39 protein-coding genes and 2 pseudogenes are annotated in these 41,112 nt (G+C 58.7%); 17 read left to right on the top strand and 24 right to left on the bottom strand.

What is annotated here, in order from left to right:
• Both NKI35_RS28030 and NKI35_RS28025 read left to right on the top strand, forming a co-directional pair.
• Positions 1 to 334: pseudogene (locus NKI35_RS28030) on the top strand (type I secretion system permease/ATPase); the annotation flags it as partial.
• Positions 321 to 1,634 carry an HlyD family type I secretion periplasmic adaptor subunit gene (locus NKI35_RS28025; protein ID WP_352741991.1) on the top strand — a complete coding sequence of 438 codons (1,314 nt, stop codon included), beginning with the start codon at positions 321 to 323 and terminating at the stop codon, positions 1,632 to 1,634. The pseudogene NKI35_RS28030 and the gene NKI35_RS28025, both read left to right, overlap by 14 nt.
• A 475-nt stretch (positions 1,635 to 2,109) precedes the next feature.
• On the opposite strand, the gene NKI35_RS28020 is transcribed toward NKI35_RS28025, so the two are convergent.
• The 4 genes from NKI35_RS28020 to NKI35_RS28005 are packed head-to-tail and all read right to left on the bottom strand — an operon-like array spanning position 2,110 to position 5,377.
• On the bottom strand, positions 2,110 to 3,612 hold the full coding sequence (locus NKI35_RS28020) for a ThiF family adenylyltransferase (protein ID WP_023731939.1): 1,503 nt from the start codon (positions 3,610 to 3,612) through the stop codon (positions 2,110 to 2,112).
• Complete coding sequence (locus NKI35_RS28015) at positions 3,609 to 4,181, bottom strand: Mov34/MPN/PAD-1 family protein (RefSeq protein WP_155927479.1); 573 nt, start codon at positions 4,179 to 4,181, stop codon at positions 3,609 to 3,611. The genes NKI35_RS28020 and NKI35_RS28015 overlap by 4 nt, the downstream gene beginning before the upstream one ends.
• The gene (locus NKI35_RS28010; protein ID WP_023731941.1) at positions 4,132 to 4,653 is read right to left on the bottom strand and encodes a hypothetical protein; all 522 of its coding nucleotides are present in this window, start codon (positions 4,651 to 4,653) and stop codon (positions 4,132 to 4,134) included. The genes NKI35_RS28015 and NKI35_RS28010 overlap by 50 nt, the downstream gene beginning before the upstream one ends.
• Before the next feature lies 1 nt (position 4,654).
• Positions 4,655 to 5,377 carry a multiubiquitin domain-containing protein gene (locus tag NKI35_RS28005; RefSeq protein WP_023686066.1) on the bottom strand — a complete coding sequence of 241 codons (723 nt, stop codon included), beginning with the start codon at positions 5,375 to 5,377 and terminating at the stop codon, positions 4,655 to 4,657.
• A gap of 135 nt (positions 5,378 to 5,512) precedes the next feature.
• On the opposite strand from NKI35_RS28005, the gene NKI35_RS28000 reads away from it, so the two are divergent.
• The 7 genes from NKI35_RS28000 (at position 5,513) to NKI35_RS27970 (ending at position 11,779) form a co-directional block, all read left to right on the top strand.
• A complete protein-coding gene (locus NKI35_RS28000) occupies positions 5,513 to 5,728 on the top strand; it encodes a ribbon-helix-helix protein, CopG family (protein WP_031209255.1) in 216 nt (71 codons plus the stop codon).
• A gap of 4 nt (positions 5,729 to 5,732) precedes the next feature.
• Entirely contained in the window at positions 5,733 to 6,362 is a 630-nt protein-coding gene (locus NKI35_RS27995) for a hypothetical protein (protein ID WP_023808456.1), read from the top strand.
• 13 nt (positions 6,363 to 6,375) lie between these two features.
• Positions 6,376 to 6,879, top strand: a complete 504-nt coding sequence (locus tag NKI35_RS27990) for a helix-turn-helix domain-containing protein (protein ID WP_023686069.1) — start codon at positions 6,376 to 6,378, stop codon at positions 6,877 to 6,879.
• Between the two features lie 4 nt (positions 6,880 to 6,883).
• A complete protein-coding gene (locus tag NKI35_RS27985) occupies positions 6,884 to 7,810 on the top strand; it encodes an ImmA/IrrE family metallo-endopeptidase (protein WP_023731944.1) in 927 nt (308 codons plus the stop codon).
• A gap of 594 nt (positions 7,811 to 8,404) precedes the next feature.
• Positions 8,405 to 9,715 carry a tyrosine-type recombinase/integrase gene (locus tag NKI35_RS27980; RefSeq protein WP_352638818.1) on the top strand — a complete coding sequence of 437 codons (1,311 nt, stop codon included), beginning with the start codon at positions 8,405 to 8,407 and terminating at the stop codon, positions 9,713 to 9,715.
• A 389-nt stretch (positions 9,716 to 10,104) separates the two neighbouring features.
• Entirely contained in the window at positions 10,105 to 11,244 is a 1,140-nt protein-coding gene (locus NKI35_RS27975; RefSeq protein WP_023807836.1) for a hypothetical protein, read from the top strand.
• A gap of 34 nt (positions 11,245 to 11,278) precedes the next feature.
• Positions 11,279 to 11,779 carry a GNAT family N-acetyltransferase gene (locus NKI35_RS27970; protein WP_352741986.1) on the top strand — a complete coding sequence of 167 codons (501 nt, stop codon included), beginning with the start codon at positions 11,279 to 11,281 and terminating at the stop codon, positions 11,777 to 11,779.
• On the opposite strand, the gene NKI35_RS27965 is transcribed toward NKI35_RS27970, so the two are convergent.
• The 14 genes from NKI35_RS27965 to NKI35_RS27900 all read right to left on the bottom strand — a co-directional run bounded on the left by NKI35_RS27965 (position 11,773) and on the right by NKI35_RS27900 (position 24,903).
• Complete coding sequence (locus NKI35_RS27965; protein WP_023807837.1) at positions 11,773 to 12,294, bottom strand: AAA family ATPase; 522 nt, start codon at positions 12,292 to 12,294, stop codon at positions 11,773 to 11,775. The two genes, NKI35_RS27970 and NKI35_RS27965, sit on opposite strands and share 7 nt — an antisense overlap.
• The gene (locus NKI35_RS27960; protein WP_155929864.1) at positions 12,291 to 12,707 is read right to left on the bottom strand and encodes an ASCH domain-containing protein; all 417 of its coding nucleotides are present in this window, start codon (positions 12,705 to 12,707) and stop codon (positions 12,291 to 12,293) included. Before NKI35_RS27960 ends, NKI35_RS27965 begins: the two co-directional genes overlap by 4 nt.
• Before the next feature lie 309 nt (positions 12,708 to 13,016).
• Positions 13,017 to 13,265, bottom strand: coding sequence for a DUF2274 domain-containing protein (locus NKI35_RS27955; RefSeq protein ID WP_023807838.1), 249 nt, complete (start codon positions 13,263 to 13,265; stop codon positions 13,017 to 13,019).
• Between the two features lie 13 nt (positions 13,266 to 13,278).
• Entirely contained in the window at positions 13,279 to 14,496 is a 1,218-nt protein-coding gene (locus NKI35_RS27950; protein ID WP_352741983.1) for a TraB/TrbI/VirB10 family type IV secretion system protein, read from the bottom strand.
• Positions 14,497 to 14,506: 10 nt separating this feature from the next.
• Positions 14,507 to 15,535: a P-type conjugative transfer protein TrbG gene (gene trbG / locus NKI35_RS27945; protein WP_023724107.1), complete on the bottom strand. Its 1,029-nt coding sequence runs from the start codon at positions 15,533 to 15,535 to the stop codon at positions 14,507 to 14,509.
• The gene (trbF, locus tag NKI35_RS27940) at positions 15,525 to 16,256 is read right to left on the bottom strand and encodes a conjugal transfer protein TrbF (protein WP_352638822.1); all 732 of its coding nucleotides are present in this window, start codon (positions 16,254 to 16,256) and stop codon (positions 15,525 to 15,527) included. Before trbF ends, trbG begins: the two co-directional genes overlap by 11 nt.
• Complete coding sequence (gene trbL, locus NKI35_RS27935) at positions 16,257 to 17,579, bottom strand: P-type conjugative transfer protein TrbL (RefSeq protein WP_352741982.1); 1,323 nt, start codon at positions 17,577 to 17,579, stop codon at positions 16,257 to 16,259. It lies immediately after the preceding gene.
• Positions 17,580 to 17,615: 36 nt separating this feature from the next.
• Positions 17,616 to 18,341, bottom strand: a complete 726-nt coding sequence (gene trbJ, locus NKI35_RS27930; protein WP_352514700.1) for a P-type conjugative transfer protein TrbJ — start codon at positions 18,339 to 18,341, stop codon at positions 17,616 to 17,618.
• Positions 18,338 to 20,788, bottom strand: a complete 2,451-nt coding sequence (trbE, locus tag NKI35_RS27925; protein WP_352514701.1) for a conjugal transfer protein TrbE — start codon at positions 20,786 to 20,788, stop codon at positions 18,338 to 18,340. Before trbE ends, trbJ begins: the two co-directional genes overlap by 4 nt.
• Entirely contained in the window at positions 20,782 to 21,054 is a 273-nt protein-coding gene (locus NKI35_RS27920; RefSeq protein WP_023689361.1) for a VirB3 family type IV secretion system protein, read from the bottom strand. The genes trbE and NKI35_RS27920 overlap by 7 nt, the downstream gene beginning before the upstream one ends.
• Positions 21,054 to 21,362 carry a TrbC/VirB2 family type IV secretion system protein gene (locus tag NKI35_RS27915; RefSeq protein ID WP_023689362.1) on the bottom strand — a complete coding sequence of 103 codons (309 nt, stop codon included), beginning with the start codon at positions 21,360 to 21,362 and terminating at the stop codon, positions 21,054 to 21,056. The genes NKI35_RS27920 and NKI35_RS27915 overlap by 1 nt, the downstream gene beginning before the upstream one ends.
• An 11-nt stretch (positions 21,363 to 21,373) precedes the next feature.
• Complete coding sequence (trbB, locus tag NKI35_RS27910) at positions 21,374 to 22,342, bottom strand: P-type conjugative transfer ATPase TrbB (protein ID WP_352514702.1); 969 nt, start codon at positions 22,340 to 22,342, stop codon at positions 21,374 to 21,376.
• The gene (locus NKI35_RS27905) at positions 22,339 to 22,752 is read right to left on the bottom strand and encodes a CopG family transcriptional regulator (RefSeq protein WP_023708017.1); all 414 of its coding nucleotides are present in this window, start codon (positions 22,750 to 22,752) and stop codon (positions 22,339 to 22,341) included. The genes trbB and NKI35_RS27905 overlap by 4 nt, the downstream gene beginning before the upstream one ends.
• A gap of 120 nt (positions 22,753 to 22,872) precedes the next feature.
• The gene (locus NKI35_RS27900; RefSeq protein ID WP_352514703.1) at positions 22,873 to 24,903 is read right to left on the bottom strand and encodes a conjugal transfer protein TraG; all 2,031 of its coding nucleotides are present in this window, start codon (positions 24,901 to 24,903) and stop codon (positions 22,873 to 22,875) included.
• 396 nt (positions 24,904 to 25,299) lie between these two features.
• Between NKI35_RS27900 and NKI35_RS27895 the strand changes: the two genes are divergently transcribed.
• Together NKI35_RS27895 and NKI35_RS27890 are read left to right on the top strand one after the other, a co-directional pair.
• Positions 25,300 to 26,610 carry a DEAD/DEAH box helicase family protein gene (locus tag NKI35_RS27895; protein WP_352741980.1) on the top strand — a complete coding sequence of 437 codons (1,311 nt, stop codon included), beginning with the start codon at positions 25,300 to 25,302 and terminating at the stop codon, positions 26,608 to 26,610.
• A 13-nt stretch (positions 26,611 to 26,623) separates the two neighbouring features.
• Positions 26,624 to 27,820, top strand: a complete 1,197-nt coding sequence (locus NKI35_RS27890) for a hypothetical protein (RefSeq protein ID WP_352741978.1) — start codon at positions 26,624 to 26,626, stop codon at positions 27,818 to 27,820.
• 100 nt (positions 27,821 to 27,920) lie between these two features.
• Here the strand turns inward: NKI35_RS27890 and NKI35_RS27885 are convergent, their stop codons facing one another.
• Both NKI35_RS27885 and NKI35_RS27880 read right to left on the bottom strand, forming a co-directional pair.
• On the bottom strand, positions 27,921 to 29,369 hold the full coding sequence (locus NKI35_RS27885; RefSeq protein WP_352514705.1) for an argonaute/piwi family protein: 1,449 nt from the start codon (positions 29,367 to 29,369) through the stop codon (positions 27,921 to 27,923).
• Positions 29,366 to 30,709 (bottom strand): DUF4365 domain-containing protein, encoded by a 1,344-nt coding sequence (locus NKI35_RS27880; RefSeq protein WP_352514706.1) that lies wholly within the window; start codon positions 30,707 to 30,709, stop codon positions 29,366 to 29,368. Before NKI35_RS27880 ends, NKI35_RS27885 begins: the two co-directional genes overlap by 4 nt.
• Positions 30,710 to 31,037: 328 nt before the next feature.
• Here NKI35_RS27880 and NKI35_RS27875 point away from each other — a divergent pair, with 328 nt between their 5' ends.
• The gene (locus tag NKI35_RS27875; RefSeq protein WP_352514707.1) at positions 31,038 to 31,901 is read left to right on the top strand and encodes a hypothetical protein; all 864 of its coding nucleotides are present in this window, start codon (positions 31,038 to 31,040) and stop codon (positions 31,899 to 31,901) included.
• Positions 31,898 to 32,356 carry a hypothetical protein gene (locus NKI35_RS27870; RefSeq protein WP_352514708.1) on the top strand — a complete coding sequence of 153 codons (459 nt, stop codon included), beginning with the start codon at positions 31,898 to 31,900 and terminating at the stop codon, positions 32,354 to 32,356. The genes NKI35_RS27875 and NKI35_RS27870 overlap by 4 nt, the downstream gene beginning before the upstream one ends.
• 487 nt (positions 32,357 to 32,843) lie before the next feature.
• On the opposite strand, the gene NKI35_RS27865 is transcribed toward NKI35_RS27870, so the two are convergent.
• Positions 32,844 to 34,574 carry a DNA methyltransferase gene (locus tag NKI35_RS27865; protein ID WP_352514709.1) on the bottom strand — a complete coding sequence of 577 codons (1,731 nt, stop codon included), beginning with the start codon at positions 34,572 to 34,574 and terminating at the stop codon, positions 32,844 to 32,846.
• A 231-nt stretch (positions 34,575 to 34,805) separates the two neighbouring features.
• Here NKI35_RS27865 and NKI35_RS27860 point away from each other — a divergent pair, with 231 nt between their 5' ends.
• The 3 genes from NKI35_RS27860 (at position 34,806) to NKI35_RS27850 (ending at position 36,998) form a co-directional block, all read left to right on the top strand.
• Positions 34,806 to 35,081 (top strand): sunset domain-containing protein, encoded by a 276-nt coding sequence (locus tag NKI35_RS27860; protein ID WP_502897181.1) that lies wholly within the window; start codon positions 34,806 to 34,808, stop codon positions 35,079 to 35,081.
• A gap of 356 nt (positions 35,082 to 35,437) precedes the next feature.
• Positions 35,438 to 36,430, top strand: a complete 993-nt coding sequence (locus NKI35_RS27855; protein ID WP_352514710.1) for an SMODS domain-containing nucleotidyltransferase — start codon at positions 35,438 to 35,440, stop codon at positions 36,428 to 36,430.
• A gap of 25 nt (positions 36,431 to 36,455) precedes the next feature.
• Complete coding sequence (locus NKI35_RS27850; RefSeq protein ID WP_352638826.1) at positions 36,456 to 36,998, top strand: SLATT domain-containing protein; 543 nt, start codon at positions 36,456 to 36,458, stop codon at positions 36,996 to 36,998.
• Positions 36,999 to 37,272: 274 nt separating this feature from the next.
• On the opposite strand, the gene NKI35_RS27845 is transcribed toward NKI35_RS27850, so the two are convergent.
• The 3 genes and pseudogenes from NKI35_RS27845 to NKI35_RS27835 form a co-directional block, all read right to left on the bottom strand.
• The gene (locus NKI35_RS27845; protein ID WP_352514712.1) at positions 37,273 to 38,016 is read right to left on the bottom strand and encodes a hypothetical protein; all 744 of its coding nucleotides are present in this window, start codon (positions 38,014 to 38,016) and stop codon (positions 37,273 to 37,275) included.
• A gap of 275 nt (positions 38,017 to 38,291) precedes the next feature.
• Positions 38,292 to 38,893: pseudogene (locus NKI35_RS27840) on the bottom strand (tyrosine-type recombinase/integrase).
• A 278-nt stretch (positions 38,894 to 39,171) separates the two neighbouring features.
• A complete protein-coding gene (locus NKI35_RS27835; protein ID WP_352514713.1) occupies positions 39,172 to 40,572 on the bottom strand; it encodes a transposase in 1,401 nt (466 codons plus the stop codon).
• On the opposite strand from NKI35_RS27835, the gene NKI35_RS27830 reads away from it, so the two are divergent.
• A complete protein-coding gene (locus tag NKI35_RS27830; RefSeq protein WP_352741976.1) occupies positions 40,571 to 40,903 on the top strand; it encodes a hypothetical protein in 333 nt (110 codons plus the stop codon). The genes NKI35_RS27835 and NKI35_RS27830 overlap by 2 nt on opposite strands.
• The last annotated feature ends 209 nt before the right edge of the window (positions 40,904 to 41,112 follow it).

Here is a 41,112-nt window from a genome sequence, read left to right as displayed (position 1 = left end):
ACTTTCCGCCGGGCAGCGCCAGCTTATCGGTCTTGCCCGTGCCCTTTATCGAGACCCTTTCCTTGTTGTGCTGGATGAACCCAATACCCATCTCGATGCGGAAGGCGAAGCTGCAGTCGCTAAGGCGATCGCCTCCGTGCGCGAGCGCAAGGGCATTGCGGTTGTCGTCTGCCATCAGCCGAGCGTCATCCGCGCCGTGGATTTGGTGTTGGTGATGGAAGGTGGACGGCAGCGAGCATTCGGTGCGCGTTCCAAAGTCCTGAAGGCCATCGAGTCTACACAGGATCACGTGGCAGAGCGCGCTGACATGGAGGATACCGGTGTCCGGCATTGATCAGAACAATGACGTTTCAAGCTCCATTCGCCGCCACCTGGTGGCGGGCCTTCTGGCGAGCGTGATCTTTGTGGGAGGAGCCGGAGCCTGGGCGACCTTCACGAATCTCTCCGGTGCGGTTGTAGCGTCCGGACACTTTGTCGTCGTTTCCTATGTCAAGAAGGTGCAGCACCCGACTGGCGGGGTGGTCGGAGAAATCCTGGTGCGCGAAGGGGATAAAGTAAAAGCCGGCGACATCCTCATGCGGCTCGATGCTACCCAGACGCGCGCTAATCTCGCCGTAGTCACCAAGCGGCTCGATGAGCTGGCCGCCTACCTGGCACGACTCGATGCTGAGCGTGACGATCTCGCTGAAATCGCCTTCCCGGACTGGCTACTCGCCCGAAGAGATGTTCCAGACGTAGCTTCGGCAATAGATAGCGAGACGCTGCTGTTCGAATTCCGCAGGCAATCCCGCGACGGGAAGCAGGCGCAATTGGCGGAACGCATTACTCAATATCACCACGAGATCGAAGGACTCAAGGCGCAGGAAATTGCCTGTGAAAAAATGATCGAGGTTCTCCAAAAGGAAATTGCTGTTCTAAGTGGGCTGCGCAAGAAAGGCATTGTCTCGGACCAACGGTTGAACAGCCTGAAGATCCAGGTTGCCACTTTCGGTGGCGAGCGCGGTGAGAAGATCGCAGATCAGGCACAGACGGTAGCCCGCATAGCCGAAACGCGCCTGCAGATCCCGCAGATCGATCAGGATTTCAAGTCGGAAGTCGGCCAGGAGCTCAGAGAGGTTCAGGCGCAGGTCGGGGAGTATGTTGAGCGCAAGGTGGCGGTTGAGCAGGAACTCCGGCGGATCGATATCGTCGCGCCGCAGTCAGGCGCCATTCAACAACTCGCAATTCATACGGTCGGCGGAGTGATTACGCCCGCCGATCCGATCATGCTAATCGTGCCGGAAGGCGACGATCTTGCGCTTGAAGTACGAATCACCCCGAAGGACATCGACCAAATCCAGCTTGGTCACAAGGCCGTGCTTCGGATGTCAGCCTTCAATCTGAGAACCACGCCGATATTGAACGGATATGTCAGCCGGATCGCAGCCGATCTGGCGACGGATGAAAAAAACGGCATTTCGTACTACCTGGTGCGCCTGTCGGTTCCGCAGGCGGAACTGACGAAGCTCAAGGGCCTGACGCTCGTGCCCGGTATGCCGGCCGAAGCGATGGTCGAGACGGGCGAGCGTACGGCGCTTTCCTATTTCGTGAAGCCGCTGTCGGACCAAATCAGTCGGACATTCCGGGAGGAATGAAATAACCCAGAGAAATGAGTCTTGGCCATGGTGGCGTTCCTTCGCGGGAATCAGGTGAAGTGAACAATCACCAGCCTGCCATGACCGCCCCCTCTCAGCGAATTTGCAGAACTCTCAGCACACTACCGGGACGGCCTTGTCCGGCGAGGTCATACTGCGAATGTCCCATATCGTTTCTCCTCAGGCCGCTATTGGCCAGAGCACAAACGTTCAGGAGGGGGGCCGGGAGCCGACCGTCTACTTTTGGCAACCCTTGCCTTAGAAGCCGCCGAAGAATGGATAGCGTTGAACAAGTGCAGCGCCCTCTGTGTCGCTTCACCTTGCGGTACCAAAGGTCCAGAAGGTCAGTTGTCTGTTCAGCGATGAGGGTACCGACGCGACTCTGGGGTGGCGTGCCTGCCTGGGTGGTGGCGTATCAGGGCCCAAATGTTTCGGTAGTGTCCAAGGGGACCGAGTTATCGACCGCGGCCAAGTACTAGCCGAGTTTCGCCGGAGAACCGGCCTCACGGACAACACAGCAATGCGCGCAACCGCTCCGTCGCGCAGTCACCGTTTTAGCCATCGACAAGTTCTTGAACTGGAGAATTGTCTTGGGTTGCAAGTTCACATCTGAAGACAATCCCGATGTAACTCGAAATAGGCTGGCTGCGGCCATTGTGGCGGCCGCCATGGACACGAACGAAGCCGAAAACTCCGGAGGCATCCGGTCTACGAAGCTCTTGACATCGCTTTCTCCCAACTGTCCGCATCTGGGCTCGGCAGAAGCGAGATAGGACAAGGCTGCATCAAGGTTTTCGACCTGTCCGGCCAATTCCTTCCGTCGTTCTTCCGGCGACATTGCCCGTAGGGCCGCTTCCCGGGCAGCGGCCTTGGCCCTTCCGTCGTCGGGCACGTTCCAACAGCCCAGGCATTCGGCTTGTTCGACGAGGCCGTATATCACCGCTTGAGCCCTTAAGCCGTCTGTACTTCCGCCCACGACGACGCGGGGGCACAGACCCTGGATGTCCTGACGGGACGTATTGATGTCCACGGCCGATACCACGAGTTCGTACGAGTCCCGCGCTTCCGCCAGATCGAGCTTCGGATGCAGGCCTGACCGGCTCGAGAGGATGTAATCCCGAAGCGTTCCGGAATGTTCCAAGCCCCCCAGTCCGCTGAAGGTCCTGTATCGCTCCACGGCCTCGACCTTAGGTCGGTCGAGATCGTCGAGGCCGGCCAAAAAGCACCGGTTAAGATTGGTGCCCTCGAGGTCGTGGCGGTCGTGATCGATGGTAACGAGGAATGAGCTTGCCAATTCGCTGGCGCCCAACACCTGGATGATCCCCTGACCGACGGCGCCTGCCCCGACGACATACAAAGGGGGCAAGCGCGTGTCCGATACGGCTGGACCGTCTTCCAATACTTCCCAGCGGCCGGATTCCCCCGACCACAGGGAATACGCGTCATCCCGGGCGAAGCGTCCTTTCTTCAAGCCTTTGGCGTGCTTGAAGACCTCGCCTGCTGCCAAGGCCGCTGCCAGGTATGGGCCGAGGCAATCGCGCCGGCCGAAAGAACCACCGAAGGCTCGCGGAGCGGAGCCGATCCAGGCTTTCCACCCCTCTCCCCAAACATAGATGCTCGCGCCTCCACGCATCTGACCGGTCATATCTATGGTCAAGTCCTCCACGCCATCGGGTGGAAGCACCGGTATCCGCCCGCCGTTGGCCCAGGACGCGAGGTTCTCGACGGCCTGGAAGGCATTTGCCGGACCGGCCCCGTTCGGCGTGACGACCGTCATCTCGCCTTTTACCGCGACCCGGATCGAACCGACCAAGCCATGCAGCCTAGCCAGTAGATTGACGAGACAGACCAGAAGGTGTTGGCGATTGACTGCCCCTGATACGTCGCCGGCACGAATGAGGATCGTTTTAGGCGACGCGACGTCCCCCAAACCATCCAACGGTCGGGAATGACGATCCCCCAATGCCAAGCCACTCATCGGAAATCCCTTCTGTCCACTGCCGGTGCGGCGATCACCTCAAGGCGGCCATGGACCTGCCCTGGGGATAGCATGTGCCAATAATCGTTCTGCCACTCGTGCACGCCGATGCCTTGCGGCCAGGGCGCGGCCGGGACGCCGTATATCGGGAATACGAGCGAAAGAATCCGGCGGCTCGAAATCATGCGGTCATCATATCGCGAGTGTTCCGTGCCCATGCCGGGATGGCTGTGAATCTGAGCCAAGGGCTTCCACCCTTCGGGCAGATCGCGCACCATTTCGCTGATCGCATCCGGCTCCACATGATAGTTTCCGGGCATAGATCGCTGCGTGGGCGCCCGGACCGATCGCACAAGGGCGGTATCGCCGTCCCGCTCGCCGTACCAGAAAACACACGATTCCCGGCGGCCTGCGCGCTGAAGCAGTTCGCTTGTCGCCGAAATCGCAGTCGGAGGTAAGCGAAGGACGGATCCGATCGGCACATAGGGCCCGGGTGCCGGGTCGCGCCACAATAGGTATTCATCCTGCATGACGATCGAATCTTCCCGAATAGTGGTTGCGGAAAGCACGTTCGATCGCCACCAACGTATGATTAAAGGTATCGCCCGTGCGCCAGAGGGTGGTGTCTTCGCCGCCGTGATTGACGTCGTAGTATTCGAACACAGCGGAACAGCACACGAGCTGGATCTTTTGCCCGCTGGGGTTCTGGTAAGCCGGATGGACGTGGACCTCCGGCGAGGTCAGTTGGGGCAGATGGTGCTGTTCGGCTAGGCCGGCGTAGTCAAGGGTCGCCGGATTGACGAACCTGGCGCTGGGCGGCCAGTCCGAACCGGCAAGAAAATCGAGCCGGAGAAGATACTCTTCGGTATTTCCGCCGAAAGTGCCGCGCATGGGGACAAGCAGCGTCCGGTCCGATGGCCGGCTCCAGCCGAGCTCTTCTATCGTCTGGCCCCTGAAGGACAGCACCCGCGGCAAGTGCTGGCCTAGCACTTGCGTGCCTGCCTGCAGGTCAATGGTGGGCCGGACGCCATGCGATGCCATTTCAGGCCCCCCCGGTCCTGGCCGCGATCTCGAACTTCTTGTCGCACAAACCTTCCTGCTGGGCCGTCTCGAGAGGAAGGCCGAGGTGGTCCATCAGGCTCACTGTCCCGACGTCCGTCTCGGCCTGGAACACGTCACGCTCGTTGCGCATGACGTCGAGCTCCTCGTAGGCCCGGTCCCAGATCGACTGCAGAGTAGTACCGGACTCGACCTTGAAGCGCACCGTTTCCAGTTCACCCAGGTGCTTGACGCGCACCGTCTGCTTCTTTGGCCCCGCAAGCTTGCCCGCCTTGAAGCTTTCGACGCCATCTTCATCCAGGTCGATGACGTCGTCTTCATCGAGGGGAAAGTCGGGCTCGTCCGTCTTTTCCAGATAGATGCTCTTGTCGGCAGCCACGCCCTTCAGCTTGCGCAAGGTTCCGGCCGTGATGAAGCGCGCGGGCCAATCCAGGGGGCCGCCGGCGAAGGCAAGCCGGTAGGATCGGTCGCTCAGGGCGACGATAAACCGCTGTCCGTCGGACAAGGGCACGGATTCGCGGCTGCGGACGTCCTCAAGTTCGCCGTTGTCCCGCATCTGCAGGACATAGCTGTAATCGTCGGACGAAAACCCCGCGGCGAGGGCGATCTGGTCCCCTGAGGGGGTCTGGTCATTTACGGGAACCGCGCGGAACACCAGGTCGGTGCCGGCGATATGGATGCTGCGAATGGGATCGCTGTCGTTCATTCGGTTTCTCCTGCGTCTCGATATCACATCAAATAGTAGCTATTTCTTAGCTAGTCAATACGTGATCTGTAGCTATTAATTGTTGACTAGCCTCGTGGATAATGATATGAACGCGCGACCGTCAAGGAGGACCCTATGGTTGAAAAACGTACGATGACGCTGAATTTGAGTTCGCAGGAGATGGATCTGGTCGATCGCCTCGCCGATGAAAAAGGTTTGTCCAAGACCGCCCTAGTCCGACAGGCCCTCAGGCTCTACCAATCCATCACGGACAGAATAGAACGCGGCGAGAAGGTATTCTTCGAACACCCTTCCACCAAGGAAAAGGCCGAGCTCATGATGCTGAACTGAAGCCATGTCGGGTAGCCTCATCGGTACCTACGACCTGTTAGACCGTCGGACCGGCAAGTTCACGGAATCCCATCTCCTCAGCCCCGCGGATGCCGGCAATGTCGCCGATATAGACGGCTCGTGGCGCCCGCTCATGGAAGCCAGGATTGCGGAACTGAAAGCCGCCGGCCAATACAACCTGCAATTCCTCGGCGATAACGACATCCAGGACGCTCATTGGCGATGGTCCGAGAAAGTCGACATGGCGTCAAACCGGCTTGACCGGCAGTCGTTCGCGATCGTGGCGGAAGGTGCCACACAGGGCCTGATGCTCGTGACGACTGCAGGTTTTGCCAAAGAACCCTCGCAACGCGGCAAGCCGCTGGTCACGGTGGACCTGCTAGCTACCGCGCCTTGGAACAGACCGCGTTTCGATGCGTCCCCTCGTTTCAAGGGCGTGGGGCGCATCATGATGGTTGCCGCGATCAGCTTGAGTGTTCAAGAGGAATTCAGGGGACGGGTAGGCCTGCACGCCTTGCCACAGGCCGAAGCTTGGTATCGAGATGTGGTTGGAATGACCGACCTGGAAATCGACGACACGCGCATGCGCTACTTTGAGATGACCGAAGCACAAGCGCGCGCCTTCCTCACTTAAACAGAAGGAGCAGATGATGGAGATGCTTATCTCACGCGACTGGCTCCGGCGAAAGATCGAGTCCGATCCGGATACGGACCATGACGCGGGATGGCCGTTGGAAGCCATCGACAATATAGGGATGTTCCTGCCGTCCGAACTTGTGTCGGACGCGGGCAACGTGGTCGAAATGAAGCACGCCTTCGGGGTCTTCATACGCCAGTTGAGACGACGCGACCAATTGTCGGTTGAAACCTTGGGCGCAAAGGCGCGGGTGGAGGCCGCCGAGATCAGGTTGATCGAACGGGACCCCAACTACAAACCCAGGCCGAGGACCGTTCACCAGTTGGCCGAGTTTTTTAGGATGCCGCCACGAGCGCTGATGAAGCTCTCTGGCGCTACGGTTACTAGAGACGAGGTCCTGCAGGAAGAGGCCCAGAAGTTCGCGGCTAAGTCCGATGATTTGTCCAAGCTCAGTAAGCACGAGCAACAGGTCTTGGACAGTTTCGTCAAGTTTCTGGTGCTGGGGCAGAAATGAACCGATGATGGAGGGGACGGTCGGAGCATATGAGGCGGACGACATCCGAGGACTCGTTGACAGGATTCTCCGCGAACTCGGCAATCCCGAACCGCCCCTCCGTCTCCCGGAGGTCCGGCAGTTGCTCGCGCTAGACCTCAAGTACTATAGCTTGTCCAATCCGACGCTCCTGCAGGAAGTCGCGCATAGGATGAAGGTGGCGGGCAAGCAGGTTATCGCCCGTCCGACCATTCTGATCGACGTGATCAAGAAGGCCAACCTCTCCGCCTTATGGATACCCGACGGCAATCGCATCCTGATCGACCAACAGGTTCCCGACGCGAAGAAACGATGGATCGAGGCCCATGAGGTTGGGCATAGTTTCATTCCCTGGCACAAGGATTTCCTGTTCGGCGACGATCAGTACACGCTCGATCCGAACTGCCACGCCAATGTGGAGGCGGAGGCTAATTTCGCCGCCGCACGCTTGCTGTTCCTCCAGGACCGTTTCGCGTGCGAGGCTCGCGACGTCGAGATTACCTTCAAGTCCATCCAGAATCTGGCCAAGCGCTACGGCAATACGATAACCACCACGTTATGGCGCACGGTCGAGGAGCGGGATGGCGAAACGCCGGCATTCGGGATGGTCAGCGCCCATCCGCACCACGACGATATCGGCCGCGACCCCGGCGGCAAGGACGTGCGATACTTCATCCGCTCACCCGCGTTCAGGACGCGGTTTCCGGGGATCACTCAGGAATTCTGTTGGAACTTTCTCAGGGCCAGTGCCGGCCGGGCTAGGAGAGGTCCGATTTTCGACGGAACCGTCGTGTTGACGGACGCGAACGGAGTCCGACACGAGTTCGCGATCGAATGCTTCTGCAACCACCACGCGATCCTGACTTATGCCGTACACAGGCGCCCGGCTCCGTTGATAACACCGGTTAAGTGATACCGCTGCGGCGCTAATAAGCTCGCCCGGCTACGTCCGCTGGTCAGGGAACGGAAGCTTCCAGGCTTAAGCTGCGTGAACGAACGGCCGATACCAGGGCGCATTAGGGTCGCAGGCGGCCATCGTTTTCATTGAGTCGTCTTGGCCAGCCGTGGTCTTCACTTGACCCCCCCGCATGATGATAAATAACCAAGAAGGATCTAGACCGAACCGGAAAAGACAAGGCGCAGGTGCGAGGCATTGAGAGAAATATCAGGAACCGAACCAATCCACAGAAATATTTTGTTGGTATTTCTGTTGGTAGCAGATGCGGCCAACCTTCGCATAAGTCTCTGAAACGAAAACGGGATTTTCTCCACTTGGATTCCGCCTCTGGGCACCATCCCCTCTTCTCCCGACACTCCGTTTAGCCGAACCGTCTACGCTGCAGCTTCTGCAAGCGGCTGGAATTATTGATCTTTTGCTGTCGCATTGCGCAATTAGGCGTGACAGAGAGCGCTTCGGGCGCATTTGATCCAACGAGGCGGGGGGATGGTATTTCCGTTGGTATTCGACATCCTGATGGTATCGAAACAGCCAAGGGAGACCTGACGAATGGCCCTATCCGACGTGAAATGTCGAAACGCCCGCCCTGCTTCCAAACTCGCGAAATTGTCTGACGGGGGCGGGCTGCAGCTATGGGTACAGCCCACGGGCTCTCGCCTCTGGCGGCTCGCCTACCGCTTTGACGGCAAGCAGAAACTGCTCGCGCTGGGCAGCTATCCCCTTATCTCTCTCGCCGAGGCACGGGAGGCGCGCGATGATGCTAAAAGGCTCCTGCTAGCTGGCGTCGACCCTGGAAAGGAACGCAGCTTGCGGAAGGCCGATTCGGCAAAGGACTCCTTTCGCTCAATCGCGGACGAATATGTTGACAAGCTGAAGAAGGAGGGACGTGCCGACCGGACGATCAGCAAGGTCAAATGGCTGCTCGACTTTGCCTATCCGATAATCGGCGACAAGTGCATTCGGGAGATCGAGCCGGCCAGCATCCTTACCGCCCTCCGTCGCGTGGAGGTTCGCGGTCGATATGAGTCGGCCAGGCGACTGCGCTCCACCATCGGCAGCGTGTTTCGATACGCGATCGCGACCGCACGCGCCGAGACAGATCCGACCTTCGCCCTCAGAGGCGCACTCATCAGTCCGAAGGTAACGTCTCGCGCCGCGATTACCGATCCGAAGGCCTTGGGCGGTTTGCTGAGGGCGATCCATGCATTTGACGGACAGCCTACAACCCGAGCCGGTCTGAAGCTGATAGCGCTGCTGTTTCCCCGCCCAGGCGAGCTCCGCGCCGCTGAATGGGAAGAGTTCGATTTTGAAAGCTCGGTGTGGACGATCCCTGAAGCACGCATGAAAATGCGACGGCCGCACCGCATACCCCTATCAAAGCAAGCGATCAGCGTCCTGACTTCACTGAGAGAAATCTCTGGTGATGGATCGCTGCTGTTTCCTAGTGTTCGATCGGCTTCGCGTCCGATTTCCGACAATACCCTTAACGCCGCACTGCGTCGTATGGGTTACAGCAAGGAAGAAGCTACCGCGCATGGTTTTCGAGCAACGGCATCAACTCTGCTGAACGAATGCGGCAAGTGGCATCCGGACGCCATAGAGCGACAGCTGGCCCACATTGAGAACAACGACGTTCGGCGCGCATACGCCCGAGCAGAGCACTGGGAAGAGCGCGTGAGGATGATGCAATGGTGGGCCGATTATCTGGATGAACTCGAGAGCAAAACGCCGCGGGTGATCTCAATCGGGAGACGCGGCAAGCCTGCTGTCTATACACCGTCGCGACCGTCCACTTTGAACCCAACAGCGACCGTTCATCAAACGCCGATACCAATCCCCAACCGACGAAAATCATTCTGACGCTCGAAAAAAAGCCAGAACTGTACGGGAGGGAGAATTTTTTCTTAAGAGAAGGCTATACGATGGCAGTTGGTTCGCCAGTTCGTGTTTCTCGTACGTTCTCACTTGGGCGGCGAACCGCACGGCCTAAAAAGTAATGATGATAGATTTCAAAACGCCCTTGGCATCGGGCAGGGCCGTCGTGTTCGCCAACGATAGGCCACCCAGTGGTGCCAGTCCGCGCGTGCTGATTGGAGACCGCCGCGTCACGTTTTATGGCCGCTTTTGTCCCTTTTGCTGGCGGTCGAGGCAAATGCATAAGTACATGGCGGAAAAGTTAGTGAACTTGTGATTTGTTTTGCAGAGTTGGCGGTGCGCGTCACACAACAAAAACGGGCTATAGGGATGAAATGCGGGGCAGTATCGCGATTTGGCATGACACGCTTGCAGACGACGCCAACGGCTATGCGCCACGCGTCGAGGTCCACATTAACATATGGAAGGGCGAGAGGCGCTCGGCCAAGAGGCGCTTTCATCTCTTGGATATCGGCTTTCGCTTCCAGGAAATGAGATCGCTCCGGACGCTGTCGATCAGCCTCCCTTTCGAGATTCAGTCCGACCATATTTTCGACCTGTTCGATGTGATGCACGACTCATCGACGTTATCCGCAATCTTCAATGAAACGCTGTCGGCAGGGGAGGTCCAAGAGAACGGCAAAACGTTCGCGGCGCTCAACGAACCGAAGAAGGTGCAATTCTATGTTTCACGCTGCTCAAGAGATGACCGAAGTCTGACCACAATCGGGAAAGGAGGTGACGCCGGCTCTGTAATCATGCTCCGCGATCAATTTTTTGACCGAATGCGGGCCAAAATCGGCGATCAGTATATTCGTCTCCGAATAAGAGTCCCCTTCCACATCATGAACGGATTCGTTTCTGAAGTCGACGCCAAGGACTCTGCTTTCCTGAGCACGATCTCCACCAGCGAAATCGTCGAATTCCGTCTAAACGAGCGGCGCAATTTTTCGGCCGCAATCCTGGAACGATTGAGCGGCGGGGCAGATCTGATCGATGTGTCTGCTGTTCATTATTTTCTGATCAGGGATATGACCGTGGAAATGACACAATCCCATACTGGCTTCAAAAAAATGCGTCGGCTGGAACCCGAAATCTGGGAACGGTATCTCCGAGATGAACCGCAATTCAACGCACAGAACATGATAATCTATCATTGGAGCTCGGTCGCCCCGCCTCAATCTACGGTCGACAGCTTCACCGCGCTCGCGACTTTTCGTGCTTACTACACTGGCCGCCTCTGGATTTACGCACTGGTTGTTGTTGCACTGGGTGCAATGGGAAGTGCATCGCAAGCAGGCTTGGCGGCCCTGGTTGGAATGCTGTGGGAGATTAAGGACCCGTGGCAGGCTGCTGCCGTCAACGCTGCGATCTTTTTCTTCCTGGTCTTTTTGCTCTTTTTTATCGTCCGATTTGGCCGACGGTGGTCAAATCCACTCGAATGGGTTATCGGATTTTTCAGCGCCCGCCGTTAAGGTGGGGTTCACGAATCATGCGGGGAGCGTGCCTATGATAAACGAGCCAGGCTTCGCAAACATCCTTTCTGGGCCCGTTGCTCAGCCGAACATGCCCACCGATCCATGCACGATTTATGATTGGCTGGTGCGGGCTGGCGTTCACGGGTTTTACCCGAATTTTCGGCCGTGGTTTTTCGGCAGGGTCATTCCAGGGCTCCACAGCGGGGAGCGCCATATCGTAACCACATATGTTGAAGGCGCGCTTGCTGGCGTAGCCATTTGCAAGCGCTCAGAGGCGGAGCACAAGCTCTGCACGCTTTGGGTCGAGCCTGCCTTGCGCGAGCGTGGAGTTGCGAAATCGTTGGCTCGCTATGCATTTGACTGGCTCGATTCCGACCGCCCGCTTTTCACCGTGCCCGAAGAGCGGATCGCAGAGTTTGCCGGGCTACTCCGCGTGTGGAGTTTTTCGGCACCCAGAACTTATCCGAGCCTTTATCGATCAAATCGAGTCGAGTATGTCTTCAACGGACCTGTCGGGATTTCTGGTCAATGATCGAACGACAACCGGCTTTCGAGCGTCCACCTAAACTCATCGAGCGTCGGAGCCTCCAGTGCTACCAGTGGGGTGCCAAGCCGAATTGCAAGCCGTTCGCAGGCAGCTTGCTCTAACGCGGTAAGCGCAGCGATCTCGGCTGTGGTCGCAAAGTTCGCGCCGGGCACCCTCCGCGCTAAGATCTGTTCTGGACCATCCAGGATATGGATCAAAAGGTCCGGCGCGATTTCGTCGAAGAACGAGTCCGGAACAAGCAGTGGCCCCTCTAGCGTCTCGACCAATGCATGGCCATCAACAATCTGATGCCTCTTTGATCGGGGATACGCCGATAGAGCTTCTGCCGCCATGCGTTGGTTGGTGAGCCCATCTGCGAGTGTAGCGACTGGCAGGATGCCGCCAGCCGCCCTCAAGAGCTGACTGATGCTGGCATACTCTAGCTCCGGGATATGCTCGGCAGCGTGCAGAGAGCGGGTCGTCTTACCCGATTTTGAAAGCCCCGCGACGAAAACTCTCATGGGCGTGTTCCAATCGCATTGACCAATCGAGGTGATGCATAGCCCCAAGACTGGGGGGCCGTGAAGCTGAAGTCGTGGCGTAAACGGTCCAGGCGCCAATCTTTGACTAGAGGCAGGTGTCGAAGAATTTCGATACCAAAACCGGCGTCTCGGTCTTGGAAGTATGTTGCGAAGTGGCGCTCATCAACGCATGATGCCTTGCCATGCACGCGCCAAAGTTCCTCGACCGGAAGTTCATGAATCGCGCCCATTTGTAGGATTGCGGTAAGCCTGCAATTCGGCGACGATTCGTAGAGGTACGCGTCAGAACCGGCAAGATAGCGAGGGAAGCGCCGCCTTAGCTCGATCGTTTTTTCGCCAGAGCGAATTAGTGCAGCCCATTTGGGCTGAATGCTCAAAACGACCGTTCGCATGTGAGCTTTCCTGAACCGAATCCTTAATTGCACATAGGCGTGGTAGTCGCTAGTGCGCAACGCGCTCGGCAGCTACTAAGCAAAATGAATGATGTGTTGGGTGCAGATTGACCATTCCTCAACGGCAGACATGGCAACGGTTGCTCGTCACCGAAATCCTGCAGAGCGGATCCCGCTTGCAAGCCGTGTCTGTGGCAGCGCTAAAATGTCAACTCACGCAGAACTTGAGATTGCCTCCTGAGTGCCGTGTCGGCAGAGCAATCGAACTTGAACAATCGGTGTGCTTTACTTGGATTGTGAACCTGGGTGCTACCGCTTTTTCTCTGGCATGTCGACGGCCGGCAGACCTTCCTTTCTGGCCTTGGCAAACGCCCGGTCGCCTTCCAGGAACCCGACCAGCATAAAGGGGATCAGTTCAGCCACGGTTTCGGACTCGCCATAGATCTGACGGTAAAGTGCGGCATAGTCGTTGAGTGCTTGGCTCAAGTCGGCGCCAACGGTGATAGTGATCTTCGAAGGTGTCCGGTCCGGAAGTTTTCCGAGTTTCAGATTAGCCATGAATTCCTCCTGTTCACCCAGTGTATGGCCGCAACACGAGGTCCTTGTGCACGATGACGCGCAACGGCCAACCAGGGCGGACGGTGATCGTGGGCTGGATGTTCAGGTTCTTTTCAGTGATGCGCTGACCAGCTTGACTGACATTCTGCTGGGTTGATTCACGGATCGCCTTGACCAGATCGCTTTCATTTTCCCCAAAGCTCAATTCGGTGCCCGCGCCCAGCAAGGTGGCGAGCGCAATGCCCTTGATCAGCTGCCAGGTGTGGAAATCCACCTTGTCCTCAAGCCCCGCAAAACCAGCGGTGTCCGTCGCGGGCAGATTGTCAATTTCGATTGATGTTCCGTCCGGCATCACAATGCGCTGCCAGACCAGCAGAGCGCGCCTTTGTCCGAAGGCGACAACGCTGTCATAGGTGCCGATCAGGCGAGAGCCTTGAGGGATCAGCAGGATGCTGCCTGTGACGCTGTCATGCACATTCTCGGTAACCTGCGCGACGACGAGGCCGGGCAAGTCCGAATTGATGCCGGTGATCAGGCTTGCCGCAATCACACTGCCGGCCATGATCTGATTGGGCGAGGCCGGCGTCTGCAATGCATGCGGATTGTAGATCCCGCTTGTGTTCCGCTGGCTGATAAAATCGAGCTTGCGCTGTTGGTTGTTCTGGTCGCCCTCGGCCGGTGCCACGGAAGCTCTCATACGCTCGGCATCGGATTGGGCCGGCAGCGTTTCAAGCGGCGGGCGTGCTCCTTGCCCATTACCGGCGGCGTCCATTTGCCGAGAGCGGATTTCGATGCGGAAGAGGACTTGCGACTCTCGCGCCTCGATCGCCTGCTGAGCAAGACGCTGCTCTTCGGCGGAAACATCCTGCCCTGGCGCAATACCGAGCTGGCGCTGGTGTTCCAGGATAGGGCGGCCGAGATCGCCGGGCAGCGGCGGCCCAAGCACTGGGACCTTCGGCTTGATCCCGGAATAGTCTTTGGGGAGCGCCTCGAGTCCCTCGGCGGTCGGGTTGCGGTCGGTGCTGTAAAGCTCTTCAGCCTGCTGCTTCAGGCGCAGTGCCGGCCCCTGCAGCGCCATCATCGTGACGCCAAAGATGGTGCCGGAGCCAACAGCTGCGATCGCGACGATTATGCCGCGCTTGAAGCGCACGGCCCGGCGCGGTGAGGCCCGCAGCTGCAGCTGTTCGGGATCGAGTTTGGGCGGAACATTGGGGCGGGACGTGTCGGTCATGAGCCTCCCCTCACCTGCCAAAACGCGAAAAGAGCGATATCCGCCGCGGCAGTTGCCGTCCGTCGGTCCTGGTGATGCGCACCACCTGCTGCTGCTTGGCGCCGAGACGGAGTTCAGCCGCGGCAAAGAGGCGCTCGACGATGTAGTAGTTGCCGTGCATCCGATAGTTGACGAGCTGGTTGTCCCCGTCAGCACCGACGATGAAGAGCGGTGGCGCCTCGCCCTGATCGATGCGCTTCGGGAACTCTATGTAGACCTTGCTGCCATCATCGAAGGCGCGCGTCGGTCTCCACGGCGGCGTGTCGCCGGTGATCGAATAGCGGAAGCGGATGTTTTCGAGTGCTACGTTCGAGGCCGCGGGCATTTCAGCCTCTGCCTGAGCGTTGCGCCGCCGAAGCGCCACGAGTTGGTCTTCGCTGTAAATCCAGGAGAGCGCCGCCATGGCAGTTTTCTCAGTGCTTTGAAGCTGTAGGTGATAGGATCGCCTGTCCGTCGTGATGACCAGATTGGTGGCAAGCCCCGGCGCGAATGGCTTCACCAGCACATGAGTGCGCTGGTCATCGCCTGAGCCACTAACGGTGTCACCGATCACCCAACGGACCGTATCGCCGGCTGAGACCGAGGTCAGCTTCTCGCCCCGCTGCAATGAGATATCGGTGACGCGCTCCGGCGCGGCGTAGAGCTGGTAGAGCGCGCCGTCGGCAAAGGGGTAAACCTGCACCGCATTGACATAGCCAAACTTCGTGGGTTGTTGCGTCGCCGCCTTGTTGGCATCGGCGACCTGTTCTTCCGGCGAGCGCTTATCTGGGGCGGGCTTGCCGGGTGCGGGCATCAACTGACCAGGCAACGGTAACGGTTTCGGCACTTCCACGACCTTGACCGGCTTCTCCGGCGCCTTCTCGATCGCGGCTGGTTTGAAGTCCTCGTGGTCATAGGAAATCTGAGGCGGCGGCACTGGCTTCGAGGCACAGGCCGAAAGAACCGCAGCAGACGCCGACAGGATCAAGGCAGCACGAAGCAATGGGGCTCTATTTGTCATTGGCGGGCTCCTTAGGGGAAACGGGGGTTGGCGCGGCGCTGTCGAGCTCGCGCGACCAGTCGATGGCGTTGATGAAGACGCCGAGCGGGTTCTTGCGCAGCTGCTCGGTTGTCCTAGGCGGGCGGATGAGGATGGTGAGGATCCCGATCCAGCGCGTCGTGCTGGCGAGGCTGCCGCGCTCGAACACCTGCTCGGTCCATTTGACCTGGAACGAGCTGTCGGAAGCCCTGACCACGCTGGTCACCTGTACTGACACGCTGCGCGTGCCGATTTGGCCGAAAGGGTCGTTCGCCTTGGCATATTCGTTGAGGAAGAGCGCCGCTCGGTCGGTGGCAAAGTCGTAGGCCGACAGCCAATTCTGCCGCACCAGAACCGCATCGGTGGAAACCGAACGAACATTCTGGATGAAGCGGCTGAGATGCCAGGCGATCTGGGCATCGTCGGGCTGGTAGTTTTGGACTGCCGGCGCGACCGCGTGCGCCTCGCCAAAGCGGTCGACCTCGACGACATAAGGCACGACGCGGCCCTGCATCGACTGCCACAGAAGCCCACCGGAAAGCCCCATCGTCAGAGCCAGGCAGCCAAAGGCCATGAAGCGCCAGTTCTTGGCCTGCACGCGCGCCGCGCCGATGCGCTCATCCCAGAGTTGGCTGGCCTTCTGGTAGGGTGTTACGGGTTCGGGCGTCTTTCCATAACGCTGAACGGGTCGCTTGAAGAGCATCTAGTCTTCCTTGTCATTGAGGGAGGGATTGGCGCCGCTTCCGCCCCGATCTCCATCGCGCACCGCCTGCGTGGCAGCATTGCGATGGGCGCGTGCGGTCTGTTCGGAACGCAGACGCCTTGCCCAGGCAGGCGCGGCCGCGGGAGCTATAACTGGAGAGCTTCCGCTCATCGAGCTGGTCGGCATGCCGCCGGTCGCGGTCCAGCCGGCATCGCGACCGGCGTCGGCACTACGGCGGAATGGTTCTGCTGCGGATCGCATTCCCCGCATCGCGGCGCCGCTAGCGGCACTCGCAACCCCCTGCAGCCCAGCAGCTACCCCGGACAGCCCGGACTCGGGCGATGTCGCGCGCCCCGTCTGCCAAGCGACGGTGGCAGCGGACCCGATGGCGGCGCCGGCACGGACTGCGGCGAGGCCGCCGCCTGTTGCCATGCGCGCGCCGGCAAACGCAGCGCCTCCGGCAACGAGCGTTGATCCAGCTGCGGCCGCCGTTGTTCCAAGTGCCGCGCCGGCGCCAAGCTGCGGCGCGCCGGAAACAAGACCCGAGGCAATCCCGGGGCCGAAAATGCCGAGCCCAAGCAGCGCCAGCGCACCCAGTACCTGAGACATGGCCGCCGCCAGGTCCGGCTCCTGGCCCTGCAGGGCGGAAGCGAACTCGCCAAAGAGCGTGGAGCCGATGCCGACGATGACGGCAAGCACCATCACCTTGATGCCCGACGAAATCACATTGCCGAGCACGCGCTCGGCCAGAAACGCCGAGAGGTTCCAGAGCGCGAAGGGCACCAGGACGAAGCCGGCCAGCGTGGTGAGCTTGAACTCGAGGATGGTGATGAAGAGCTGGATGGAAAGAATGAAGAAGGCGATGAGGACCAGGAACCAGGCCAGAAGCAGCACGAAGATGGTGAGCGCGTTACCGAAGATCTCGGGGAAGCCTACTAGCTGGCTCGCTTGATTGAGGAGCGGCCAGGCGCCCTCGAAGCCGGCCGCGGCAATGCGGCCTGGCCGCAGGAGACTGTCGGCGGACAGGTTGCCGGGCGATGCGTTGATGCCGAGACCGGCAAAGGAGCGGTAAATTATGTCGGCGAGGTTCTTGAAATTGTTCAGGACGAAGGCGAAGGCGCCGACATAGAGCACTTTGCGAACAAGCCGGCCAAGAATGTTGGGCTCGCCGCCGAACGCCCAGACCAAGCCCGCGAGCGTGATGTCAATGCCGATCAGAATGGTGGTGAGAAAGGCGACGTCGCCCGAAAGCAGACCGAACCCACTGTCAATGTAGCGGGTAAAGGTCTCCATGAAGCGATCGATGACTCCGAGGTCGTTCATGTCGCCGCCTTCCTCGTTGTCTTGAAGAACTGCCGCTCAGTTGCCGGGATAAGCCGTGCCGGCGCCCAGGAAACGCTTCGTCGTCTCGCGAGCGGCTTCCTCAGACTGCGCCTTGCGCGCCGCATCCTCGGCCTCGGCCCGGAACTGGGTCGCAAGCAGCGTCTGGATCTGCATCTGCTGCTTGGTCGAAAGCGCGATCAGCTGATTCGTAGCCTGGCTTGCCTCGAGGGCACCTGCCGCGCCCTGACTGCGATTGACGAGATCGGTAAGCAGGTCGCCATCGGCCTGCACGTTCTCGACGATCTGCGACTGCGCGCTCATGGTCTGGCGGAACGCCTGCATGGCGCTCTGCCAGCGCTCGCGCGCGGCGCTCGCCACATCGCTGACCTTGATGGTGGCGTCGTAGCTTTCCGGATATTGCTGGCGCCACTGGTCCTGCAGCTTGTCGAGATCGAAGCTCAGGCCGCTCGCCTGGGTCATCAGACCGTCAATCCGTTGGAGCGAGCCGGTAAGCTGGCCCACGGAAGAGAAATCCAGGCGCTGAAGGTTGCGCGCCATGTTCTGCAGCATGGTCGCCTGGTTCTGAAGCGACTGGATTTGGTTGTTGATCTGCTCCAATGCGCGTGCTGCCGACAGCACATTCTGCGTATAGTTGGACGGGTCAAACACGATGAGCGCATAGGCCGGCTGGACGTAGTCAGCCATCGGTTTGGCGATCAGGGAAACGGTGACCAGGCTAGTAAAAAGGCGGCGTCCGATCATGACGATTGCTCCTTGTTAGGTTGAGGAAATTGCTGGAGAAGCTCGGCAGCCCAATCCAGGCCGCGCGCACTGAAGAAACGGGCGGCAAAGCTGCCCTGCCCTTCTTCGGAAAGAATATTGTCGATCAGGGTCTGCGCGGCCGGGTCGGAGGCGCCGCAAAGCGCAAGAGCGATCGGGCCTAGCCCGAGCTCGAAGAGGCGATTGCCGCGGCGCGACTGCAGATAGTAGTGGCGCTTCGGCGTGGCGCGGGCGACCAATTCGATCTGTCGCTCATTAAGACCGAAGCGCTCATAGGCTGCCCGTGCCTGCGGCTCCACCGCACGATCATTGGGGAGAAAAATGCGCTGCGGGCAGCTCTCGATGATTGCGGGTGCGATAGAAGAGCCGGCGATGTCGGCAAGCGACTGCGTCGCGAAGATGACGGAGACGTTTTTCTTACGCAGCACCTTAAGCCATTCGCGGATCCGGGCGGCAAAGAGCGGGTTGTCGAGATAGACCCAGGCCTCGTCGAGCATGAGCAGCGTCGGCCGCCCGTCAAACCGGTCCTCAAGACGATGGAACAGATAGGTGAGCACAGGCAGCACAGCGCCTTGGCTGTGCATCAGCTCCTGGGTCTCGAAACACTGCACATCCGAGATGGCCAGCCGGTCGTCATCGGCATCGAGCAGGCGGCCGAATGGACCGTCGAGCGTGTAGGGCATCAACGCCGATTTGAGCGCATTGGACTGAAGCAGGACCGACAGGCCAGTCAGCGTGCGTTCCTGCGCCGGCGCGGTGGCGAGGCTGGTGAGCGCCGACCAGATTGCCTCCTTCACCTCCGGGGTGACGGTGACATTCTCGTGGGCAATGAGGCCGGCGATCCATTCGGCCGCCCAGCTCTGTGTGGCCGGGTCGTCGATGTGGCGCAGCGGCTGGAAACCAAGCGCACCATTCGCACCCAACGCATGGTGGTCGCCGCCCATGGCAAGCGCGGCGGCGCGGGCCGAATTGCCTTTGTCGAAGACATAGATTTGCGCGCCAGCGTAGCGCCGGAACTGCAAAGCGATCAGGGCAAGCAGAACCGACTTGCCGGCACCGGTCGGCCCGACAATCAGCATGTGGCCGACATCGCCGATATGGGTCGAAAGCCGAAACGGCGTCGAGCCGCTGGTTTCGGCGAAAAGAAGCGGCGGAGCGTAATCGCCGGTGACCTCGGCAAGGTGCTCGTTCTCCGCTGGACCTGCCCACACGGACGACAGCGGCACGAGATGGGCAAGGTTTAGCGTGTGAACGAGCGGCTGGCGAACGTTGGCGTAGACATGACCCGGCAATGAACCAAGCCACGCTTCGACGGCATTGATGCTTTCGCGAATGGTGGTGAAGCCGAGCCCGTTGACGATCCGCTCGACGGCGCGAAGCTTTTCCGCGGCGGCTTTACGGTTCTGATCCCACACCGTCACCGTTGTGGTGAGATAGCCGAAGCCGACATGATCGCCGCCCAATGCCTGCAGTGCTGCATCGGCATCGAGCGCCTTGTTGTCGGCGTCGCTGTCGACGAGAGGCACAGGTTCGTTGGTCACCACCTCGCGCAGAATAGCCGCGATCGATTTGCGCTTGGCAAACCACTGCCGGCGGAGCCGAGTCAGCGTCTTCGTGGCTTCCGCCTTGTCGAGCGGAATGAAGCGCGTCACCCAGCGATAGGCGAAATCCTGGTTATTGAGCGCATCAAGGATTCCTGGCCGGGTGACGTTCGGAAAACCGAGGATTGTGAGCGTGCGCAGATGCTGGTCACCCAGCATCGGCTCTAGGCCGCCGGTCAGCGGCGCGTCAACCAGGACGCCGTCGAGATACATTGGCGTTTCCGGCACGGCGACCGGATGACGGCGTGTCGAGATCGTGCCGTGCAGGTACGTCAGGGTCTCGGCATCGTCGAGCGCGCGCACCTCGGGCACGAAGCCCGAAAGAAGATCGAGAACACGGTCAGTCTCGTCTCGGAACCGGGCAAGCTCCTGGCGCCAGTCTCTTTCCCCTCCCAAGTCATGCGAGTCGACGAGAGCACTTTCCGCGCGCGCTTGGCCATCGGGCCCAGGCATGAAGACCAAGGTCAGATGATAGATGCTCTCGAAATGCGCGACCTTGCCCTCGAAGGCCGCGCGCCGTTCCTCATCGATCAGCCATGAGGCAGCATCGGGAAGCGCCGAGCTCGGATAGCCCAGCGCTTCGCTGCGCTCGGCCTCGAAGAATAATGCCCAGCCGGAGCCGAGCCTTCTCAGCGCATTGTTTGCCCGCGCGCATATGCCGATAAGTTCGGCCTCCGTCGCGCTTTCAAGGTCGGGGCCACGAAACCGCAATGTCCGCTGGGAGCTGCCATCCTTGTTGAGCACGATGCCGGGCGCGACGAGTGCTGCCCACGGCAGATGGTCGGCAAGCCGGTCGGCTTTGCCGCGGTATTCGGAAAGCTTCAGCATGCAAGCCAGCCCTTTTGACGAAGATGACGGACAAGCACGCTGGCAAAATCCGGATCACGCCGTGCGGCAAAGACCGCGAGCGTGTGGCCGGCGATCCAGAGGATCAGACCGGCAATCCACTGCTGCAGGCCTAGGCCGATGGCCGCGGCCACCGTGCCATTGAGGATCGCCACCGCCCGCGGCGCGCCGCCGAGCAGGATCGGCTCGGTGAGCGCCCGATGGACCAGAACCTCGAAGCCTTCGATATGCTGCTCTCCGGTGCTCATCAGACGACTGCCCCGCCGCCAAAGGAGAAGAAGGAAAGAAAGAAGCTCGAGGCCGCGAAGGCGATCGACAGGCCGAAGACGATCTGGATCAGCCGGCGGAAACCGCCCGCCGTATCGCCGAAGGCAAGGGTCAGGCCGGTGGTGATGATGATGATCACCGCGATGATCTTGGCGACCGGCCCCTGCACCGATTCCAGAATCTGCTGCAGCGGCTGTTCCCACGGCATGCCGGAGCCGGCAGCGTGGGCCTGGGCCGTGAGAAGAAGCGCGACGGCGGCGAACGAAAGAAAGCGAAGCTTCTTGCGCATGAGGTGACCTTTCAGAACTGCTGGAGTTGCGGAAGTGTGAGCGGGGTGACGGCGTAATCGCCGCTGCCGTCGAGACCCGTGACCTCGGCGATCGCGTCAACGCGGCGCGCGGGTCCTCTTCCGGCAATAAAGATGACCAAGTCGACGGCATCGGCGATCAGCCGGCGGGGAACGGTGACAACGGCTTCCTGGGCGAGCTGCTCAATACGATAGAGTGCGGAGCGTGCCGAATTGGCGTGAACCGTGGCAATGCCGCCGGGATGTCCGGTGTTCCATGCCTTCAGCATGTCGAGGGCTTCCGCGCCCCGCACTTCGCCGACGATGATGCGGTCGGGTCTAAGTCGCAGCGTCGAGCGCACGAGATCACCAAGCGTGACCGACCCCCGCCTCGTCCTCAAGGCAACACAGTCCTCGGCTGCGCATTGCAGCTCGCGGGTGTCCTCAATCAGGATCACCCGCTCATCGCATTCGGCGACTTCTGCCAGTAGAGCATTGGTAAGTGTCGTTTTGCCCGACGATGTGCCGCCGGCGACCAGGATGTTGCGCCGCTCGCGCACTGCCTTCCTCAGGGCATCAGCCTGCAGCGGGAGCATGACGCGATCGGCGACGTAGTTGGCCAGCGTGTAGAGTTTTGCCGCCGGTTTGCGGATGGCGAAGCATGGCGCCAGCACGACCGGCGGTAGCAGACCCTCGAAGCGCTCGCCTGATGGCAATTCGGCACTGACAATCGGACTATCTGCATGCGCCTCGGCGCGTACATGGGAGGCGACGAGCCGGATGATGCGTTCCGCCTCGGAAGGATGCATATGCACGCCTGTATCGACCCGGCCTTCTCCCAACCGGTCGAGCCTCAGCGTGCCGTCGGGATTGACCATCACCTCGATGACGGTCGAATCGGAAAGGGCCTCGGTGATCGCGGCGCCCATGGCTGTGCGCAGCATGGCTCGGCGGCGGTGGTCCGCTGCGGGATGAGAGTTCATCCTTCGCCTCCGTTGCCATTGCCGTAACCAAGCGAGCGCTTCCCGGAGGCTATCTGGCGACCGACCTGCTCGACGAATTTGTCAAAGCGCTCTTGGGCGATCGCCTGTGTCGCCCGATCCGGAATTGGCGTGTGGGCATGAAGCGTGATTGAAAAGCGGATTAAGAGCGCCAGGCTCTCCAGAGTTATTTCGGCGTCGCGCCTGACATGGTCGAGATCGCGGGAAAGACGGTCCAGCCGCTTGCCGTAGCGCTGGTCGAGCTCGTTTTCACCACGCCGTTCGATGAAGGCCTCGACCGCTTTCGCGACGATTGCCGATTTCGTGGTCGACGGGTTGCGGCTGAGGGTTTCCAGCTTCTCGCTCAATTCGGGTTCGAGCAGAAACTGGTGGCGAATGCGATGGGGCTTCATACGTCTCGTTCCGACTGGCCGGCGCTGATGCGCCGGCGGTGCGAACGAACATCGCCGAGATCCGCAAAATCGCTTATGGGCGTTATCTACGCCGAGATACGCCTCAGTTGCGGAAAGCGTTCAGAAGCCGGGGATGATGTCCTTGTCGTCGCCCCTTCCCTCGTTGAGGCCGTAGGCGCTCGCCGCGGTAGAAACCCGGTCCATGACGCGCTTGTCTGCGAGTGCCTCGGCGTCATCGTCCGACAGATTGAAGAGGTCATCCTGATCAGGCTCCCGAGAGACGACGACGTGTTCTTCAGGCAGGCCGGGATGACGCTGCTGTTGCACGCCGCTCCCTTCTTCGATTGCCGCGCCGGCGTGTTCGTCATCGGCAGCGAGACGGCGGTCAACACTGCGGACTTGTCCGCTCCAATCGTCGGGGCGCGACGCAGGACAGTCCGCGTACAGACCGTCGCGCAACACCGGCGCCGGCAGCACCCGTTCGGTGAAATTCGGATCCTGGTAATAGCGCAACTTCTGGGCGCGGATCGGCGGCAACCCGGAAACAAGGATTAATTCGTCAGCTTGCGGCAACTGCATCACTTCGCCAGGCGTCAGCAGCGGGCGAGCGGTCTCCTGGCGACTGACCATGACGTGCGAAAGCCAGGGAGCCAGCCGGTGGCCGGCGTAGTTGCGCATGGACCTGAGTTCCGTCGCCGTACCGAGCGCATCCGATATGCGTTTGGCCGTGCGCTCGTCGTTGGAGGAAAAGGCAATGCGCACATGGCAATTGTCGAGAATGGCGTTGTTCTCGCCATAGGCTTTGGAGATCTGGTTCAAGGATTGCGCGATCAGATAGGCGCGGATGCCGTAACCCGCCATGAAGGCGAGCGCGGTCTCGAAGAAGTCGAGGCGACCAAGAGCCGGAAATTCGTCTAGCATCATGAGCAGTTGGTACTTGCGGCTTTTCTTCGGGTCACCTTCCAGCCGCTCCGTCAGTCGCCTGCCGATCTGATTGAGCACCAGTCGCACCAGTGGCTTGGTGCGCGAAATATCCGATGGCGGCACCACTAGATAGAGCGACATCGGTCGTTCCGCATCCATGAGGTCGGCAATGCGCCAGTCGCAGGCCGATGTTGCCGAGGCAACCGTCGGATCACGATAGAGCCCGAGAAACGACATTGCGGTCGAGAGAACGCCAGAACGCTCGTTCTCTGACTTGTTCAGCACCTCGCGAGCCGCCGAGGCCACGACGGGATGGACCCGAGGTGTGTCCGCCGTGCCGAGGTGGTTGGTGGTCATCATCCGCAGCAGTGTCGCGGCAAACGAGCGTTGCGGATCCGACAGGAAAGTGGCGACGCGCGCGAGCGTCTTTTCTTCTTCCGCGTAGAGCACGTGCAAGATGGCCCCGACCAAGAGTGAATGACTAGTCTTCTCCCAATGATTCCGCCGCTCCAGCGCGCCTTCCGGATCGACGAGAATGTCCGCGATGTTCTGAACGTCGCGGACCTCATCTGAACCCCTGCGCACTTCCAGCAGCGGGTTATAGCGCGCCGATCTCGAGTCGGTCGGATTGAACAGGAGGCAGAAAGAGAACTTCGACCGCCAGCCGGAAGTCAGCTGCCAGTTCTCGCCTTTGATGTCGTGAATGACGGCCGAGCCGGTCCAGGAAAGAAGCGTTGGAACGACCAATCCCACGCCCTTGCCCGAACGTGTCGGCGCAAAGGCCATGACATGTTCCGGCCCGTCATGTCGCAGATAGTGATCCTTCAGTTTGCCAAGGAAAACGCCGGCCGGCTCAAACAGGCCTGCCTTCTCGATTTCCCGAGCCGCGGCCCATCGTGAGGAACCGTAGGTGGTGACCAACCCCCTCTGCCGCGCGCGCCAGAGGGAGCCAGCTATTGCGGCCGCACACCCCAAGAATCCGCTGGCTCCGGCAAGCATGCCGGCCTTGTCGAAGACCTCAGGCGCATAGGCGTCGAAGTGAAACCACCATTCGAACAGTTTCCACGGCTTGTAGATCGGCCGGGCCGCCGCGGCAAACCATGGCGCGCCAAGCTGCGGCTGGTAGTCCAGCATGTGGGCGCACCATTGCGTTGCCGCCCATACGCCAACGATGACGATGGCGAACACAACTACGATCTGGCCGACAAGGAGCTTCGTCGGTGTCACGGGCACAGCCTCCACTGTTTGGTAGTAGATGGAAGCAGCATGACGTGACGTTTCAGAATATCGAAGATACCCAATATACGCGCCCGTGCGATGCAGTGAACGTTGCAGGCTTGGAAGACTGGGGCGCCAAGAAGTGTCATCGCGAAGGGCGACGAGCGAATGACTTGTATGGGGCCGTCAGCGGACCGTCAGGTATCGGCTGGTTTTCCCAAGAAGCTGCCGTTCAGCGTCCGACCTCATTGTGGTCGTTCAGACCAAGCCGGCTGATTTCCCAAGCGGACGCCCGAGTCAGAAATTACTCTGGCTACAGAATTCGGATAGGCTGTTTACGATCGTGCTTGGCGCGTGTAATCCCGACATGGATGTTGATGTGTCTCCTCTTTTTTGTGATTGCAAATGGTCGACTTCAAGAAAAAGCTTGGCGGTAAAGTCGTCGAGAAACAGACGGATCCCGTCAAGCTTTACGACACTTTGGATCGCGAGGCGGACAAAGGCCCCTTGCGTCCGGCCCAGATTGCTGTGCTCACGAAATGGTTCGAGATCGACGCTGACAAGCGCGACTCGATCGTTAAGCTGCATACGGGCCAGGGCAAGACGCTGATCGGCCTCCTGATGCTGCAATCGCGTTTGAACGCCGGCCATGGACCAGTGATTTATATTTGCCCAAACAACTTCTTGGTCGACCAGACATGCGAGCAGGCACGCCAATTCGGAATACGGACGTGTACTTCGGAAGGCGATCTGCCAGAGGATTTCATCGACGGCCGGTCCATCTTAGTCACGTCAGTGCAGAAGGTCTTCAACGGCCTGACTAAGTTCGGACTCAACAAGCAGTCGGTACCAGTCGACACGATGTTGATGGACGACGCGCATGCCTGTTCGGACACGATCCGCAACCAGTGCCGAATTCACATCCCCCGCGAAGAGGAGGCCTACAGCCTTTTGAAGGCGCTGTTTTCCGCCGATCTAGAACAACAGGGCATGGGCACCTACGCCGACATAGAGAACGAGAAGCGAGACGCGTTCCTGCCGGTGCCTTACTGGGCGTGGATTCCACGGGAAGCCGAGGTGGCCGGCATCCTTTCGAAATATTCTGACCGCAAGTCGATCAAGTTCGCCTGGCCCTTGCTCAGAAACATTCTAACTCATTGCCAATGCGTCATTTCAGGAAATGCCGTCGAGATCGAGCCATACATCGCGCCGCTCGACGCTTTCGGTTCTTTCGACAAAGCCAGGCATCGCATCTTTATGTCCGCCACCGTCACCGACGACGCATTCCTCGTCAAAGGCTTACGGCTTTCGCCAGAAACGATAGCCAAACCGCTGACGTACGACGGGGAAAAGTGGTCGGGCGAAAAGATGGTGTTGTTGCCGTCGCTCATCCACGAGGATCTGGACCACGGCTTGATCGTCGAGAAATTTGCCAAGAGCGGGAAGAAGCGAACTTACGGACGAGTGGCGCTCGTGCCCAGCTTCGAAAAGGCGAAGCCTTGGGAAAGCGGTGGCGCCGTAGTCCCGAAGACTGAGACTATCGGCGCCGTGATCGACGCGCTTTCTCGAGGCGAATTCGAAGACACCGTCGTCCTCGTGAACCGCTATGACGGGATTGATCTACCGGACAAGAACGTGCCGCGTCCTCGTCTTCGACTCAAAACCTTACGCCGAGAGCCTCACAGACCTCTACGAAGAGCAATGCCGTCCGCATAGCGCCGCGACCCTAATGCGTGCAGTGCGCACCGTTGAGCAGGGCATGGGTAGAAGCGTGCGCGGCGAGAAGGATTACTCGGTCGTCGTCGTCATCGGATCGGACCTCGTCAGACTGCTTCGGGATAAGTCTTCGCGTCGGTTTCTGTCGTCGCAAATGGCAACGCAGATCGAGATCGGCCTGGAAATCACCGATATGGCCAAGCAGGATATCGAGGACGGCATAGAGCCTTTGCAGGCCTTTGTCGATCTCGCGAGCAAATGTCTCAAGCGCGACGACGACTGGAAGGCGTTCTACGCCGAGCAAATGGAGAAGGTTTCAGTGGCCGGCTCCGATCAAACGGCTTTGAAGCTCTATAAATCTGAGTTGGATGCCGAACTGGCACATATAAGGGGCGACTACGCCGGTGCCGTTAAGATGGTTCAGGCCATCATCGATATGGGCGCCCTTGACGACGACGAGAAGGGTTGGCATCTGCAAACCCAGGCCCGTTACAACTTCTTGTCCAATCGCGCCGAAGCGGATGTTCTGCAGATCGCTGCCCACAAGCGCAACCGGCTCCTGCTTAAACCTGCGTCGGGTGTCACTGTCACTAAACTCACCGTGGTGAGCCAGGGCCGCGCAGAGCGCGTCAAGAAATGGATCGGAAACCACAACGATTATGCAGACCTCAATGTCGGGGTCACCGACATGCTGGGCAGACTGGTTTTCGGAACGAAGGCAGACAAGTTCGAGGCCGCGCTTAACGAGTTGAGCTTCGCTCTCGGTTTCGTCGGAGAGCGGCCGGACACAGAGTGGAAAGAGGGCCCCGACAACCTCTGGGCGTTGGACGACAGCCAGTACATCTTGTTCGAATGCAAAAGCGAAGTCGGCGTGACCCGCGCCGACATAAACAAGCGGGAAGCCGAGCAGATGAACCGGTCGAGCGCATGGTTCGACAAGCATTACAAGGATATGAAGGTCAAGCGTCTCATTGTCCATCCGGCCGGAAAGATCGAAAGCGCTGCGGCGTTCACCCATTACGTGGAAGGCGTCCGGGAGTCGGACCTCAAGAACCTGGTCAGAGCCACGCGCGAGTTCTTCAAGTCGTTCGAAAACCAGAACCTCGACGATCTCACCGCGACCCATATCCAAAAGGTCCTCGACGCCCACGGATTGTCGGTTCCCAACCTTCTCTCTAACTACTCCCGCAAGCTCAAAGACATGAAATGATCCGAGGGAGTGTGCTACGGCCGAGGCGGTACCACTCTGGACGAGTGATCGTCTCGTTAGCTAGTCCGCATGCACGTTGCCGTGCTTTGGGATCCGCAAGTTACATGTAGAAACTGTACCGGGGTGCTATCTCCTGATCTTCACCGACGTATTTCAGAACTTCCCCCACTTGCCGGGCGGCTGCGATCGTGATGGGGAGCCCGTTGTCGAACTGAGTGTTGTTCCAGTTCATTTTTGTCAGTGCCAGGGTCTCGTGGGCTATGTGCTGGAGAGGCTGGCCGAGAACCTGACAGCGAAGTAGAAGCGGCCTTGGGATGTACATTCCAGGGTACGTTCGGAAAAACTCGACACTGCCTTTAGTATAGAGCAGCGCCTGGTCTTTATCGATCCGCAGTAAGCTACCCCTGAGCGGCGGATAAACGCCGAGTCGGTAGAGACGGGTCATCGACTTCCGAATCCAAATAAAGTCTGCGTAGTCGATATCTCGCTCGTCTATTGCTTTGTGAAAGCCATCCAGTTCGTTGCGGTCAAACTTCGATGTCTTGTGAAGGACCACCCGCGCCGGGTAGTGATCATGCTGTTTGCGGAACACCTTCAGAGAGTCCCGGAGAAGGGTATACGCGTCCTCCGCGGTTAGGTGGGGTGAGCGATCTTCTTCGCTTTCCACCATTCGGCCACCGCGGAGGATGAGGCCCTCGCCTCGTTCGTCGAACATCTGCGCTGTGCTGGTATGGACGTAGTCGCCATCGACAGACCTGTAAAAGCTCAATCCAACGAACGACGTCCTACGTTCACGTGCATCACGCGCAAGGCGCCAGGGCAATCCGCCTGCCTTGTAGTAGATCGCAGTCACGAGGTTCCAAGCGATGGTTGCCGCATCCTGCGTACGCCGTTGGCTACTTTCCTTGAGCTTTCTCGAGATGCGGTACGACGGATCGTACGTCGTAGGCCAGATCAGCTGTATCGGGATACGGAACTGCATCGCGGCCGCTTTCAGCATGCCGCGGAAGTCTAGGTCTCCTCCCGCTTCAGTCTCATCCTTGTCCTCGTCAAGGGTCTCCCTCGCGTTCACCGTTCTCTCGATGATATCTACCGGCAGCGCTATCAATATCACATCTGGCTTTACCGTCTGCTCGGCCAGAACGGAGATCTCCTCGACCATGGATTCCACCACAGCCCGGGTGACCTCTCTCTGCCCGGGGATCGCGGCCAACCTTCCGATTTCTTTTGAAGGAAGGCTTCGCTGGAGTTCACTCGATGTGAAGAAGTCGCAGTGAAAGGTTTCATCGTTTCGAAGACCGGGAAACGCTGGAAAGAGGTTGGGCTGTCTGCTCGGCTTGGCCTCGAAACCTTCAGAGCAGGACTGCACCCACTTCGCGGTTCCTTCCAACGTTTCGGCGCTTCCGATGATTCCCAGTTTGATGCGCTTGGGTGCATTCTGTGCATTCAAGTCGAACGGACCGTAGTCCATAACACCGAAGCGAATATCGGTGTGTCGTAGCCCGCCTCCGAATTCCAACTCTGGCTCTGCTAGGTGAGATAGTCTCATTCGACCCCTTCCTGCATTTTGTCGAAGTCGAAGAGCGGCGAGGCGGAATTGGGTTCTTGCGATGCCCACAACCTATCGGGCACTCCTACCTCCAGTTCCATCGGGGCGGTTTCACGGAAGCGAAGGAACGGATAGGCTTCTGTAAGCAGATCTCCGCCGGCCCTGTGGGTGGTCAGGAACGCGCGCCACATAACAAACTGTCCCATCACAGCCGCGTTGTTCTCAAGCTCCTTGATTTTTTTGAGGTGTTCTCCCGACAGCAGGTCAGGCTCAAACCCATCTCTGGTGAAGTGATATGTGGGAGTGACCTCTGCGAACCACTTTTTAGCGTAACAAACGAACTGCGCACGGAAACCTGAGTGACGGAAATATGCTGGTTTGGCTGGGTTCGACCGCTGCCGGCCGTATGGGCCGACGACGCGCCGAGTGGTGGTGTTTTGTAGGCTCCGATACGGGTAGTTCAGTTTCTCGCGGTTCTTGGGCTTCGTGAAGAAAAGGACATTTGAGTCTCGATCCCTGTACAAGTTTGGGCGAGTGAATTCTCCGAGTGTGCGGTTCAAGAGTGCGGTGAAATCCCGAACGCGATCGTCGTCATCACTATCCGACCACTCGGACGTGTCGAACTCCTCGAGCGCGGTGGTGTCGCACACCTTGTTCCAGGGCCACTTGTCTAAGTCATGGAAGGATAGGACCGCGTTTTCTCTCACAATCCACTCAGAGGGTGCTTTGGCATCGAGACTGCGCAGAGCCGCACCGAATGATTTGTCGGAGCCGTGGTCCGTCGGTGCCCAGTAGATCGTGTTGGCGAAGTCCACCTCCAGCAGATTCAGTAGCAAGGATTCCTGAAGGCGTACGCTAGGACCTGTTGAGCCTGGACGGACAGAGGCTGCTACTGAAACGAGCGCGTTCTTAGCATCGACGTTGAATGCATCTTGCTGTTTGTCAAAGACGACTTTCTTGGACGAGAGGTTCTCAGCATTGCCAAACCAATCCTTGATGGATTTCCAATACGCCTTTCCATCCTGCAATTTGACGACGATCAGCAGGACGGGTGCCGTTCCGTGCATCCAGTACTGAATATCAGAATCCGTAACGGGAAACTCAAAGGAAGAATCCGTTTCCGCCTGCAACCGGCTGCGCTCGGTCGCCTTGCCTTGAACCTGAAGACTCAGATTGCTGACCACCCCGGTAGTGTCGTCACGCAACTCCACGTAACCGTCAATTCCAGCCTCGACACCGCCGGTCTCGTAGAACATAAAACCCATGCTCAATACGATCTGGCGGATATGGGCGATGCCTTTCTCGCCGATAATATCCGCTCGCCCAATCTTCTTCGACATGAACTCCCCCAAGACTTCCTGAGCCGAGAGAATCAACAGGAGTCGTCTACAAGACGATACGACGACCTTGGAAGTTCATCAATTTCGCGGGCGAACGCTCCTGACGAGCGAATTATCGACGCTGTGAGCCCCGTCACTGGAGCCAAATATCTTTTGGAGACGAACCATCAGCGCGGGGCGAGCGCGATCTTGAACGCTTCGACATCACCGGACTCGCCAGGGTGCACGCTGGCGGTGTTCGTCTCGGACAAGCTGGCACTCCGAATGTATTGAGTCCTATCTTCGCGGGGGGACGAGTTTGCGCTAACGTGGTGCTTGGGGGTGCCAATTGTTACAACCTCGATTATTGTTAAAGGATCACCGCAAGCTGGTTTTTGAGCCTGGCGGTTCCCGCCGCACTTTGCCCAATCTCCGTGAATCCGACATCCTGTCTGGCGGCGATGAAGGGCACTTAAAAATGCCCGATCAAAGGGAAGAGCAAACCAATGATCCGGGTTATGACTTCGCTTACAATGACCCGGACGGACAGTTCGTGGCAGTGCAGGTCAAGCTGGGCAGCGCGACCAAGACCGGCAGCGGCCCGGGGAAAACCCTGGAGAAGTGGGCTCGCTTTCCGTCCGACCGGGGGTACCCGTTCGATCGAACGGAACTCTGGCTTTTGGACCGAGCCAGTCTCACGCTGCAAATCTGGTCAGCTGGCAGGAACGAGCCTGACGCTCAATTTGGCTTGGCCGACGTGGTCGAGACCGGAGTTAATCCGGACATTTCCAACCGGCGATCGTCGCAGAAGTTTGATAGCGCGAGGGTGGAGGAGCGCGTAGCCCGATGGGTCGAGCAGGTTGAAGCGCTCTTCACCCAGATCGAGGAGTGGGTGGAACCGCACGGTTACTCGGTCGACCGGACGCAGACTGTTTCGATGAACGAAGAGATGATGCAGCGCTTTGCAGTGGCCGCCGTGAAGCTTCCCATGTTGCGGATACGAAAGGGGACGCGTGTCGCTGCAACAATTTTTCCTGTTGGTCTGTGGGTTATTGGCGCGAACGGCAGAGTCGACGTGCTCACGCACAGCGGCGGGGCGACGATCATAAACGCCAGCGACACGCCAAATGACCCAATCTGGATGATTTACTCCTCACCAAGCTCGAAGGCGGTGAGGCTTGACCAACAGCAGCTTATCGCAGCCATCAAATGAGAGAGCTAATTCTCGCAAGTCAACTGCATGCGCAGCTTGATACAGACTATGCGAGCAAACTGTTCCGCTCGACGGCACGCAATCACCAGCACGCCATAGCGCGATACACCGAACTTCGCCGTATCAACGATGGCGCATACTTTCTCATCATCTTCGGGACATTTGAGCGATACATCACCGACCGCGCAGATACGGCCGTAAAAGCCAGAACCGGGAAGCCGCTCTTTCGCCATAGGCGAGCATGGGAGACGCTCTTAAACGGGACAAAGCTACAAACCTCATTTTTGAATAGAGTGCGCGTGCTGCTCGATATGCGATCGCAAAACTTCACCAAGATCGCCGACTACTATGCCGTTCGCAATGATCTGGCGCATGAGGGCATAACAGCAAAGGTGTTTAGCATCCCCACCGTGGTTGCGGACCTTCAAACGGCGATAAATTCGCTCCGATCGTAGCTACGTCGCCATCCAGCACCGCGCTGAGTGGCAGGCGTTTAGTTTCGTTGACAAATCCTGCCTGCAAGACGCGGGGCCGCGGAACACAGCAAATGTGGATCGATGCGCCAGGCAGTTGGCCTGGTCTCCTGGTCTGCGTAATCCTGAAGTGTAGGGTTAAGCCTCCGTCCAAGCCCCTCCGCGGAACGTCGGCTTTTAGGTCAAAGCAAGTTTGCGGAAACGACCACCATGAGGCGCATTCTAGACAGGCAGCAATGGGACCGTGACCCGACGGTCCGCTTTTTGGGGCGCCGTGGCGGATAGCCGCCTTTTCCGCATCAAACCCCCTTTCCGTCGCCAGCAGCAACGTGACGCCAATACAGCCCACCGATTGGGGTCAGGCATCTCTCACGATACCCTCAGCGTCTGTCGGCTAGGCTTTTGCGGAGTTCCTTCGATTCTTCGAGGCGGTTTGTGACGTCCGACAGCGCCGCCGCGCCTTAAGACCCTATTTCTTGCGGGTATACGCCGACCTAGTGACTTCAATGTCAACCGCTCGAATCGGTCGATTGCCTTTGCGCTTGGGTTCTTCGCTTGCCCCGTCGATTGGGAAAAGCATCTCTGTCTGACCTTCAATCCGCTTGCGACCGCGTTTCGCGGGTGATGGTGGTGGCGCTATTGCTTCAGGCGGGTCTAACATGCCTGGGAGATGGACAGGGGAGTACTGGAACAACTGCTCGACCGTGACTATCTGAATTTTCGAGACTCTCTTCGAGGACGGGCCCACCTCACCCTCTGACGCCGCCTCTCGAACCATAGGTGCAGTCGGCGAGTATAGGCAGACAAGGACGCCAACCTCGGCCCCTTCGCGCTGAACCACTGATTTTAGCTTGTGAATGGCATCCACGCCGACGTGAAGACCGCCCTTAACCGATACCACTGCCCTATTGGGCTGTTCGATGCCAACCCGGTGATAGCGCACAATGCCATCAATACCGCCGTCCGCGCCGGGGCGATCTTTGGGGAGTCCCCCAAGCGTGAAGACCGCCCACTTTTGAAATTCCAGCCAATCACGAGCCGCTAGCGCCCTAGCGTCAGCAGCGTCCTTTGGTCGACCGTATAGCTTGTAGGTTCCTTTAATCGATGGTCCGAACGACTTCAGCAATCGTCCCTCAATCACATGAATGGCAAGGTATGTGACATCGATTCCGATCCATTGGCGTTTCAGGTCTTGAGCAGCTTCGATAGCGGTACCGCAGCCGCAGAATGGGTCGAGAATAATATCTCCCGGATTAGACGAAGACTGAATTATTCGCTTCAATAAAGCCAGGGGCTTCTGCGTCGAGTAACCAAGGCGCTCCTGCGCCTGAGAGTTGATCGGACGAATATTGTCCCAGTCGTCGCTGATGGGAACGCCGGGCATTTCGTCGAGGTAGCGCTTGAATTGGGGCACGGTGCCGGGTTTTGTTTGAATGATACGGCCTTCGGCAATTAGCTGCGCCATCTTTTGTTTCGAATAGCGCCAATACCGTGTGACCCCCATGACTTCGTAGCGGGCATTGCCTTTCGCCGCTCCCCCGGGCCCCGTGAGATTGTCGAGCCGATAGAGGCGCCCTTCTTTGTCAAGGTGGCGATATTTGGAAGCTATGTATTCTTTGTCGTATTCCGCGAACTGCTGATTGAAGATCTGTCGCTGTTTCGGGTCTTTGGCGTATCTAAGAATTATATCGCGCACTCTTGGGAAGTGAGTTGCGCCCTGGACATAGTCGGCTTTCGCGGTGGTTCGCCGCCAACTGATCTCATTGATGTAACTGCTTGTCCCGAAAATCGTGTCGAGTAGAATTTTCAGGTAGTGGCTCGCGGTGGGGTCGCAGTGAAGATATAGCGAACCGGTGGATTTCAGCACACGGCGCATTTCTATCAGGCGCACTGACATCATGGACAAATACGCCATCATATCGCTGCCCGAGAAAACCTTGTAGAAGGCGTCCAACAAAGCGCCCGCCTCTAGGTGGCGGCTCGCCGTTTCGTCTAACGCACGTTGCGCGTCTCTACCCCACCTCCAAGTATCTTCGAATGTATGAGACTGAGCCTTTGACGCGCCCCCTCGCACGGTCCCGTAGAGCACATTGTAATTTGCATTCGAATTGAACGGTGGATCGAGATAGATCAAATCAACCGACTCTGCCGGCATAGCCCGCAGCACATCCAAATTGTCGCCGAAATGAAGTTCGTTCATAGCGAAGCTCCCCGCCAACAGAGTTGCAGGTTCTGGTTAAGTATTTGAGAATTAGCTATTTATTTACGAAATAAGCCGTGCCCCTGGACTCTATTTCGTAGCAGTTGCATTCTCTCGGCGGGGGAGAGAGGGGCGTGGGCAAAGTCCACAGTCATCAAGGAGCAAACCAAGCTGACCGTTGGCGAAAAGGCCTCCGGAAGCGGCTGTAGCCCATGGCGAGTGCTTATCTATCTGCTTCCGCTAGTCATAGTCCCTTTGGCCGTCGGCGTGACTTTGTTCCCGTCTTTCTTGGATAAGCTGGCCGTGACCCCTGCCGGTTTGATCGGCACAACCGGCGCGAGCTGCAACATCAAAGGCAACATTTCAATCAATACTGGTGAGCGGATTTATCACGTGCCGGGTCAAGAGCATTATTGGGAAACGAAGATCAGCCCGCAATATGGCGAGCGATGGTTTTGCAGCGAGGCGGAAGCCGTAGCGGCCGGTTGGCGTAAGGCTAAGCGATAGATCTCCATAGACGGCCAACACATCGTTGAATGAGATTTTGCTTCAGAATGACGGAATCTTTCACCGCAAGCGCTGGATGCCTGCGCTCGGCCGGTGTTTCAGGCGACCGGTCGGGTGCGTACCTGTCCTTCAGACAAACGGAGATGCCCTTCGGCCGTTTGAAGTTCAGGTCAGGAGCTTCTGTGACCGCCGAGCGAAGGGGCGAGCCTTCGAGGCAACCGACTGCATTGTGGACCTGGCCATTTTGACGTGATCGCGCGAAGACTTCCGGCTCTAGCAGTGTCACCATCGTGCTCATGGTCCACTCCGAATTCTGCGCGAGCTGGATATCCATTTGGGGGAAGGATATGTCCTGAGTGCTCGCTTATGCCCGCCGCGTAATATTCTTGTTGAACGAATACCGAGGCTATTGCGCCGAAAGCTTAAAATTCGCATCTCCCGAAGAAGTTACCATAGGGTGGATGGGGATGGGCGTATCTGACGAGTTCTACAATTTCCGAAATAATTACAATATCGGCACCGACCTGATCAGCTCGATCGGACAACGGTATCGGCGCATCACCACGCGCCTCAATACAGACTTCTGGAGCACGGATTCCAGCTCCGCCCACAGCCTTTACGTCGGCTCTTACGGTCGCGACACCGCCGCGCGCGGAATCAGCGACCTCGATATCGGCTTCCAGATCCCCTATGCGGAATACGTCAAATACAACGCATATCAGGGCAACGGTCAGTCCGCGCTTCTCCAGGCCGTGAAAAACTCCCTGCTCAAAAGCTACGGCTCCAGCAAAGTCGGTGGCGACGGTCAGGTTGTCGTCATCTCTTTCACGGATGGGATTACGTTCGAAATCCTCCCCTATTTCAACAACACGGACGGTTCCTGGACTTTTGCCGATTCCAACGGGGGAGGTACCTGGCGAGAGTGCAATCCCCGGGCAGAGATGAATGCCGTCCAGATACGCAATACGGCCGTCAACGGCAACCTAAAAGCCCTCTGCCGCATGATGCGGGTGTGGAAAGACCACAATAGCGTTCCGATGACCGGAGCCCTGATCGACGCGCTCGCCTACCAATTCATCGAAACGTGGGGGAATCGCGATAAATCCTACGGCTATCATGACTACATGGCGCGGGATTTCCTGAAGTATCTCTACGATCTGGACCGAGAGAAAACTTACTGGCGTATGCCGGGAAGCGGCTCGTACGTCTACAAGACGGGAGTGTTCTGGTTGAAGGCGCTCACGGATTACAATATCGCCGTCGAGGCCTGCAACATGCAGACCGACGACAAGGCCGCACAGCGCCGCGCGAAATGGAGGACCGTCTTTGGCACAACCTTCCCAATTTGATCCGCGGTTCCAACTCGAGAGCCAAGTGCGTGAATGTTACGGCCGTTGCGCCTACACCCACAAGATCCACGAGAAGATGGCCGAGCGGCTTGCCGACCATCAATGGTATGCGAAGTGGTTCAACATCATCCTGTCCGCTCTCATCGCTGGCGGCGCGGTGACGACCGTTTTCAGAGCGCAGACGGGGCTTCTCCAATATGCGGAATACGCGACCGTCGTGCTGTCCATTCTCAGCCTGATCTACAACGCCTACCAGAAGGACCTAGACCCCGGTGCGCTCGCACAGCGACATAGGGAAACCGCGTCCGACATCTGGAATGTCCGAGAATCTTACCTGAGCCTGATAACTGACGCGCTCAATTCGGGCGTGCCAATTGACGACCTTCGGGCGCAGCGGGATGGCCTGCAGACCGACCTCCACGAAATCTATCGGGCGGCACCCTTTACGGACGGAAAGGCTTACAAGAGGGCACAGGATTCCTTGAAGGACAACGAGGAGCTTATGTTCTCCGACAAGGAAATCGACGACATGCTTCCCACTACGTTAAGGCGGTCGGGCAGGGCCTAGTGAGGCGCGTTGCCGACCGGCTGCTTGTAGCGACAAGCTGCCGTTCTGCTGCCGACCCCTTTGCCGCCGTTCGTAGTGCTTGCACTGCCGCCGGAAACCTGACGCTAGTTTAGTTCTGCCAAACAGCAAAGTTGGCGTAGCAAACAGAACGATGGCGCTCGGGCTTCGTCACGTTGTAGCTGACTTAACATCATGGCCGCGGCCACCTTCGAGACGAATGGAGCCTATCTGGTTTCTCTTGCCCCAAATGCCCCGACGACGAACGCGCCCTTTACTATTTGGCGCTTTGGGCGATGGCGGTATTCACCGCGCTCACCAAGAAATCGGCAGCGCTCAAGACCTTTGTTGCCCCACGCAGATCACCATATGAGTTAAGGCCATGCATCTCGGCATGCCGATTTGGGTTACTCAAAGCCAGCGCATCCGCCTCGGTGAAACAACTCGCGAACAGGTCCTCTGATATCAGACTGAACGCGGCAACAGATTCGATGGGCGGATAGAAGCCTGCCGGTAGCGCAGAGATGTAATCCTGGATCGCGGCAACTGCTTGCTTCTGATTGCGTGGGCTGGAACCATCGGCCAACACAACCATGCGACCAAAGCGCTCGAATTCTGGCATTAGCGTCCGCACCACAGACAAATAGCTGCCAGAACGATATGAAAGAAGAGCTTCATGCAAGGCACGACGAGCGAGATCATCGAAGGAATATGTTTGCAGGCGACGCTCGTATTCATCAGCTATCGTTGCCTTCTTCTCCTCGATCCAGGCGGAGATAAGCGCGGGCACGTCCCCTCCCGCTCTCTCAGCGTCCATCACCCTATACAGGAAGGAGGACGGCATCACGTCGAGACCGATCCAACCGGCGTCGGTGAATTTAGAACTAGCTGAGAAGGCGAGCGCGACAGGATCGAACACTTGAGTCTGCGCCACACTTGGATCGCGTCGGCGACCTCGGAGGTTGGCGGGTAGAATGTTGAAGGGCCAAAGGCCCGTATGTCTTGTTTCGTCGACTTCCATTACACCCTCATAATCCACCGACCAAAATTGTTCCCATCTTACTCGGGCTAATCACCGCAGACCAAGGTCCGCTTCTGAGATGCCGATGCTTTGTCTAAAGGGCAGAAATAGGCGGCGCGTGGCAGCCGAAGCTCATTCACTAAGTGAAAGTCAGCTTTCGCAGCGTAATCGCCCAAAACCTGCCAGTCGGCTTCCCACCTAATGATCGTCAGGGTCAACGAGATTCATCATCCGTCGGAGCGGTCATCCAGTGCAACGCGGATGACCGCTCAACGTCAGATTTCGGTCCGCTCCGCTAAAAGCAGAGCGTCCTCGACAGTGTTCTCAATCTTGGAATGACCGAGCAGTATCTGGATGGCGCGAATGTTGCCCGTCGCCTTGTAGATCATCGACGCTTTTGTGCGCCGGAGTGAGTGAGTGCCATACTCTTCTGGACGCAGGCCGATCGCAGCCGCCCACTCACCGACTAGGCGGGCGTAGTGCCTTGTGCTCATATGGTTCGTGTGATCGATCCGGCTTGGAAAGACATAGTTCTCGACAGAGCCGCCGCGCAAGCCAACAGGCTCGCTCGAACGTCGCTAGTAATTTCGAACTGGACGGGCCTTCCTGTCTTTTGCTGGACGACGATGGCGCGAGTCCTGACCTCCGGACCTGCTACGACATCGCGGATTCTAATCTTGACTAGGTCGCAGCGTCGAAGCTTGCTGTCGATCGCGAGATCGAACAAGGCTCGGTCCCGGAAGCGTCTCTCGCGATCAAGGAAGAAGCGGATTGCCCAGATCTGCTTCTGCGTAAGCGGACGCTTCATTCCTACCTGTTTGCCTGCGTTCCAAGCTGCGCGCTGCCGGCCAGCGTCGTCGTATTCAGAGTGACCCATATGACTTCTCCTCGGCCTTGATTGGCCATAGGAGAAACGGAGCTGCCAGCATCTCGGCTTGGGGGCCGGTGGCAGAATTGCAGCTTTCGGACATTTGAGACGGGAAGCTGCCGTTCGTTCCTGTAGCCGGTCAACTTAGCTCGCCGGTGCGGTGTCGCATGGCGACCACCTGATGTCGCGAGCCCTGACTAAGCTTAGCGGGACATGTCATCCCAGCTGGCCGGCCGAACCAACGACGATTCGACAGTGATCTCGAGCATCCTCTTCCGCCCTCTCTCTCAAGGATCCCAATGAACCCCGGACAGCACACGGCCACCCTCCGGGAGGACCAGAAATGGCTCGGCGAGCGGCCGCTGGTTTGACCCGGTGATGCGCCGCCATTGCACGGTCTCGTCAAAGGCCCATGCCTCGTCGGGCGGGCTCTCGGGAACGAAATAGTGGCAGTAGACAAAGCGCAGCGGTTTTCCCTTTACGTCGAACCGACCTGTGCTCGCCAGGATCTTCTCGTAACGCGCCTTTTCCACCTCATCGCCTTCCACGGCCTCGAACCCGATATGGACGATCGATTCTCTGTCGGCAGGAAGCTGGTCATGCGCCTCCGCAAGCTTACGCATCACGTCGCGGGCTTTCGCCCGGATTGAGATTCTTGAGCTGTTCTGCCAGCGAAGAAGGATTGCAAGGTCGCATTCGCCGATGAACCGGGGTGAATTCCCGGGTTGGAATCGGATGACCTGATTATAATTGGCGTGCCGGATATAGCGTCCCGTCAGGAGCTCGTGCAGCCTCGTACCCGCTGACAGCACGTCATCTGTTTCCAACACGCCTTGCAATGGGCCGAGGTCCATCTCCCCGATTACACCCTCGGAGATATCATCTTTCCACAGCAGCGAGGGGCGCTTTGTCGACAGCCATTCAACGATCGTGCCTATGAAATGGTCGGCGGGGATCTCGCTCGTCGGGACCTTGAAATCGACGTTACAGAAGGTGCTGATCTCCTGCTCAGCCAACAGGTGAGCCGCCGGTCCCCAGAGCTCGCGCATTCGGGTTCGCTCTCGGTCCCCGTACTCGCTCGTCTCCATGCGTTTGCATTCGACCGCGTACTGTCGACCCCCGAGTTCAACATCGAGGTCCCAGGAGCGTGCAACACCACGCTTCTCAGGCCGGAAGGAGACTTTCGCGCCCTGCCGGCAGTACGCTGCGGCCGTGAGCAACTCGAACAGCGTCCCATTCGGCTGGCTGCGCTCGGAACCGACCAACCTCTCCAGCCGCTCATTCACGCCATCCAGCTTTTCGAGAAGGGCGCGATTCCGCCCGATCGCTGTCAGGACTGGAACGACCCGCGAGCCATACATCGGTTCGTAGTTCCACAGGTGGTCGAGGAAGGCCTCGGCCTGGAACAAATACCAGGCGAACATATCGCGAGCGTCGAAGAAACGTCCTTTTTCGTCGGGATCTCGCATCCCGTAGGCGCGTCGGTGGAGCAACACAAAGGCGGCGACGCGGCGGGCGTGCCAATCCTCCGGGGCCATGAACGACTTGAACCAGTCGACAGCCGCCCGAAGATCGGGGTTATCCGGCCAATCAGGTCCCCGTTCCGCCGGCGGCCCGAAGACGCCTTCGGGCATAGTCGGCGGATTGTCGGGAGTCGCGTTGAGAAAGTCTTTCCGGGAAAGAGCCATGATCCACCCCGTCGCCTCAAGAGCGGAGCTGGATACGCTGGCGTATCTGCTGGTAGATCTGGATCTCGGCCTCGTGCGCGACCTGCACGACCAGCGCAAACCGCTGGCGATCGAGCTCAGTCGCCCACCCGGCCTCGCATCGCACGACGATGTAATAGCGATCGCCATAGCTCGAGATGTCGGTCTTGAATGTCGCGACAGCCGACTGCAGCGTGCTTTTCTCCCGGAATTGCGGACCAGGCACCAGCTTGCACTGAAAGCGGTTCGCGATGTCAGGGTGTCAATGACCACGGAATCGGGACCCTGGTTTTTCACGCAAAAGGGGCTCTGACTCACATTTGATGATTTTCGCTGCTGGCGTTGTGCTGTTTTCTGAGGGGAATCAGCACCATGGTGAGAAATTTGCGTTTGTCGTCGTTGATCCCGGTGGGATTAGCCGTCGAGGCCATCGCCGAGATTGCCGTTACCGCCCGCTCAGGGGCGCCAGCGCGACCTTGCCCTCTTTGCCGCAGAGTGTCGCACCGGATCCATAGCCGCTAT

Source organism: Mesorhizobium sp. M0676 (assembly GCF_040320535.1).
Lineage (GTDB): Bacteria > Pseudomonadota > Alphaproteobacteria > Rhizobiales > Rhizobiaceae > Mesorhizobium.
This window is presented reverse-complemented; position numbering and strand designations above follow the sequence as displayed.

Coding starts and splice junctions, on each gene's coding strand:
- NKI35_RS28020 (WP_023731939.1), bottom strand. CDS start 3,612: ATGAGTGGCTTGGCATTGGGGGATCGTCATTCCCGACCGTTGGATGGT.
- NKI35_RS28010 (WP_023731941.1), bottom strand. CDS start 4,653: ATGGCATCGCATGGCGTCCGGCCCACCATTGACCTGCAGGCAGGCACG.
- NKI35_RS28005 (WP_023686066.1), bottom strand. CDS start 5,377: ATGAACGACAGCGATCCCATTCGCAGCATCCATATCGCCGGCACCGAC.
- NKI35_RS28000 (WP_031209255.1), top strand. CDS start 5,513: ATGGTTGAAAAACGTACGATGACGCTGAATTTGAGTTCGCAGGAGATG.
- NKI35_RS27995 (WP_023808456.1), top strand. CDS start 5,733: ATGTCGGGTAGCCTCATCGGTACCTACGACCTGTTAGACCGTCGGACC.
- NKI35_RS27990 (WP_023686069.1), top strand. CDS start 6,376: ATGATGGAGATGCTTATCTCACGCGACTGGCTCCGGCGAAAGATCGAG.
- NKI35_RS27985 (WP_023731944.1), top strand. CDS start 6,884: ATGATGGAGGGGACGGTCGGAGCATATGAGGCGGACGACATCCGAGGA.
- NKI35_RS27980 (WP_352638818.1), top strand. CDS start 8,405: ATGGCCCTATCCGACGTGAAATGTCGAAACGCCCGCCCTGCTTCCAAA.
- NKI35_RS27975 (WP_023807836.1), top strand. CDS start 10,105: ATGCGGGGCAGTATCGCGATTTGGCATGACACGCTTGCAGACGACGCC.
- NKI35_RS27970 (WP_352741986.1), top strand. CDS start 11,279: ATGATAAACGAGCCAGGCTTCGCAAACATCCTTTCTGGGCCCGTTGCT.
- NKI35_RS27965 (WP_023807837.1), bottom strand. CDS start 12,294: ATGAGAGTTTTCGTCGCGGGGCTTTCAAAATCGGGTAAGACGACCCGC.
- NKI35_RS27960 (WP_155929864.1), bottom strand. CDS start 12,707: ATGCGAACGGTCGTTTTGAGCATTCAGCCCAAATGGGCTGCACTAATT.
- NKI35_RS27955 (WP_023807838.1), bottom strand. CDS start 13,265: ATGGCTAATCTGAAACTCGGAAAACTTCCGGACCGGACACCTTCGAAG.
- NKI35_RS27950 (WP_352741983.1), bottom strand. CDS start 14,496: ATGACCGACACGTCCCGCCCCAATGTTCCGCCCAAACTCGATCCCGAA.
- trbG (WP_023724107.1), bottom strand. CDS start 15,535: ATGACAAATAGAGCCCCATTGCTTCGTGCTGCCTTGATCCTGTCGGCG.
- trbF (WP_352638822.1), bottom strand. CDS start 16,256: ATGCTCTTCAAGCGACCCGTTCAGCGTTATGGAAAGACGCCCGAACCC.
- trbL (WP_352741982.1), bottom strand. CDS start 17,579: ATGAACGACCTCGGAGTCATCGATCGCTTCATGGAGACCTTTACCCGC.
- trbJ (WP_352514700.1), bottom strand. CDS start 18,341: ATGATCGGACGCCGCCTTTTTACTAGCCTGGTCACCGTTTCCCTGATC.
- trbE (WP_352514701.1), bottom strand. CDS start 20,788: ATGCTGAAGCTTTCCGAATACCGCGGCAAAGCCGACCGGCTTGCCGAC.
- NKI35_RS27920 (WP_023689361.1), bottom strand. CDS start 21,054: ATGAGCACCGGAGAGCAGCATATCGAAGGCTTCGAGGTTCTGGTCCAT.
- NKI35_RS27915 (WP_023689362.1), bottom strand. CDS start 21,362: ATGCGCAAGAAGCTTCGCTTTCTTTCGTTCGCCGCCGTCGCGCTTCTT.
- trbB (WP_352514702.1), bottom strand. CDS start 22,342: ATGAACTCTCATCCCGCAGCGGACCACCGCCGCCGAGCCATGCTGCGC.
- NKI35_RS27905 (WP_023708017.1), bottom strand. CDS start 22,752: ATGAAGCCCCATCGCATTCGCCACCAGTTTCTGCTCGAACCCGAATTG.
- NKI35_RS27895 (WP_352741980.1), top strand. CDS start 25,300: ATGGTCGACTTCAAGAAAAAGCTTGGCGGTAAAGTCGTCGAGAAACAG.
- NKI35_RS27890 (WP_352741978.1), top strand. CDS start 26,624: ATGCGTGCAGTGCGCACCGTTGAGCAGGGCATGGGTAGAAGCGTGCGC.
- NKI35_RS27885 (WP_352514705.1), bottom strand. CDS start 29,369: ATGAGACTATCTCACCTAGCAGAGCCAGAGTTGGAATTCGGAGGCGGG.
- NKI35_RS27880 (WP_352514706.1), bottom strand. CDS start 30,709: ATGTCGAAGAAGATTGGGCGAGCGGATATTATCGGCGAGAAAGGCATC.
- NKI35_RS27870 (WP_352514708.1), top strand. CDS start 31,898: ATGAGAGAGCTAATTCTCGCAAGTCAACTGCATGCGCAGCTTGATACA.
- NKI35_RS27865 (WP_352514709.1), bottom strand. CDS start 34,574: ATGAACGAACTTCATTTCGGCGACAATTTGGATGTGCTGCGGGCTATG.
- NKI35_RS27845 (WP_352514712.1), bottom strand. CDS start 38,016: ATGGAAGTCGACGAAACAAGACATACGGGCCTTTGGCCCTTCAACATT.
- NKI35_RS27830 (WP_352741976.1), top strand. CDS start 40,571: ATGATCCACCCCGTCGCCTCAAGAGCGGAGCTGGATACGCTGGCGTAT.
- NKI35_RS27835 (WP_352514713.1), bottom strand. CDS start 40,572: ATGGCTCTTTCCCGGAAAGACTTTCTCAACGCGACTCCCGACAATCCG.